General features: G+C 49.8%; 37 protein-coding genes (1 of these 37 running past the window's edge). 32 read left to right on the forward strand and 5 right to left on the reverse strand.

The window, feature by feature from the left end; translation table 11 throughout:
* Positions 1-313: 313 nt before the first annotated feature.
* From BM030_RS12000 to BM030_RS20045, 4 genes are read right to left on the reverse strand one after another with little or no spacing between them, the layout of a single operon-like run.
* Positions 314-745: a hypothetical protein gene (locus BM030_RS12000; protein WP_139215886.1), complete on the reverse strand. Its 432-nt coding sequence runs from the start codon at positions 743-745 to the stop codon at positions 314-316.
* Between the two features lie 14 nt (positions 746-759).
* Complete coding sequence (locus BM030_RS12005; RefSeq protein WP_090973972.1) at positions 760-2,175, reverse strand: SusD/RagB family nutrient-binding outer membrane lipoprotein; 1,416 nt, start codon at positions 2,173-2,175, stop codon at positions 760-762.
* An 11-nt stretch (positions 2,176-2,186) separates the two neighbouring features.
* On the reverse strand, positions 2,187-4,826 hold the full coding sequence (locus tag BM030_RS12010) for a SusC/RagA family TonB-linked outer membrane protein (RefSeq protein WP_211657593.1): 2,640 nt from the start codon (positions 4,824-4,826) through the stop codon (positions 2,187-2,189).
* Positions 4,808-5,323 (reverse strand): carboxypeptidase-like regulatory domain-containing protein, encoded by a 516-nt coding sequence (locus BM030_RS20045; RefSeq protein WP_211657594.1) that lies wholly within the window; start codon positions 5,321-5,323, stop codon positions 4,808-4,810. Before BM030_RS20045 ends, BM030_RS12010 begins: the two co-directional genes overlap by 19 nt.
* Positions 5,324-6,394: 1,071 nt before the next feature.
* Here BM030_RS20045 and BM030_RS12015 point away from each other — a divergent pair.
* The 24 genes from BM030_RS12015 to BM030_RS12125 all read left to right on the forward strand — a co-directional run bounded on the left by BM030_RS12015 (position 6,395) and on the right by BM030_RS12125 (position 41,899).
* Positions 6,395-9,406, forward strand: a complete 3,012-nt coding sequence (locus BM030_RS12015; RefSeq protein WP_090973973.1) for a SusC/RagA family TonB-linked outer membrane protein — start codon at positions 6,395-6,397, stop codon at positions 9,404-9,406.
* A gap of 10 nt (positions 9,407-9,416) precedes the next feature.
* Positions 9,417-10,949, forward strand: coding sequence for a SusD/RagB family nutrient-binding outer membrane lipoprotein (locus BM030_RS12020; protein ID WP_090973851.1), 1,533 nt, complete (start codon positions 9,417-9,419; stop codon positions 10,947-10,949).
* A 2-nt stretch (positions 10,950-10,951) separates the two neighbouring features.
* Complete coding sequence (locus BM030_RS12025; protein WP_090973852.1) at positions 10,952-11,710, forward strand: hypothetical protein; 759 nt, start codon at positions 10,952-10,954, stop codon at positions 11,708-11,710.
* A gap of 4 nt (positions 11,711-11,714) precedes the next feature.
* Complete coding sequence (locus tag BM030_RS12030; protein ID WP_090973853.1) at positions 11,715-13,334, forward strand: PKD domain-containing protein; 1,620 nt, start codon at positions 11,715-11,717, stop codon at positions 13,332-13,334.
* An 8-nt stretch (positions 13,335-13,342) separates the two neighbouring features.
* A complete protein-coding gene (locus BM030_RS12035) occupies positions 13,343-14,359 on the forward strand; it encodes a glycosyl hydrolase family 18 protein (RefSeq protein ID WP_090973854.1) in 1,017 nt (338 codons plus the stop codon).
* A complete protein-coding gene (locus BM030_RS12040) occupies positions 14,343-15,614 on the forward strand; it encodes an exo-beta-N-acetylmuramidase NamZ family protein (protein ID WP_244518901.1) in 1,272 nt (423 codons plus the stop codon). Before BM030_RS12035 ends, BM030_RS12040 begins: the two co-directional genes overlap by 17 nt.
* A 39-nt stretch (positions 15,615-15,653) precedes the next feature.
* A complete protein-coding gene (locus BM030_RS20205; RefSeq protein WP_170845719.1) occupies positions 15,654-19,265 on the forward strand; it encodes a glycoside hydrolase family 9 protein in 3,612 nt (1,203 codons plus the stop codon).
* Positions 19,265-19,966, forward strand: a complete 702-nt coding sequence (locus tag BM030_RS19865; protein ID WP_170845720.1) for a polysaccharide deacetylase family protein — start codon at positions 19,265-19,267, stop codon at positions 19,964-19,966. Before BM030_RS20205 ends, BM030_RS19865 begins: the two co-directional genes overlap by 1 nt.
* A 96-nt stretch (positions 19,967-20,062) precedes the next feature.
* Positions 20,063-20,878 (forward strand): N-acetylmuramic acid 6-phosphate etherase, encoded by an 816-nt coding sequence (gene murQ / locus BM030_RS12050; protein WP_090973856.1) that lies wholly within the window; start codon positions 20,063-20,065, stop codon positions 20,876-20,878.
* 12 nt (positions 20,879-20,890) lie between these two features.
* Positions 20,891-22,366: a sodium:solute symporter gene (locus tag BM030_RS12055; protein ID WP_090973857.1), complete on the forward strand. Its 1,476-nt coding sequence runs from the start codon at positions 20,891-20,893 to the stop codon at positions 22,364-22,366.
* A 113-nt stretch (positions 22,367-22,479) separates the two neighbouring features.
* Complete coding sequence (locus BM030_RS12060; protein WP_244518910.1) at positions 22,480-23,223, forward strand: peptide deformylase; 744 nt, start codon at positions 22,480-22,482, stop codon at positions 23,221-23,223.
* A gap of 343 nt (positions 23,224-23,566) precedes the next feature.
* Positions 23,567-26,641 (forward strand): SusC/RagA family TonB-linked outer membrane protein, encoded by a 3,075-nt coding sequence (locus BM030_RS12065; RefSeq protein ID WP_090973859.1) that lies wholly within the window; start codon positions 23,567-23,569, stop codon positions 26,639-26,641.
* 12 nt (positions 26,642-26,653) lie between these two features.
* Entirely contained in the window at positions 26,654-28,003 is a 1,350-nt protein-coding gene (locus BM030_RS12070; RefSeq protein WP_090973860.1) for a RagB/SusD family nutrient uptake outer membrane protein, read from the forward strand.
* Positions 28,004-28,022: 19 nt separating this feature from the next.
* Positions 28,023-28,964: a cyanophycinase gene (locus tag BM030_RS12075; RefSeq protein ID WP_090973861.1), complete on the forward strand. Its 942-nt coding sequence runs from the start codon at positions 28,023-28,025 to the stop codon at positions 28,962-28,964.
* 44 nt (positions 28,965-29,008) lie between these two features.
* Positions 29,009-30,391, forward strand: coding sequence for a hypothetical protein (locus tag BM030_RS12080; RefSeq protein WP_090973862.1), 1,383 nt, complete (start codon positions 29,009-29,011; stop codon positions 30,389-30,391).
* A gap of 24 nt (positions 30,392-30,415) precedes the next feature.
* Positions 30,416-32,119, forward strand: a complete 1,704-nt coding sequence (locus BM030_RS12085; protein ID WP_090973863.1) for a hypothetical protein — start codon at positions 30,416-30,418, stop codon at positions 32,117-32,119.
* Between the two features lie 118 nt (positions 32,120-32,237).
* Positions 32,238-32,507, forward strand: coding sequence for a hypothetical protein (locus tag BM030_RS12090; RefSeq protein WP_090973864.1), 270 nt, complete (start codon positions 32,238-32,240; stop codon positions 32,505-32,507).
* Between the two features lie 185 nt (positions 32,508-32,692).
* Entirely contained in the window at positions 32,693-33,604 is a 912-nt protein-coding gene (locus BM030_RS12095) for a TIGR01777 family oxidoreductase (protein WP_090973865.1), read from the forward strand.
* A gap of 10 nt (positions 33,605-33,614) precedes the next feature.
* The gene (locus BM030_RS12100; protein ID WP_090973866.1) at positions 33,615-35,042 is read left to right on the forward strand and encodes a phytoene desaturase family protein; all 1,428 of its coding nucleotides are present in this window, start codon (positions 33,615-33,617) and stop codon (positions 35,040-35,042) included.
* A 31-nt stretch (positions 35,043-35,073) separates the two neighbouring features.
* On the forward strand, positions 35,074-36,321 hold the full coding sequence (locus BM030_RS12105) for a YeiH family protein (RefSeq protein WP_090973867.1): 1,248 nt from the start codon (positions 35,074-35,076) through the stop codon (positions 36,319-36,321).
* 115 nt (positions 36,322-36,436) lie between these two features.
* A complete protein-coding gene (locus BM030_RS12110) occupies positions 36,437-39,106 on the forward strand; it encodes a TonB-dependent receptor (protein WP_090973868.1) in 2,670 nt (889 codons plus the stop codon).
* A gap of 199 nt (positions 39,107-39,305) precedes the next feature.
* Positions 39,306-39,641 carry a helix-turn-helix domain-containing protein gene (locus tag BM030_RS12115; protein ID WP_211657596.1) on the forward strand — a complete coding sequence of 112 codons (336 nt, stop codon included), beginning with the start codon at positions 39,306-39,308 and terminating at the stop codon, positions 39,639-39,641.
* Positions 39,642-39,695: 54 nt separating this feature from the next.
* Positions 39,696-40,853 carry a methionine aminotransferase gene (locus BM030_RS12120; RefSeq protein ID WP_090973870.1) on the forward strand — a complete coding sequence of 386 codons (1,158 nt, stop codon included), beginning with the start codon at positions 39,696-39,698 and terminating at the stop codon, positions 40,851-40,853.
* Between the two features lie 11 nt (positions 40,854-40,864).
* Entirely contained in the window at positions 40,865-41,899 is a 1,035-nt protein-coding gene (locus tag BM030_RS12125) for a hypothetical protein (protein WP_139215887.1), read from the forward strand.
* Here the strand turns inward: BM030_RS12125 and BM030_RS12130 are convergent.
* Positions 41,896-43,311 carry a Gfo/Idh/MocA family protein gene (locus tag BM030_RS12130; RefSeq protein ID WP_090973872.1) on the reverse strand — a complete coding sequence of 472 codons (1,416 nt, stop codon included), beginning with the start codon at positions 43,309-43,311 and terminating at the stop codon, positions 41,896-41,898. The two genes, BM030_RS12125 and BM030_RS12130, sit on opposite strands and share 4 nt — an antisense overlap.
* Before the next feature lie 289 nt (positions 43,312-43,600).
* Between BM030_RS12130 and BM030_RS12135 the strand changes: the two genes are divergently transcribed.
* The 8 genes from BM030_RS12135 to BM030_RS12170 form a co-directional block, all read left to right on the forward strand.
* On the forward strand, positions 43,601-44,167 hold the full coding sequence (locus BM030_RS12135) for an RNA polymerase sigma-70 factor (protein WP_090973873.1): 567 nt from the start codon (positions 43,601-43,603) through the stop codon (positions 44,165-44,167).
* 90 nt (positions 44,168-44,257) lie between these two features.
* Complete coding sequence (locus BM030_RS12140) at positions 44,258-45,448, forward strand: FecR family protein (protein ID WP_090973874.1); 1,191 nt, start codon at positions 44,258-44,260, stop codon at positions 45,446-45,448.
* Between the two features lie 224 nt (positions 45,449-45,672).
* Positions 45,673-48,993, forward strand: a complete 3,321-nt coding sequence (locus BM030_RS12145) for a TonB-dependent receptor (RefSeq protein WP_244518903.1) — start codon at positions 45,673-45,675, stop codon at positions 48,991-48,993.
* A gap of 8 nt (positions 48,994-49,001) precedes the next feature.
* Positions 49,002-50,831: a RagB/SusD family nutrient uptake outer membrane protein gene (locus BM030_RS12150; protein ID WP_090973876.1), complete on the forward strand. Its 1,830-nt coding sequence runs from the start codon at positions 49,002-49,004 to the stop codon at positions 50,829-50,831.
* Between the two features lie 119 nt (positions 50,832-50,950).
* Positions 50,951-52,873, forward strand: coding sequence for a heparinase II/III domain-containing protein (locus BM030_RS12155; protein ID WP_090973877.1), 1,923 nt, complete (start codon positions 50,951-50,953; stop codon positions 52,871-52,873).
* Positions 52,866-54,803 (forward strand): heparinase II/III domain-containing protein, encoded by a 1,938-nt coding sequence (locus BM030_RS12160; protein ID WP_170845721.1) that lies wholly within the window; start codon positions 52,866-52,868, stop codon positions 54,801-54,803. Before BM030_RS12155 ends, BM030_RS12160 begins: the two co-directional genes overlap by 8 nt.
* Before the next feature lie 34 nt (positions 54,804-54,837).
* Positions 54,838-56,043 carry a glycoside hydrolase family 88 protein gene (locus tag BM030_RS12165; protein ID WP_211657597.1) on the forward strand — a complete coding sequence of 402 codons (1,206 nt, stop codon included), beginning with the start codon at positions 54,838-54,840 and terminating at the stop codon, positions 56,041-56,043.
* Positions 56,044-56,059: 16 nt separating this feature from the next.
* Positions 56,060-57,671, forward strand: the 5' portion of a protein-coding gene (locus BM030_RS12170) for a beta-N-acetylhexosaminidase (RefSeq protein ID WP_090973878.1). 47 nt of this gene lie beyond the right edge of the window; the window shows 1,612 of its 1,659 coding nt (coding positions 1-1,612); the start codon lies at positions 56,060-56,062; the stop codon falls past the right edge of the window.

A 57,671-nucleotide genomic window follows, 5' to 3' on the forward strand; every position in this document is an offset into this window, starting at 1 on the left:
TGGCCATCAACCACAAGAACCTGAAAGACCTATATCCACAGAACTATAAGAAAATAGTGCAGCAATCAAACATGTAGTTCATAGGGCGGATACGTCTTAACGTCTATGCATTCTTTTCGCCAACTCACCAACTTAGCCGAAGAGCGGCGTTTGAGATCACCGGCCTGTAACGGATAGGTTCGCCCTGAAAGGATGGGAGGGGGTGGTAAGGGTTAGACTTGGACCGCCGACCAAAAATAATGAGATAGATAAAATGTAAAAGGGGCCGTCTTTTGGACTGCCCCTTTTTGGTATGCGATGTCGCACCCGGTTTCTAGCGCACGGGGAAAGCGGCGCGGTCAACCAGCTTAGGGAACTCAACCTGAGTGGTTAATTCCAGTCTAAAAGTTAGTGAAGTACCAGCAGGTTGTGTGACGGTATAGTTCACGGTACGCGTGTGTTCAACCCCTGTACTTTGATTGGACTCGTCAAAAGTCTGGATAGTCGTAAAATCGCCGTTTCCTTCACGCAGCTTCAGTACAAGCGATTTTGCAGGGTCGCTCGCGACGTTTACATACCTCAAGGTTATCGTTAGCTCAGTGTCTGTTGTCGGGGCAGTAGCCGACACGGGCGAAACCGTAATGAACGCGTTGGTAGAAGTGGAGGTCCCGATCTTTTCATAAGAGGGGCCTACGGCGTTTTTTTCGCAGGCGCCAACGGTCGCTGCAAAAACAAATAATGTAAATAGTCTTATATAAGATTTCATAGTCATCATGGTTATTAATTTTGATCCCACCAGATTCTGTCCAGCAAATTAACCCTTGGCACATTGTCTGAGTTGGTTGTGAACTCACTTGAAGGATACTGCAATCTTCTGCTGAACTGCCCATTCAGGTCCGGGTTTAATTGATCGGGTATGGTCATATCCGCATAGTTGAAATCATACCGTCGGGCATCGTTCCAGGTTTCGGGGCTCAGGTACAAGGCTACGTACTTTTCCTTCATGATCAAGTCAAGTGTGATGTCTTCTTCTCCTACTGAAACTGCAGGGTTATTGATGTAAGCGTCCCGTTCTGCCGCCGAGACCGCTAACATATCCATGTGCGCCCGGATTCCGGCAAGGTAGGCGGTATATGCGGCAAACTTATTATCAAGAGCCAGATGTGCCTCGGCTTCAATGAACTTCTGCTCGGCAAATGTCATGACCAATACCGGGGAGGTCCTGTCGGCATAAAAAGTGCCCTCCACCAATGTGGAGGCATCCAGTCGGAGATCGACAACGTCAGGATCACGCCCTGCACCGTTTCGGGTACCCCGAAAAGTGCCATGCTGGGTTCTGCTAAACATAAATTCCATACGGGGGTCAACTACGCCAAAGGTGGTGCCATCCATAGCCTCCACAATTTGCTGCGATATCCAACCATCCAGCACCAATCCGGCCTGGTTAATGGCCACAGCTCCCCACGGATTCCGGACTTCATTCGTATACGTCACTTTAGCATCATCGGCATTACTCTCCAGGCCATTGGCAATAGCGGCCAGTACGGCATTCGGGTCGTAAGACGAGGTTTTACTTAAATGATTCAGATAACGTGCCCGCAGTGCATGGCCTACTTTAATCCATTGCGATAGGTTGCCGCCAAACACGAAGTCATCTTCCCCCATGATGAGTGTGGTGGTGGTTTGCTGCAGATTGGCGATACCATCGGTTAACAGGGTAAATATTTCCGTGTAAAGCTGCTGCCCGTCATCATACGTGGGTTTGAGCGTCTGCACAAAAAAGGCATCTGAATACGGTACGCTGTTCCAGGCGTCCACCAAAAGCGCCAGGTTAATAGCCTTCATGATTTTAGCGGCACCTACATAGTTGGGTGCCCCCTGCTCTTCGGCCATCAGCTCCATATCGCTCAGGTTACTCAGAACATTATAAATGTTCACCCATGTCGTGTTCGCATTGATCTCCTGATGGGTATCGGTATTTCCGCCTGCATTGGGGCCGGCCAGGTATTGTACAAAATACGAGGTATGATATCCCATACTTGCCGTGTTAGAGGCGGTTCGTATACTGGCGACAGACATCAACCCTTTAACGGGAACCGCAGTCGGGTTATTCGGATCGGTATTAACATCCAGGTAATTCTCGCAACTTGTGAAAACCCCTGTGATGATTAATAATATAAAGATTCTTAGTTTCATATTTTTAAACATTAGAGGGTAAGATTTAAAGAAAAGAACATGCTTCTGGCACCGGGATAACCCATACCGGTGAGGGCGGTAGCATTACTGCCTGCACCGGTGGAGTAGGATTCCGGATCGAAATTACGCCAGGGCGTCCATAAAATAACATTGTTTACGGATGCGGAAACCGATAAGCCTTTCAGGTTTAGTGGGGTAATCCACCGCGTTGGCAGGTTATAGGCAAGCGTTGCGTTACGCAACTTGATATAAGAAGCGTCATACACGAAGTTTTCTGACATCACCCGATGAATATTCCGGTAATAGCCAGCGGCATAATCTCTTCCGTCTGGACCAAGGCCCTGCCCCAGCCAAACCTGTTGGTCATTGGGCTGGCCGTCAGGAGTCACGCCGTCAAATATCACCACATCATTCCTGTCGTTGGTATAGTCAGGCTTCAAGAATGCCGCCAGCCATACACCATACTGGTCAAACTGGTCAATTTTCCAACGGGTATCGATGAGGACAGAAAGAGACACCCCTTTATAGGTGAATGTATTCCGAATGCCGGCCAACCAATTGGGCATGCCGTTTCCGAGTACCATCTGATTGGTCGTATTCATTAGTGGGAATCCTGCAAAACCGCCGGAATTGGCAATTACCTTAGGCCTGTCTTTGTCTAAGTAAATGAGTCCTTCCGGTTGACCGCCCTCATAGTAACGTTGGTACGAGGTCCCATACAGATCGCCATAAGGTCGGCCTTTTGCAATTCTCATGGTTACATGAGAATTCACATAACCGTTCTGCTGTAACAACGTGATGTCGCTAACCCCATCGGCTATATCCACAACCATATTTCTGTTCCGGGTGAAGTTAACTGTAGCATCCCAGCGGAAATTATTTGTTTTAACCGGGGTGCCGTTAAGAATCAGTTCAATACCCTTGTTTTCGATCTCGCCGGCATTGATCCATACCTGCGAATAACCGGTGGTATTGGATACCGGTACGGACAGGATTTGGTCTTTACTGTTGGCCTTGTACCAGGTAAAGTCAATACCTAAGCGGTTCTTAAAAAATTGTAGTTCGGTACCAAATTCAAGGGTAGTGGTCATTTCCGGAACTAATTCATTGCTTCCTCTGCTGGCCGACCGTACATAACCTACCTGGCCATTTAGCGGGAACCCGGTTGCCGTGGTATAGGTGGCTGCCGTTCTGTACGGATCCGTATCTTTACCTACCTGTCCGTAGGCGGCACGTAGTTTTCCATAGTCTAATGCGTTGGGCAGGTTCAGTACCTCATTGAACACGAAACTCATGCTGGCAGAAGGGTAAAAGAATGAGTTATTTCCTTTGGGCAGCGTAGAGGTCCAGTCGTTCCGTGCGGTAAGGTTCAGGAATAAGAAGCCCTTATAATCCAATGAGGCATCCCCGTAAGCACCAATCAACCGCCTTCTATAGGTGTTTTCGGTTATCACATGACGCGTTACATTACTAAAGCTGTAAAAACCTGGTGTTACGAATTCTTCCCCAAAGTTGTAGCTGTAATTGAGGTCTGTTTCAAATAATTCATGCCCGGCCCGCACCGTCGCCCGCAGGTCGGGGGTGATTTCCTTATCGAAGGTTGCGAAGAAGTTAGAGTTTATCACTCGGTTAATAAACCTGCGCTGCTCCATGAAACCGAGGGCGCTAAGGCCGCTGCGATTTTCTCCGGCTATTCCCAACGGCCCGGGTGAAATTTCCTCACGCTTGTCCACGTAAAAATCATGGCCAAACCGATAGGTAAACCGCAGCCAGTCGATAGGCTTGTAGTTAAAGCTCAAGTTGCTGATGGTACGGTCTACGTCGTCCACATAGGTCATGTACTTGGCGTTATACAACGGGTTAGCAGAAAGGATGCCTGCTATCTGGGTGCCATCGGGATTCTCATATTCCCTGATATCCTGCGTATGCGACCAGTACATCAACCGTTCACCCATCGTGGTATGAGGTACCCTGTTGCCACCGGAATTGGAATAATTCACGCTGCCTTCCACGTCAAACTTCTCACTGAACTTCGCCGTTCCCCTCAAACGTGCCGATGTCCTTCCCCAATGGGAGAAAGGAATGATCCCTTCCTGTTTGGTATGGTTAACGGATGTATAAAAGGTAAATGCATCTTTTCCGCCTGACATATTGAAAAAATGATCACGCATGCCGCCCGTCCGGTAGAAGTTCTTATAGTTGTCATAAAAGATATAAGAGGGATCCACCACAGACTGGGCCTCGATAAGCGCCCCTGACGCGGAATACACCCCTCCATCATCTATACCGTACCATCCCCGCCCGTAATTTCTCTGGAATTCCGGAAGTTTATTAATCTCTTCCGCACTGAAGCTGGTCCCTGCGTTGATGGTGAGCCCGCTTCCCGATGCGCCACTTTTGGTCGTGATCACCACGGCTCCGTTTGCAGCCCGCACACCATAAAGACCGGTGGCCGCGGCACCTTTCAGGATGCTGATGGTTTCGATATCATTCGGGTTAATGTCTGCCGCCCTATTACTCATGCCCCGTTGATTCGACGCATTGTCATTGACGCTATTGTCGATCGGAATACCGTCAATAATAAAAAGAGGCTGGTTATCGGCATTGGGATTTAAAGAGGTTAACCCTCTCACTACAATCCTTGCCCCCATGCCCGGGCCACCACCTGTGTTCGTGTCTGCACACCGGCCACCTGTCCCTGTAGGGCCGATACAATGTTGGGCTGCTTCACCTCCGTCAGCTCCTTAGCGCCTACTGATTGCACGGCAAAGCCCAGTGACTTCCTTGACCTTTCGATACCGAGTGAAGTAACCACCACCTCTGACAGCTCGGTAGCATCAGTTGATAGGGAAACATTCACTGTGTTCTGTCCGCCAATAGGGACTTCCTGAGTCTGGAAGCCTATGGAGGAAAACACCAGAATTCCGCCGGATTGGGGAACATCGCTAAGGCGGAAATTGCCATTGGCATCCGTGGCTGTGCTGTTTGTGGTTCCTTTCAGCGTAACGCTGGCACCGGATAGGGCTGTGCCATCATCCGATGACGTCACTTTTCCCGTAATAACGCGGAGCTGCGCAAACACGGCTGGAGGAACGGCCAGCGCCATCAGCAATGACAAAAATAGTAGTTTAGTAGAGTACTTTAGCATAATGAATTGGGGTTTTTTAGTTTGACATAACGTTGTTAATTATGGATTTATTGAATGATAAATTGTTGCTTGAAACCAATTAAGTATAATTTATTGTCTTTTGTAAACCGAGCTACTAATCATGTTTGAATCTTGAGTTTCATCCACGCACAATTCAATTCATGATTCACTTAGTAGAACGTAAAGACACTATCAGTACGCAATACCTTAAAACACAAAAACACACCTCAATCAATCAAACACAGGTTTATATTTATATGGTTTTACAATAATAGAAATTAATTTTAAATCATTTGCATGTTTATGCATGGTTTTTTTAAAAAAAATAACATAATTAATCAACTTTTGGTCGAATAGTGCTGTTTTTTTAATGATTTATGCATCATTGTATGGTAAAATGAGTTGTTACACTAGTTAGCCAGCACTTGGCAATACGAATCTAAACGGCGCGCGCTACCGTCAGGCGCTCCGCAGCCATACGATCATGCATGAGGCAAAGTTAGCTACTCCAGAACAGACTCATCGCCACATGTGCTTACGAGCACACGAAAGAGCCCTTCGTTCTGGCCATCGAAGGCGTGCCTAAATAGGGCACAGGCAACTGACCTCCTCAAGGGTGAACACAAGGCATGGAAACGGGGCCTGTACAGCTTAAGGGCTTGAATCGCAATTTTGGGGTTCAGGCCTTGGATTGATATCAGCCTGTCTGACGGTTTTGCCTTTGTTAATGTGTGCACTCGTGTTTGCTGCGTTTTTTTGCGAGGTTTAAAAATTTTGAACCCGTCATAATTGGTTGATTTTGCTGATTTCTGGCATTAATTAAAAAAACATGCATAAACGTGCATGTTTTTAAAAAATAGTTTTTATACTTGCATGACCAATTTAAACTTTCGCTTTTTCATAAGTAAAAGCATTTGTTTGAGGTGCAGGGGTTGATGTGTATATCGGGGTTGGTATATGCTAATTGTCAACTAAGGATGGTCGTACGGCGGTTAGTTATTGTAGAGCTGCAAGATGAGTGTGAATAAACCAAATTATAGCATAAAATGTTACACCAAATTCTATTTGAACATGAGCAAAACACTACGATGGCTTAGTATCGTTTTGGTTTTTTTAACCCATGGTGTTTACGCGCAGCAAATAACTGTTAGCGGCGTGGTAACCATGCAAGGAACGGGGGAGCCTGCTGCGGGGGCTTCAGTGCAAGTAAAGGGAACGTCTGTGGGAACCAGTACAGGCCAAGATGGTGCTTACAGTATTTCTGTAACCAAGGGGCAAACATTGGTGTTTTCCTTTATCGGTGCGATAGCTGAAGAGCGTGTGGTTGGGGATGACGGCGTCATTAATGTGTCGTTGTCCGAAGACGCGTCGTTGATGGATGAGGTGGTTGTAACGGCGCTTGGCATCGAACGTGATCGGAAAACGCTCACATACTCGGTGCAGAACATCAAAGGGGATGACATGCGGGCTGCCAATCAGCCTAATCTGATCAATGCGCTTCAAGGGCAAATTGCGGGCGCGCAGATTTCCTCGTCAGGCGGGTCCCCTGGTTTGCCATCGGAGATCATTTTGCGGGGTTCAACTACACTTACCGGAGACAATCAACCGTTGTTTATCGTAGATGGCATCCGGGTGAACAATTCATCATCTAATTTTACTGTTAACCGGATTGCTGACATCAATCCAGAGGATATTGAAGATATTTCCATTTTGAAAGGTGCCGCAGCAGCGGCATTGTATGGTATCGATGCAGCTTCGGGGGCAATTATTATCACCACAAAGAAAGGTAGACAGGGTGTTCTCCAGGTTAACGGGGCATACCGATCTTTTGTGGAGACACTGGGCCGGACGCCTCGACAGCAAGGTGTATATACAGTGGGACTCGGCGGAACCTACGACGAATCGTCCGGTAGTTCGTGGGGTAGGAAGTTCCGCTACGATGAGCCGGTATACAATAATATCGACCGTTTTTTTGAAACAGGGCTTACGCATGATTTGAATCTTAATGTCAATGGTGGTAGTGAGCGGCTGCAATACTACGTGTCTGGAGGATATCGCAATGCCGGCTCTACCATACCCAATACGGAACAGGAGCGGATTTCACTATTGGTTAAAGGTACGGCTAAGTTGAGCACGAAAATGACGCTGACTACATCGGCTAATTACGTGAAAAATAATATTCAAGAGGGTCTGGGCGGTGCAAGTGCTGGTGGTTGGATCAATAGCATATTGACTTATCCGTTGATGTATGATATCTTGCAGTACCAGCATCCCAACGGAGAACCTTACTATGTTTATCAAGAGCAGGAAGATCCGAGAAATGCCCGAATATCGCCGATGTGGGGCGTGATGAAAAATCCACGCAATAATAATGTGGATCGGGTGATTATAAATGGAAACCTAGACTACAAGCCGTTGGATTGGATAACCCTTTCGTACAGATTGGGTCAGGATTATACCAATTCAAGTTATCGTACAGTGACGATGCCGGGCACTCCGGGAACCTATTTCGACGGGCGGGTTACGGACAGCAAAGGGATTACTAAATTTGTCACATCTACGTTCAATTCAACATTCGACCGTACATTCTGGGATGATTTCAGGGCTACATTTATCCTGGGCTTCAATAGCGAGTATTACGATGGGCATACACTGGCTTACGCAGCAAATAATTTTCTGGTACGAGATATCCCTTCGCCGAACGTCGTGGAGCGGAATGACCTCAGTTTGACTGAAAGCTGGTTGCGACGACAGCGATATGCTGTTTATGGAGACTTCAGGGTGGAATACAAGAACTTATTATCACTCGGTATTACCGGGCGTAATGATTGGTCGTCGACATTACCCAAGCACTCCAGAACGTTTTATTCACCCTCCTACTCGGGAAGCTTTACTTATAGTGAACTGTTTAATCCGGATGACTGGTACGGGAAACTGAGAGTGAGCTACGCCAGAGTGGGTAAGGATGCTCCGATATATCGTACGAACACAAACCTCAATCAGGTGGTGACAGTAGGAGGCGGTTTTTCGGTTAACGCTACAGGAGGCAATCCGGATTTGAAGCCGGAATTGACATCGGAACTTGAGGTAGGCACAGAGTTGAGTTTTTTCCGTGGACGACTGAACATGGATTTCACGCGCTATGTGAAGGAAACAAAAGATATGATCATGACTCCTCGGGTGCCATTACCTTCTGGTTACGTGATCAAAACATTTAACCTCGGCTCGCTGAGAAATAAAGGGGTTGAACTGTCGGTCAATGCTATCCCGATAAGAAATCAGGACTTTACATGGAGTACCACCGTTAATGGTTGGCGGAATACATCGGAGATGCTGGAGTTTGCAGGTGATATCGTAACATTCAAATATACAAATGCACAACTTAATGCAGGAGTAGCGGCTACTACGCTAGGCGATGCAGTGTTAGGCATTGTAGGTACGGATTATCAGCGCACGGAAGAAGGCTACGTAATTGTCGGCGATGATGGTTATCCGCTAATTGATGGAACGGAACGATATATTGGGAACCGCGAACCGGAATTCAATATTGGCTGGTTGAACAAATTGTCGTACAAAGGGTTTAATCTTTCTTTCATGTGGGACTTCCGTTTCGGAGGCGATATCTTGAATGCCTCAAGGCAGCGGATGATGTCTGTTGGTACGGCGTATGATATTGGTGTTTGGCGGGATAGGGAGTTCGTCTTTAATGGTGTTGTGGCTCAGCAGGATGGATCATACATAAAGAATGCTACCCCCGTGGTGCTGGATTATAGTTTCTTTGCAAATAATTATTATCAGGTAGGAACGAACTTCGTGGAAAAGGTAAATTGGGCTCGGGTTCGATTCATTACACTGGGTTACTCGTTGCCTAAAGCTTGGGCGGCCAGATTGGGGGTGAGTAACCTAGGTTTGGAGCTTTCCGCCCAGAATCCGATCTTGATTACAAATTATTCTGGGGGTGACCCGGAAGTGAACAGTGCCGGGCCGAACGCAGGTGGAACAGGAGCGAGTACGATGGGTGTTGATAATGGCGCTATTCCATTACCCCGCACGTATTCATTTGGGTTAACGGTTTCATTGTAATGGTATAAATATGAAAAAAATATTCAACAGTATTATAGTTTCGATCCTGACCTTGGGATGCTTGATGTCTTGCAGTTCGCTGGATATTAACGAAGATCCGGTTCAGCCGGTTAGTGTGCCGGTATCGCAGCGGTTGCCAAGCATTCAGGCCAATCTGGCGTATTCATTATATTCGCAGGCTAGGTGGGCCGCCTACCATAGTTATTATGTGACCACACGTTTGGGTAATAGTAATGCGCTGACCGATACCTGGAATTATAACGGCATCACGAGGTTAGGGGCATGGCGTTGGCATTATTTCGATGTGGGGTCGAACATTGTAGGCGATGCGGGCATGTTGGTCAGGGCTAGGGAAGACGGTGCTAATAATTATACGGGCGTGGGTAAGATTTTAGCTGCATTCAGCTTTTTAACGGCGACAGACGTGTTTGGTGACATGCCCTTCAGCGAGGCATACTCTGGTTCGTTCAATCCGGTATATGATACGCAACAGGACGTCTATCGGGGTGTAGAGCGATGGCTTGATGAAGGTATCACGGAGCTAAATAGCGTAGGCCCTGCGGCACCTACTATGAATGGGGCTTCGGATCTCGTTTATTCGGGCGACTATCAGCGTTGGATCTATTTTGCCGAGGCCGTCCGGGCGCGGTTGAAATTGCATACCGCTAATTTTCAGAACGGGTATCAAGCAGTATTAACTTCAGTAGATAAAGCACTGGAAGGGTTTGAAGATGCCATGTTCCGCTACCCAGAAGAGTCGTCATCACCTTGGGAAAAAAACCTTTGGGGAGACACGCGCCCGAATCCAGAATGGCAATTCGCAGATATACGGAATGATTTGGCCAATTCCTTACCTACGGATGTGTTGATGAAAACACTGGCTATCGATGCTGACGCCGGTATTTATGATCCCCGTTTATATAAATTGACTACCCCAGGAGCAAGAAACAATTACTACGGAGCCAGAATGTCTGAAGGGTTGCAAGATCCCAATCTCCCCACTGGCACCACTTATCAGGATTTCGCGAACCTCTACAATGGTTATTGGACATCAGATAACTCACCTTATCCGTATATGATTAAGGAAGAGCTTTATTTCATCAAGGCAGAAGCGCTATTCTATCTTGAGCGATTTGAGGAAGCGTTGAATGCTTATCGGCAAGGCATTGAACACAACCTTCGGCGGTTAGGAGTAGAGGAAGGGCATCTCATCAATTTTATGGGATCCGCGAAAGTTGTGCAACATGCTGACGATCTGCAAATTTCCGATATTATGACGCAGAAATGGTTAGCGTTATACCTCCAAGCGGAATCGTGGGTGGACATCCGTCGATACGGCTATGGTACGCATGCTTACCCGTATCTGTATTATCCTCGATTTGTAACGGCGTGGGGTGGCAGATATATCCAACGTTTGCCGTATGATCCCCAGACCGAATATATTTATAATCCAAAGGAGATTGCTCGTTTGGGCGCAGCGGCGAGGGATTGGGTGTTTACTCCAATCTGGTGGGCTGAGCAGTCAACATTAAAAATGCCATAGGTATGAAGAAGATATATATTTTATTATCAACGTTGTTAGCTGGTTTTTTCGCGGGCTGCGAAAAGAATGATCCGATTACCGAACTGGGAATTTCAAACGGTGAGTATACAGCCGAACTAAGGGTGACATACGATAATACCCGTCCGGCTATCGGCGATACGGTTATCGTAACGGCGTCTACATGGCAGCGTGATGACCGTTATGACAACATAACCTTCTACGAGACGATTTATGAAACGTTTGGATTGGATATTACTCTGGAGCATGGCAGTAATTTCAGAACTGTAGCGGAAACGTATACCACGTTGTCGGTTACTGATACCATACTGGCTAAGCGCGCTTGGCAAACAATATCTCATGATGAACTCATGCAGTATTGGGTCACGAATACGAACAACTACGTCATTCCGGGAGAATATGTAATTACCATGCAGGAAGGAAAGTATCCAAGCAATGGGTCACTTATCGAAGCATTACCGGATAATGAATGGCAAGTTCTAAAAAGCATTGTTGCCTATAACATCAATGGGACGGATTTTGAAGCAATTTTCCCAGACGCACCGGATGAGACGGTATCAGGGGCCACGGTAACTGCAGAGGGGAGGGCTTATGTGCGGAACAACCTTTCCCGGCAAGAGTTGGCGGGATCGGTAACCCAAATTTCCAAATTGGGGACCTATAACGTCGTAATAGAAGTAGAGGCGACAACGCCGACAGGGGCTATCACAGCGACGACAAGAACGTTTACTAACAACCTCTAGTGTTATGAAGAGTTTGAAACTATTGCATATTATTTGTGCCATATTGTTGTTTACAGGATGCGACCGAAACGAGGTGCTTGTTCTGGAACATACGGGCGAACATATCGCCAATTTTGATTTCCCTGAGGGCCAGGTTTATGCCCCAGCCAAAGTGCGGTTGACCAACCGATCGAGAAATGCTGATAGCTTTTTGTGGGAATATGCGGGAGGAAAGACCATTTATACAAACGGCGATACGGTAGACGTATCGCAGTCTGACAAAATGGTTCCTGATACCATCTTATATGAATTGCCTGGAACCTACACGGTCAAGTTGGTCGCTCGGCAAGGCAGCGTAGAGAAGGAAGTATCGAAGTCAGTTACTATTTTAAAACAACAGCCGGAAATCATCGTGCCGGAGAATATAGGCATTTTTTTAGACGTTACCTTTTCGGCGAGGGTGTTCCGTTTTCCAGGCCGAGATATAGCTTACGAATGGGACTTTGGAGAGGCCGGAACGTCTACCTTGCCGAATCCGACGGTACAGTTCGAGACGGAAGGGGAACACGTGATAAAGCTGACAGTTAATGACGGTGAAGAGACGTTGTCAACCGAAACAACCATATGGGTTCAGGGAGAATTAGCGAAAACCATCTATTTCACCGACGCGCTCACCCGTCGTATTTATCGCTATAAATTGACAACCCAAACGGAATCGGAAGTGGAGTGGATCGGTGTAACCACGGGATATAATCCTTTTGGACTATCGGTAAAGGGAGACAAGTTATATTTGTCTGAGACGGGCCTTGGTACTCGGTTTTCGTCGGGTGACGCAGCAAGGGCCGATGGTGTCCTGAAGTCCTTTAATTTGGATGGTACTGGGGAGAACCTTATTACCCGGCCGGTGGCTACATCGCTTGATTACCGCGATGACCCATGGATGAATACGGTAGATCGATATGGCAATATCTGGTGGACATGCCGGAACTGGGGCGTTCGAGTCATTAACGCTTCGTCATCGGAGGCGGCTTATCCGTCACCAAGGTTTAACATTAATGCAACAATTGCGGGTGAAGCTACCACTACGTATTTTGCTTCAGACATTAAAGAAGTGGGCAATGAAATATGGGTATCCTATGCAGGTACGACCGGTAAAGGGATCTATAAATTTGGCTATGACGGCGCCTATATCGGCAAAATTGGAGGTGAGATAGCCAAGCATGCCGTACGTGCATTTGTGGTGGATCATGTAAACGGTCATATTTATTTTGCTACTAACCGTGCAGATGAGGGGCGCGCCTTAGGGCTTTATCGCACAAACTTAGATGGATCCGGTATTGTGGCTGTGGATAACCATTGGACAATGAACATTGGAGCCGGCGGCTATAGTGATCAAGGGGCAGCCGGTGAATATGTCTACATCACAAATATTGATATCGTAGTGGATGAAAACGGCGAGGGATACTTATATTACCCTTATCGAGCGATAAGCGATGTATATGGCTCGGGCAATCCGCCCACCTTAGGGGCATCTGCCGCCAACTCGGGGATCAAGCGTTATAATTTGAATGGTACTGAACCTGCTACATTCTTGCTGAAGGGATATGCGCCCTATGGCATGGCAGTCGATCAGGTGAAACGGTAAATTGTATTATGAAAAAGAATCTGATTTTATTTCTCGCTGTGGCTGTTTTAGCTTCTTGCTCCAAAGAAGTAATCTGGGTGCCCGACGGGTATGTCCTTGGAGGCGAAAAGCCGACTGGCGAATATGTGCCAGACGAGCAATTCAAGCGGGTGGCGTACTGTTATCATAACACGGCGCCTACATCCTTTGATACATCAAAACTGGACTATGTCACTCACCTCCATTTCGCCTTTCTGAATCCAAGGGAGGACGGCACTTTGCAAGCATTGGCTAATTTGGGTAATTTTCAAGCACTTAAGGAGCTCGCAAAAACCAGGAATGTTAAGACGGCCATCTCGTTGAGCGGTTCTGAAACCGTATTCAGGACGGTTATGGCTAATGCCACAACCCGCAAACAATTTGTGAAGAATGTAGTTGACTTCGCCGTTTTGCATCAGTTAGATGGTGTAGACTTGGACTGGGAGTATCCTAGGGCCAATCAGGGGGGAGATGTAGTACTGCGATTACTTGTCGAGGAGCTTTCGGCAGAATTGCATAGCTGGCATAAGTATCTCAGCATTGCGGTAACAGCAGGGATTTATGCGGGAGCGGTAAGGGACGGTATTACGCCGGAGGCCCTTGACCACGTAGATTTCGTTAACCTCATGGCCTATGACGGTATTGGAACTGATCCGAATAATCCTAATCATCACTCTTCTTTGGGAATGGCAGAGCGTGTGCTGAATATTTGGATGGAGGAAAAGGGATTGCCAAAAGAAAAAGCGGTCTTGGGAATACCCGTCTACGGGAAAAACGCCAATAATGCTTCGATGACTTTTTCCGCGCTACTGACGGCCGGGGCGGATCCGTTGCTGGACGAGTTTATCATCAATAATGTAGCGTATTACTATAATGGCGTAAATACCGTGAAATCCAAAACCCAATTAGCGAAAGATCAGGCGAACGGCGTGATGTTTTGGGAATACAACCAAGATGCACGAGGGGATAATTCATTATTAAAGGCAGCTTATGATGTCGGTCGATAGATATTTGGTTACGCAACAGAAAGCGATAGTGGCAAGCTGGATAAGTTTCGTGCTTTTGATTGTAAGCTGTAATTCAGCGGAACAGTCCAACAGACAGTCGGGAAGCAATTTGGTCGTGTCGGACGCTGTAGAAAAAAATGGCCCAATAGTTCCCGGCGCCGACCAATTGGAGCGCTATCTGCCTTTGCTGGAAGGTAAGAAAGTTGGGCTGATGGGTAATCAGACGTCTGTCGTGGGGCCCGACAAAGAGCACTTGGTGGATGTGCTCCTGGAGAACGGCATTGACCTGAAATTCGCTTTCGCCCCGGAACATGGGTTCCGCGGTAATATTGAACGGGGTGAGAAGGTGTCAAATGAAGTGGATGAACAAACCGGCCTACCGCTTTATTCCTTGTATGGAAAAAATGAGAAGGCAGATTCCATTGTGGCTTCCGTGGATGTCATGATTTTTGACTTGCAAGATGTCGGTGCACGGTTCTATACCTATATCACATCCATGCACCGTGTTATGCAATTGTGCGTAAATAACGGGAAAAAACTGATTGTGCTGGATAGGCCCAACCCCAACGGCGATCAGGTGGACGGGCCGGTGCGAAAGGACGACCGCTTTAAATCCAACGTCAGCTACCATAAGATTGCCATGATTCATGGCCTCACCGTGGGTGAGTTGGCCAAGATGATTAATGGGGAAGGGTGGCTGGACGGCGGTGCCCAATGCGATCTGGAAGTTGTTCCGGTGCAGAACTATGATCATAGCACGCCTTACGAGTTGCCTGTGATTCCTTCGCCCAGTCTTCCGAACCACTTGTCCGTACGGTTGTACATGTCGCTTTGCTTGTTTGAGGGGACTGATATCAGCGTAGGAAGAGGAACGGATTGGCCGTTTCAGGTAGTGGGTTATCCCGATCCGGTATTCGGTGACTTCACTTTTACGCCGGGTACCAAGCCGGGCATGGCCGCGCATGTGGAGCAAAAGGGAAAATTATGTTATGGTATAGACCTCCGTAACCTAGACCCGCAGGAACATACGTTTACTTTGAAATACCTCATCGATTTTTATCAAAAAGCGCCTTTTAAAGATACATTTTTCGCACGCCCGGATTTTTTCGACAAGCTTGCGGGTACGGACGAGCTACGGAAGCAAATTATTGCGGGGTTAACTGAAGCGGAAATACGGGATAGTTGGAAGGCAGATCTGGATGCGTATAAGAAACTTAGGAATAGGTACCTGCTTTATCCAGATGATGTGAATTAGGTGTGTCGCCAGTTGCTTATGATTAGCCGTACAGTACGCATGAGCGCAACCCAGGCATTTTCCATTATATGGCTTATCGTATTGTCGATTTGCTGGCGGTCAGCTGATACTCACGCCCAGCCCTTCCAGTTCGCCCATGTAACCGATACGCATGTGGGGGGGGCTACGGGTGCGGAGGATTTGGAGCGAACCGTGGCCGACATCAATGCCAATCCCAACTTGGACTTTGTCATCCTTTCGGGGGATGTTACGGAGTTCGGTTCCGATGAGGAGCTGGCATTAGCCAAGCAGATATTGGATAAACTGCGTATTCCATGGTACGTGATTCCCGGAAACCACGATACCAATTGGTCGGAAAGCGGGGGCAATAGTTTTCGCAAGGTATTTGGCGGCGAGACATTTGCGTTTGTGCATAAGGGCTATCTTTTTGTAGGTACCAACTCGGGCCCGAACATGCGGATGAGTCCGGGGCAGGTGCCCCGCGAAAACCTGGTATGGATGGACTCGCTGTTTACTGCACATCCGGATAAGGATATGCCGCTGATCTACGTGAACCATTATCCGCAGGATTCTTCGTTAAACAACTGGTTTGAGGCGCTCAACCGCGTAAAGCAGCGCAATGTGCAACTATTCTTCTGTGGCCATGGTCACCAGAACAAGGTGTATGATTTTGAAGGTATTCCGAGCATCATGGGAAGGTCCAACCTACGGGCGAAGGACAGTGTGGGCGGATATAATATCGTGACCATTGCCGACAGGCAGGCTACTTACCAAGAGCGTAACCCGGGAGTAGGCACCAAAGAACCCTGGGCGGTTGTACCGTTGCGCAATAACCACTTTGCATCGGAACGGCGGCTGTATCACCGCCCGGATTATTCGGTGAATACTCGCTATGCTACTGTGCGGGAAGTCTGGTCATTTCAAGATGAAAGCGATATCGGAACAGGCTTAGCTGCCTATAAGCAGCTGGTCATCACCGCCAATACGGCGGGGCAGGTATACGCGCTGGATGCGAATACGGGGCGCAAGGCGTGGAGCTTCCAGACAGGTGGTAAGGTGTATTCCACGCCGGCGGTATGGAAGAATTACGTGGTGGTAGGTTCGTCTGACGGACAGATCTATTGCCTTCATGCCAAAACGGGTAAGCTGCATTGGAAATACGAGGCAGAAAAGGCGGTGTTGGGTTCGCCGTTGGTGCATCAAGGGGTGGCCTACATCGGAGCTTCCGATGGAGAGTTCCGGGCATTCGATATCCGGAAAGGGCGATTGATATGGTCTTTTGAAGAAGTGAAGGGATATGTGTCGGGCAAGCCGCTACTGTACCAAAACACGTTGTACTTTGGTTGTTGGGGGAATGGGTTTTATGCGCTCGACCCGGGAAATGGTCGGCTGAAATGGCAATGGTCAAATGGTGCGGCCAACCGGATGTTATCTCCAGCGGCATGCTACCCCGTGGGGGCCAATGGACGGGTGTTCATCGTTGCACCCGACCGATATATGACGGCATTGGATGCCGGCAGCGGCGTCGAGATTTGGCGTAAGAAAATAGATAGTATACGGGTGCGTGAGTCCATGGGCTTGTCTGAGGATGGTAGCCTGGTGTATGTGAAGACCATGGACGGGCAGGTGCTGGGAATATCCACCGAAGCCGACAGTATGGAGGTTGCGTGGACGTCTAAATTACAACTGCCGTATGAGTTGACACCTTCGGCAATGGTGGCGGATAATGGATTGGTTTTTGTGCCCAGCCATTCGGGGCTAGTAAGCGGGCTGGACGCTGAGGGCGGCGATGTGGCATGGCAATACAAGGTTTCCAATGCGATGGTGAATCCCATGCTCCCGTTGAAAGGGCAGCGCATAGTGGCCAGCACGATGGATGGAAAAGTGGTGTGCCTGAAGTATGGGGCGGAAGAGGACGGAGCATGGATCCGTATCAATCAATTGGGCTATATACCCCAAGGGGTTAAGGTGGCCGTATTGGCGAGTAAAGGGATCAGGAGGGCATCACGCTTTGCGCTGGTGTCGGCCGAAACGGGAGAGCGGGTATTCAGCGCGAAGGCGGGCAGGGATTTTGGGGCTTACGGTCCGTTTACCTCGGCTTACCGCTTGGATTTTTCGGCTTATCAGGATACCGGATTGTATTACCTGGAGGTGGATGATGTACGCTCGCCCCGGTTCCGCATTGCGCCGGATGTGTATAAGGGGGCTGCTGATTTTGCTCTGCGCTACATGCGTCAGCAGCGCACATTGTTTAACCCGTTCTTGAAAGATAGCTGCCATACGCATGACGGGTTTACCTTGTATGCGTCGGCAGCGGGGCTGCCCGACAGTACGCGCATTGATGTGGGCGGTGGCTGGCACGATGCGTCGGATTATTTGCAGTATTCCACCACTTCGGCCAACGCAACGTATCATTTGCTGGCGGCATATCGAGATTTTCCGGGCATTTTTGGCGACCGCAAGCAGGCGAATGGGCTGGATGGGGCCAATGGGCTTGCTGATGTGCTGGACGAGGCGAAATGGGGACTGGATTGGTTGCTGAAGATGCACCCTGAACCGCACCTGCTATTTAACCAGATTGCGGACGACCGTGACCACATGGGCATGCGTATGCCGGGCGAGGATGATTTTTATGGCCGGGGTTTTGAACGCCCGGTGTATTTTGTGAGCGGTGAGCCGCAGCAACGGGGGAAGTTCATGAACAACACGACGGGGACAAGTTCCACGGCGGCCAAATTTACCAGTGCTTTTAATCTGGGAAGTGTGCTGCTGGAAGGTGTAGATGCGGCCTATGCTCAACAACTGCGGGAAAAGGCGGCATCGGCTTATGCGTTTGCCAAGCGGAAGCCGGGAGTAACGCAAACAGCTTCGGTAAAATCGCCTTATATCTACGCGGAAGACAACTGGGTGGATGATATGGAACTGGCCGCGGCTACCCAACTGGCCGTTACGGCGGATAGCCGATTTTTGGAGGAAGCGTTGTCGTATGCGCGGCAGGAAAAAGTAACGCCTTGGATGGAAACGGATACGGCTGCTCATTACCAGTGGTACCCGTTCGTAAACCTGGGGCACTATGAACTGGCGAAGCAACTGGAGGGTGAGCAACGCGAGGAACTCTTAGCTTATTACCGCATGGGTATGGAAAAGGTCTGGGATCGGGCAAAACAGAACGCGTTTTATCGGGGCGTGCCATTTATCTGGTGCAGCAATAACCTGACGGTTTCGTTTGCTATCCAGTGCTTTTGGTATCGAGAGCTAACACAGGATAACACGTACGCGCAGTTGGAACAGGCAAATTTCGATTGGTTGTTTGGCTGCAATCCCTGGGGAACGAGCATGGTATACGGGCTGCCGGCATGGGGTGATACGCCGGTGGATCCGCATTCGGCCTTCACCCGACTGGGAAATTTTCCCATAGACGGTGGGCTGGTGGACGGGCCGGTGTATGGCAACATTTTTGCCAGCTTGATTGGCATCCAGTTGACCCGGCCGGATGCGTATGCGCCGTTCCAGTCGGATTTGGCGGTGTATCACGATGATTATGGGGATTACAGCACCAATGAGCCGACGATGGATGGCACTGCCTCGCTGATTTATCTGCTGGCAGCTAAAGAACAGGAGTCTCAGGAGGGGGCTCAGCCAAAAAAGTAGTGCATGATGCCTATGGCGGTATCATCCGGGGTGATACGGCGCAACGAAAAGTTGCATTGGTGTTTACGGCTGATGAATATGGTGAGGGCGCTTCGTTTATATTGGATGCACTGCACGAACGCGGGGTCAAAGGCGGGTTCTTCTTGACGGGGAACTACCTGCGGGACACGGCGAATGGTGTGGCCATCCGACGGATGGTGAACGACGGGCATTATGTAGGGCCGCATTCGGATAGACATTTGCTTTATTGCGACTGGCAGAAGCGCGACAGCTTATTGGTGAGCAAGGCGGACTTTATGACCGATTTGGCGGCCAATTACCGGGAATTAACGAAGTGGGGCGTTAATAAGCCGGATGCCCGTTTTTTTATACCGCCTTATGAATGGTATAACCGCCAGGTGGTAGCGTGGAGCACTGAGCAAGGTGTGCAACTGGTGAATTTTACGCCCGGCTTGCGCACCGCGGCGGATTATACGTACCCCGAAATGGGTGACCGCTACATGGATTCGGCTGCGCTGTATGAACAGGTGTTGGCTTATGAAGCAAGAACGCCCAATGGGTTAAATGGGTTTATCATATTGGTTCACCTGGGAACGGACGTCAGACGGAAGGATAAGTTTTACCATAAATTGCCCGGACTGATAAAGGAATTGACGGGAAAGGGATATGTTTTTGAGCGGATTGATAAATTAATTCAATAATGCTAAACGTTTTTTTCTTTACTTTAACGACAATTTGTTGAGGGGCAACGTTGGGTTTCGGATATAACTAAATTTTAATATAATAACGAGCGTGAGATGACAAACACTACGGAGAGAGAATCGAATTACCAGGATTTGGATAAAATGTCAGTCGGTGAGCTATTAGCCAATATCAATAAGGAAGACCAGACCGTGGCGCACGCCGTGCAGAAAGCTATTCCTCAAATAGAACGTTTTGTTGAAGCCACGGTAGCGTCAATGAAAGCCGGTGGGCGACTGTTTTACGTGGGTGCAGGCACCAGCGGCCGTTTGGGTATTTTGGATGCATCGGAATGCCCGCCGACGTTCGGTGTTCCATATGATTGGATCATCGGCATCATTGCGGGGGGCGATGTGGCCATCCGCAAGGCAGTGGAGTTTGCGGAGGATGATGAAGAACAGGCCTGGGCTGACCTTCAGGAGTTTGGTATCAACAGTAAGGATGTGGTGGTGGGTATTGCGGCTTCCGGCGGCACACCTTATGTAAAAGGAGCGTTGAAGATGGCTAATGCGGCCGGATTGGTAACGGGGTGCATTGTCTGTAATTCCGATACGGTAATTGCCGCCGAAGCGAAATATCCCATAGAGGTTATCGTAGGCCCTGAATTTGTCACGGGTTCTACAAGAATGAAGGCAGGTACTGCCCAGAAGTTGGTGCTGAACATGATAAGCACTTCGGTGATGATCCAACTGGGCCGTGTAAAGGGAAACAAGATGGTGGATATGCAACTAACCAACAATAAGCTGTTCAGCCGGGGTATCCGCATCATCATGGAAGAAACCGGTATTGATGCCCAGTCCGCTTCGGATTTGCTGGAGAAGTATGGCAGCGTGCGCAAAGCGATTGAGCATTCACGGGTGGCAGACCATTAATTCGATTACGGTATGACGCCTGCTGTTCTGCTTCTTTTTCTGGTAGGTTATTTCGGCCTGTTGCTGGGAGTGGCGTATGTCACTTCCAGGAAGTCGGCTGATAACGCTACGTTTTTTGTTGCCAATAGAAATGCCAAATGGTATATGGTGGCTTTCGGCATGATTGGGACGGCCTTATCGGGCGTTACCTTTATTTCCGTGCCGGGAGCAGTGGGGAAAAGTGATTTCGGTTATTTCCAGTTTATTCTGGGCAATGCGGTGGGCTTTATCATCATTGCTTATGTGCTGCTGCCCTTGTACTACCGGATGAACCTTACCTCCATCTATACTTACCTGGAAGAGCGTTTGGGCCATCGCAGCTACAAGACGGGGGCCATGATCTTTCTGGTGTCGCGAACCATCGGTTCGGCCTTCCGGCTCTACCTGGTGGCCATCATTCTCCAGCGGTTTATTTTTGATGCTTGGAATGTGCCATTTGCGGCGACGATTATTTTATGCTTGCTGCTGATCTGGTTATATACGAACAAAGGGGGGCTAAAGACTATTATCGTGACCGATATGCTGCAGACCTTCTTCCTGCTGCTGGCGGTTATTCTTTCCATCTATTTCATGGCAGATAGCCTTGGCTTGGGGCTGGTGCAGACGATAGAAACGGTAAAGGAAAGCAGCTATTCGCAGATTTTCTTCTGGGAGGATGCATTGGGCAACCGGGCGCATTTCTGGAAGCACTTCATCGGTGGGATATTCGTGACCATTGGCATGACGGGCCTGGATCAGGATCTGATGCAGAAGAATCTCAGCATGAAGACCATCGGGGAAGCGCAGACCAATATGCTCACGTTTACAGGGATTTTCGTGGTGATTAACCTGTTTTTCCTGGCCGTGGGCGCCCTGCTGTATATCTATGCCGGGCAAAACGGTATTGATGTGGCGGCCCTGCCCACGCCGGACTACCTGTATCCGGAAATCGCCCTGCACCATTTGGCCATTTTGCCGGGCATTATTTTCATGATGGGGCTCACAGCAGCCACATTTGCCACCACGGATTCCGCGTTGACGGCCTTGACCACTTCGTTTTGTGTGGACTTCCTCAACTTTAATAAAAAGGCTGACCCCAACGATCGGGCATTGGTAAAAACCCGTAACCGGGTGCATTTCGCGTTTTCGTTGATTATGCTGCTGGTCATCCTCGTGTTCTGGGTAATCAACGACGATTCGGTGGTGAATGCCATCTTCACGGCGGCCAGCTATACCTACGGACCATTACTTGGTTTGTTTGCCTTCGGCATCCTGACCAAGCGGCAGGTAACTGACCGGCTGGTCCCATACATTTGTTTGTTATCGCCTTTATTGTGTTACGTGTTGAATACCTATTTCATTACGCCGTATACAAACTATGCTATCGGGTTCGAATTGATTGTTTATAACGGTATACTTACCTGGCTGATGCTGTGGGCAACTTCTTCTCGTCAATTTATCAAAGGCTGACATCAGACGTCCGTGTCCAGGCCATCCCGTTGGTGATGTTGATGCAGTTATTAAAGAACGGCAATAGAAGGTAAAGGTTAATGCAATTTCTTTGTTGTAACGTCTTATGGTTGGTGATATTGCTTGTGGGAGGGCTGTCAAAATGCCTGGCACAGTCCTGTCGTGAAGCGGGGTTGACACAGCGGCAATCACCCAGCAGCGGTTACCGATGTCCGGTACTTCCCGGAGAGCAGGGGTTGCTCGTTGCCGTCCGGTCAGGAGAGAAACCACTGACCAATACAGAGCGGAGTTTAATCCGTTCAGGAGATACCACGCAACTGCTGCGGGTCATCCAGGATACGGTGGCGGATGAAGCGCGGATACTCCGGGCCGTCTCTGATGATATCGACCCTGACGAACCGTTGTTGCCGTTACTGGTTAAGCGCATGTACCTGGCCGTGACCGATACGCTGCATCCGGGGGTAGGCATCGCCGCACCGCAGGTGGGTATAAGCCGGAACGTGATATGGGTAAAGCGTTTTGATAAACCCGGCGAACCGTTCGAACGCTATCTCAATCCCAGAATTACCTGGCGTTCCAAGCTGTTGCGCAAAGGGCAAGAAGGTTGTTTGTCAATTGCCGATACGCTAGGGCAGGTGCTGCGAAACTATACCATTCGCCTTGTCTACCAAGATATGGAAGGGGTAAAACACGAAGAACTGATAGAAGGCTTCACTGCCGTCATTTTCCAGCACGAAATCGATCATCTTAACGGTATTCTCTTTACCGATCGCATAGCCGAACAGGTATCTCAGACTTATCACCAGGTCAATACCGAAGTGCCGCTGTACCTTGAACAGCGATTGCGCAGGCAATAAGTAATATTTGTACCTAAACCGCGCAGTGTTTGTGCGTTTTAAAGTCTACTAAATCAGTATACATTTGTGCTGTTGCGCTTTTGCGTAATCAAGTGTATAATAAATTAGTTAAGAACATGTACTACAGTAGACTTTACACCTCAGGGACTTGGTCCCAATTTAACAGTGTTTCTCCTTCCGAATCCGGTTATCACTACATGTGCATGCGCATGTGTGGCTGAAGTCTCGACTTCGCGCCTATCCTTTTCCCGATAGTTATTTTTTTAGGTATAAGCCCATGGGGTTCCGTATTGCCTACAATAGGGCATTATAACCCCTTGGTGATGGATTAACAAATACAACAATGATTAAAATACGACATAAGCGATTTGAGACAAGCAGGGTGGTTAGCTTACTTTGGTTCGCACTGCCGCTACTACTCCATGCGCAAGAGACCACTCCATTAATTAACTCTACACTGGAAGGCATCGTTGTGGATGCGGTAACGAAAGAACCGCTTGCTGAGGCGACGATACAGATAGCGGGTGTGACCCATAGCACTAAGACAAACAATAGCGGAGAATTTCAATTTGTAACCGGTCAGAAATTTCCTTATACGCTTATTGTTACGTATATCGGTTACAAGAAGAAAGAAGTAGTCGCCCATGGAAGTCCGATCACGATAGTGTTGGATCCTAATGACGGTGCGATCGATGAGGTGGAAGTAGTCGGCTACACGAAGATGAAAAGAACTTCGTTGACAAGTGCGATACAGGTGGTAAAGGGAGAAGACCTATCACAAGCGCCTTATACGAGCGTCATAGAGAAGCTCCAAGGCCAGGTGCCGGGTTTGCTCATCACGAACGATTCGGGGACACCGGGAACGTCGGTATTGGTGCGATTGAGAGGTACCAACTCAGTAAACAGCGGGAATGAGCCTCTTTATGTCGTGGATGACGTGATTATCAACAGTGATAATCTTCAAGGGTTGAACTTAGGTGGGCAATTGGTCAATCCGCTTTCGGATATCAGTGCTACCGACATTGAATCCATCACGGTGTTGAAGGATGCCAATGCGACGGCCATTTATGGTTCCCGCGGTGCCAATGGCGTTATCCTGATCAAGACTAACCGGGGAAGTAGCCAACGGCCCCGGGTAAATTTCGGTGTACAGACCGGAACGTCGAAAACCCGGAATCTATGGGAGTTGGTGACTGGAGAAGAACATGCCAATATTGTGAATGAGGCGTTCATCAATAACGGTGGACTTTATGAAAACCGTCCATTCCGACCGGTGGAAGAGCATACAGCTGCTTTCCCGGCATGGGGCCTTCCTGAGGAGCAGCAAACGTATGACCGGCTGGGTGCGATTTGGAGAACCGCCGTTTTACAGCGCTACAACCTGTCGGTCTCCGGGGGAGGTGCGAATTCCAATTTCTATGTAGGCGGGGAATATTTGGACCAGCCGTCTACGGTCAAGGCACAGGACTTTTCCCGTTATAGCTTCCGTGTAAACCTCGACCACAAAGTCAGCAATCGGTTGAAGGTGGGAACGAGTAATAACATCTCGACGACACCGCGGAAGCTGATCCGTGTGGGCGATGGCGGAACCGGGCTTTTCCAGGCGGCGTTGCACACACCGACCTTTTTCCCGATATACGACGAAAACGGACTGTATACCACACACTTCACGTTTGACAATGTATATGCCCTGTTGGAAAACACCGACACGAAATCCAATAGCATCAGAAGCGTCAACAACGTCTATGCCGAGCTGAAAATCCTGCCGTCGTTGACGTTCAAGTCAAGCTGGAGCAGCGACTACAACATTTATAAAGAAAGCAACTATTTCAGTACGAAGATGCGATCGGGGCAACCTGCCGGCAGTGCCACGCAGATCAATACCGAGCGGATAACCTTGTCGGCAGATCAATTGCTGAACTATAACGTTTCAACAACGACAAGTGACATCGCGGTTTTCGTAGGGAACAGCTACCAATTTACCGATAAGGCAGGACAGACGGTGACCGGAAGCCAATTCCCCAGTGACCAGCATCGCCAGATTGCTTCGGCAGGGGTAAGGAGTGGAACGACCACCGCGTCGTCCAATAGCCTGCTTTCCTTCTTCGGCGGTGTCAATTTCTCTTACAAAGACCGGTACGTCATTGACGGAACATTCCGGTCGGACGGTTCGTCCCGTATCGGGAAGGACCACCGATGGGGACATTTTCCCGCAGCCGGAATTAACTGGCGGGTGAGCAACGAGCCGTTTTTCCCCCAATCGGACAACTTCAACGAATTGCGGTTGAAGGCGAGCTGGGGGCTGACCGGAAATGCAGCCGTGGATGATTTCCAATCGCTTGGCCTGTGGAGCGGCGGCAGCAACTATGGCGACAACCCCGGCATCGTGCCGTCACAGATGGCCAATGCCGACCTGAAATGGGAGACAACGCGGCAATGGAATCTGGGGATTTCCGGTGTGCTGTTAAAGCAGCGGTTGGATGTTGAAATCAATTACTACGACAAATATACCAAGGATCTGCTGTTGTCCAGCTTTCCGGTACAGGATATCACCGGTTTTTCAAGCATTACCTATAATGCGGGCGAGATCAGCAACAAAGGCATCGAGTTTATCGCAAATTCCGACAATTTAACCAGCAAAACCTTTACCTGGCGCACGACATTCACCATTTCGAGGAATACCAATAAAGTGGAAAAGCTGTTGCAGCCGATCACCGGCGGATACCGGCAGTTCCGTTTGGAAGAAGGACATCCGATTTCGTCGATCTGGGTGCATAAGCAGTTGGGGGTAGACCCTCAGACCGGCAATGTCATCTATGAGGATGTGGATGGCGACGGACAGATCACACAAGCAGACCGCCAATTATTGGGCAGCGTATGGCCCGATTTTGAAGGCGGCTTACGAAACTCGCTTACCTACAAAGGTTTTGATTTGAACATAAATATTACCTATCGTTGGGGTAATCGGCTCTATAATTATACCCGCTATTTTCTTGAATCCGGAGGGGTAAGAGGAACGGAACGGGCAATTCAAAAAAGCCAGCTGAACTATTGGAAAAAGCCTGGGGATACCAATGTGCTGCCCAGGTTGTCTTCTACCACCAACCCAGACGGCAGCAGGAACTACGAGCCGGCCAGTGCCAACAGCTACAGCAGCCGCTTCCTGGAAGATGCGTCGTTCATTCGCCTGAAGGATATCACGCTGGGTTATTCCTTGCCTTCCAGATTGGTCAGATCGATCGGATTTGCCCATGCAAAGGCGACGGTTACCGCAGCCAACCTCATTACGATAACCCAATATTCAGGACCTGATCCGGAGGCCAATTCGCAGACGAACAGCTACCTCGTACAAGGCATGGATTTCAATACCGTGCCGCAACCGATCAGCTTCCTGTTTGGACTAAACGTTACACTTTAATAAACACATACGATGAAACATCAGTTGAACATCTATATATTGCTATTGACATGGTTATTTGCGGTTTCGTGTGAAGGGATTCTGGATTTGGAACCGCAAACCTCCGTTTCCGACGAAGGTGTCATTTCGGATAAAAAGACCTCGTTGGCTGCATTATTCGGGATATACGATAATCTTCAGAGCAGCTACACGTCTACGCTCACGGCATTCAACCTCGCCGGGGATAATGTATACAGTTATGCCAACCCGACAATCATCGTTCCCGACAGGAACGCGGAAGACAATGGCGGAGCACCGTTTTCGTCACTCTACGTGACGGTCAACCGGGCAAACTTCATCATCAAGCGCGTGCCGGATGTGGTGGATAATCAATTGACCGATACCGAGCGTAACCAGATTATCGGCGAAGCCTATTTCCTGCGTGCATTGGCTTATTTCGATCTGGCTCGTTTTTACGGCGGGGTGCAATTGGTGACCGAGCCGACCGAACGCATCGACACCCATAAAGGGGTACGCAGGAGCACGCTGGAGGAAACCTATGCACAGGTGCTTGCGGATTTGAACAAGGCCGAAGAACTCATCACGAATGAAACTGACCGGAGCAGGGCAACGAAGTTTGCCGTGTACGGGCTCAAGGCGCGGTTGTTTCTTTACACGGAGAAGTGGCAGGAGGCGGAGGAATATGCATCCAAGAGCATCACGAACAGCGGTTTTGCATTGGTCAAACCTTTCAGTTCGTTTTATACGGGCCGCCTTTCGCAAGAGTCCCTTTTTGAGGTCATTCATACCACGGTAGACGCCTCTACGTATTGGCGGAGTTGGTTGTCGAAGGACGATGGGGGCAATCAAACATATGTTCCCGAGGCATCGTTGATAACGGCTTTGTCAGATCCCGCGCAAGGCGGCTCGCGCAAAGACATCCTGAAGGAATCCATTCAGGAACCCGGCCTTTACACGGTACAGCTCTATGGAAAGAAAGATGGCACGAGTTCATTATTCGTGCTGCGCATTGCCGAGCAGTATTTGATCCGTGCGGAGGCGAGGGCCAGAAAGACCACTCCCGACCTGGAAGGGGCTGCAAGCGATATCCGCGCCGTTCAAACGAGGGCTGATGTAACGCCGCTGTTCACCGTGACGCCATCAACCACAAATGAAGAAGTGCTGCTGGCCATCGAAAATGAACGTCGGCTGGAGCTGGCCTTCGAAGGCCATCGCTTCAGTGATCTGATCCGGACGGGCAGGGCAGCTGATGTGCTGGGAAGCCATAATCCCTTGTTGAAGGAACCCTATCAGTGGGTATTCCCCATACCGGCGTCGTCGGTTGAAAAAGACCCTGCTTTGGAACAGAATCCAGGATATTGATAACACTAAACAATAAACGATGGAATTTTTACGTAAAACCGGATTAGCTGCCCTATCGATCTTTACCGTAACGGCAGCATTGGCTCAATCGCCCATTAAAGTGAAGGACGGGGAAACCCGGCACGGACCCCAAAACGGCTCGCTATTGATTATTGGTGGAAATGTGGGTGATACGCCTTCGATATGGAGCAAATTCGTGGAGCTGGCGGGAGGCAAGGACAACGCCAATGTGGTGGTGGTCACAGCGGCAGCCGGCGACTCAGCGGCATGGAGCCCGCGGCATATCGAGCAAATCAAGGAAATCACCGGGATACAACGCATTCAACTGCTGCATACCACATCTATCCAGGAAGCCAATACCGAACAGTTTGTCGCCCCGCTGAAAGAGGCGACGGGCGTTTACTTCATCGGTGGAAGGCAGTGGCGCATTGCCGATTATTGCCTCAATACCCTGGCGCATCAGGCGTTTCTGGAGGTGCTTGAACGTGGCGGTGTGTTGGCAGGGAGCTCGGCGGGAGCCAGTATCCAGGGGTCGTTTCTTTGGCGCGGCGATACAAGCGGGCCGCACATCCTCATCGGCGACCATACGCAGGGCTTGGGATTCCTGAAAAACTCGGTTATCGACCAGCACCTGTTGAAAAGGAACCGCCAGTTTGACTTGGTCGATGTAGTCAAAAATACGCCGACACTGATCGGCATCGGATTGGATGAGGCCACTGCTGTCCTCGTTCAACGGGATACCCTGGAGGTCGTCGGCAACTCGTACGTAGCGATTTATGACTACAACACCATTACAGGCAAGGCAGCTGACAAGGCTGCCGGCGGCCGGGAAAACCACCTTGTTTCCAACGGTCCCTTCTTTTTCCTTGGTCACGGCCAGAAATACGACCTGAAAAACCGGTCCGTCATTCAGGAACCACGGCGGAGAAGCCGTGAAGAGCCCGTTTCCGAACAAGAATAAGTTGATAAACAAAAACCCAAAAAATAACCTTAACAGTATGAATCATGGCAATTTCGTTAAACAGTGACCCTGCAGTTTCCTGGAAAGCCTACGAAAAACACATTTTCCGCTTTGCCTTTGTTTATTTTATCCTCCAAGCCGTGCCACTGGATTGGAAATATTATAAACACTTATTTTCGGTCAATTGGCTGAATCCAACTTTCGCCGACCTTTTCAATATCAGCCGGTATACCCCGCAGTTTTTCCGGCAGGCCACTTCCGCTGATTTTTGGGGACTCAATACCCTGGCGGACTGGCTGATCGTCGCCCTTATTGCGGTGATTGCCGCTTTGGTGTGGTATTTCCTCGAAAACCGGAAGCGGATTCAGCCGAACTATCCGGATTTGTATTACCTGCTTCGGGTGATATTGCGCTACCGCCTCGCCCTAGGCGTAATTGCCTACGGGCTCATCAAATTCTTCCCGCTGCAATCGCCCTACCCATCGCTGAGCAATTTCAACACCGACTATGGCGATCTTTCCGCGTGGAAGATTTTTTCGCTGTCCCTGGGTGTTGCGCCCACGTTTGAAGCCGTGCTGGGCGGCCTTGAGATTTTTGCCGGGCTATTGCTGCTGTACCGGGGGACCACAGCCATCGGCGCGTTTATCGTCATTATCTTTCACGGTAACGTGTTCTTGTCGAACTTGGCGTATGAAGGAGGCGAGGCCATCTATAGCCTGTATTTGCTCCACATTGCCGCATTCCTCTTCCTGCATGATGCCGGCCGGATAATCAACCTGTTTTCATTAAACAAGCCTACACAGCCCGATGGCTATAAACCCATTTACACCCATGCCTGGCAGCGTAAGCTGAAAATCGGCCTGAAGTCTGCATTTGTTTTCATCTTCGTTTTTGTCTTCGGATATAAGACTTACGCGGCTTCCAAGGCGAGACCTTATCATTATCCTGTGACACCAGGGTTGTCCGGTGCCCAGGGACTTTACGACGTCAGCGAATTCAGCCGGAATGGACAGCTGCACCCGTATTCCAAAAGAGACACCCTGCGGTGGCAGGATGTGGTGTTTGAAGAATGGGCTACCCTGAGTATCCGGACCGCGGCGAAAGTCGAGCCTTGGCTTGGCGGTATCGAGACCATTCACCGCAACGACAAGGACCGGTTATACGAGCTGGCCGGTACGACCAGCAGGCATTACTATCACTACCACGTCGATAGCGCTTCGAATACCCTTCACCTTGAAAACAAGAATCCGAACTACCTGGATGACCGGTTTCAGCTTCACTATGAACGGCCGGATTCCACTACCATCCAATTGTCGGGAGTGGATTCCCATGGCGATTCGCTGCGTGTCGTACTGCACCGCCTGGACAAAAAGTACCTGTATGAAGAAGCCAAAAAAGGCGGTCGTAGGGGTGGATTGATCTTATAATGGTTACCAATAAATCTTAATAGCATGTCAACAGAAAAATCAATTCAGCCGCAAGCGCCAAAGCCATGGACGCTTATCCAGAAAATCGCTTTCCGGATTGGGTTTATCTATGTGATTTTATTGGTATTCCCAACGGGCATTTTTTCCATCCCTCCCAATTTCAGCTGGTTTCAGCAGTGGTTCAATTACGACTGGACCAACCTGCACTACCGCGATTTATACAGTATAGCACGTTATCAGCCGTCGTTTCCGTCGGTGAGCCAATGGCTGGGGATTCCGCGTTTGGAAGGGCACGGCATCTGGGTTACGCTTTTGGTGATTTCTACGGTCGGTGGGCTTATCTGGAGCCTGATCGACCGTAAACGAAAGGAATACAATACGCTTTATTATTGGTCGTTGGTCATTGCCCGTTTCAGGGCAGGGATCGGCATCATTGGTTTCGGTTTTACCAAGGTATTGCCTGTACAGATGCCCTATCCATCAGAGGGGTTGCTCAACACCGATTTCGGGGATTTTACCGGACAGAAAATCTATTGGCTGTCCATCGGCATCGTGCCGTGGTATCAGGTGTTCACCGGATTGGTGGAGCTGACCGCCGGGACATTGTTGTTCTTCAGGCAAACCACGGTTTACGGCGCTGCACTGCTATTCGGGGCGTTGGGCAGCATCACCATCGTCAACCACGTGTATGATGGCGGCGTGCAGACCTATGCCTTTTACTTTGTACTGCTGGGCCTGTATATTTTCGGGTATTACGTCCCCCGCATCTATCGGTTTTTTATTCTCCAACAGTATACCGTGCCTGTAGATTATTGGCCGGTGTTTACCAAGAAATGGCAAAGGGCCGTTAGATTCGGATTAAAGGCATTCGTCATCGTGCTTTTCATCGGTGTGTTTTTTTTCCTCCAATTGAACAACTTTTGGTACGACCCGTATAAGCAGCCGTCCACTCCGGGTGTCAAGCCGTTAAGGGGATACTACGACGTGACGACTTTCAGGATCAACGGTGAGGAAATCCCTTATTCACCGCTGGACACGGTGAGGTGGCAGGAAGCCACTTTTGAAAAGTGGAGTACATTGACCTTTAAGGTGAATAAACCGACACGTTTGGATCTATCCAATGGGGGCGGTAGCCCGATACGTGACATTGACCGTACATTTGAAATCGCCGGCACCGGTGGCGGGCGTCGCGTATTCCATTATTATGCGGATACAGCTGAACATCGCCTGTACCTGCAAGACAAGATACGTTCGGGAGGCGGTTTTTTCGGAGGAGCGGATGCGGATGACGAGGGCCAACAGGCAGTGGGCGCCGCAGGAAGGAGTCAGCAGGGCCGCCGCCCGGGAGGTGACGGGCGCAATCTGAACCGGAATACACCCCCGGAAGGTACAGCGCGACGCGGCGGGGATACGCTCCACCGGAATGATTCGGTGCCCGATCCGCTGGGCGACGACTGGATCAGTGAGGAGGCTTGGGCACGCATCGGTGACGAAAATACGTTTATAGATCCACGCGGTGCTACAGCCAGAAGATCGCGTGAATTTGCACGCTCACCACGACCGTCCAACCGGAATAAAATGATCCTGAACTATGAAACAACCGATGGCAATCGGGTGATCCTTATTGGAATCAATGAGAACAGGGATTCGATCTACGTGGTATTGGACCGGGTAAAGCGTGATTACCTATTGTCCAGGAGCACACTGGACGCGGGTAAGTACGATTAGTGATTTCGACATACGCATAATTTATGGTGCTACATGCATAAATTGTGCGTATTAACGTCTATAAATTAGTATACTTTTGTTCCGTTAATCAAAAGATGTCTGAGTTTTGCCTGTATATATGAAATTGCTGGTCTTGACCATCGCCTGTGGTATAGCAACCGTTTTTCACACCTGCTCGGAAACTACACGTAAAGGGGACATACGTACAGCGTCTGGTAGTCAGGAAAAGCAGTCTATCGGGGCGGAACATGCCATATCTCCGGCAAATGAAGAAAAGCGTTGGCCTCAGCGTTTCCGCTTCGGCAGCCGTGCATCTGCGCAGGATATCCGGAAATTGGATATCGACGTGATGCCGGATGGCCGGGGGCTGCTGAAGGGACAACTGTGATCATGAGCGGGGCTTACGACGAGACAGGATACCGGTAACCATTTTTACAGGAACTGGTTGAAGTAAGGGGAACCCAAGGCGGATATCATTTTAACCCAGTGACCCCCCTGGCGGCTGAAGAAGGATGGCCAGGTCGTGCTGGCGAACGAGATAACAGGTAGGAGGCGAGCAAAACCATCAAGTCAATGAGCAGTAAAATTGTCATCGCCGGCGGAACCGGCGCCTTGGGGAGTTTGTTGGTTGGTGCTTTCAGCGGAGCGTACCGGGAGGTTATTGTTTTAAGCCGGTCGGTATCGGGCGTTTCAGGCGCGATACGGTACATCAGATGGGACGGCCGCACGCTGGGCGATTGGGCCGATGAACTGGAAGGTGCAGCAGCGGTCATCAATTTGGCAGGGAAGTCTATCCATATCCGGTTTACTGCAAAAAACCGAAGGGAAATATCGGAATCGAGGGTGCTTTCGACAACCATAATCGGTGATGCCATCCGCCGTTGCAATGAACCTCCGAAGGTATGGATCAATGCAGGTGGCATCTCGATTTATGAGCCGTCGCCGTTATTGCGTACCGAACATGACATTCCCAGTGGCACCGATTTCCTGGCGTCCGTTTCACGGGCGTGGGAGGCTGCCTTCTTGAATGCAGAAGTGCCGGTAACCAGGAAGGTATTGCTGCGGATTAGTCCCGTGCTGCTTTCCAGCGGAGGGATGCTTGCTCCCTTGGTAAGGTTGGCGGGCTTTGGCCTTGGTGGAGCCATTGGCAGCGGGCGGCAATATGTATCCTGGATACATGAGCGGGATTTCGTGAAAATGGTGGAGTGGTTGATTTCGGAAGGTGCCATAGCAGGTGTTGTACATGCCAGTAGTCCGAATCCTGTCCAGAATGGGGATTTTATGCGGATTTTGCGGGAAAAATTGGGTGTGCCGATAGGACTACCTAATCCCGCTTGGTCTGTAAAATTGGGGGCTTGGATAATCGGTACAGATGCCGGGTTAGTATTATCCGGGCGTAGGGTGGTTTCAAGAGTTTCGGCTGATGCGGGATTTCAATTTGATTTTCCGGAATTGGACGCCGCGCTTCATAATTTAATAGTATAATTGCACGTCGGTGAGTGCACAATCTACATATGATGCCATCGTTGTCGGCTCCGGTCCAAATGGGCTGGCGGCGGCCATCACGTTGCAGCGCGAAGGGCTGCAGGTGTTGTTGCTTGAGGCTCGGTCGACCGTCGGCGGTGGGATGCGGACGGCTGAGTTGACGCTTCCGGGATTCCACCACGACGTCTGTTCGGCCGTCCACCCGATGGGAGCTGCGTCACCGTTTTTGCGGTCGCTGCCCTTGGATGAGTTCGGCTTGGAATACGTCCAACCAGAGGTGCTTGCCGCACATCCGTTTGATGACGGTGCTGCGGCAGCCTTATATCACTCCCTTGATCGGACGGCAGACGGCCTGGGTATCGATGGCGGGGCGTATCGTCGGCTATTTGAACCGCTCGTAAAGCAATGGCCGCTTATCGATACGCATATTTTGGGACCGATGTTGAAAATTCCGGAAAAGCCGGGGGCATTGGCGGCGTTTGGCCTGAAGGCGCTCCAGCCTGGGACGCGGATTGCGGCACGTTTCGGGGCGCGCGAAGCCCGGGGGCTGTGGGCGGGTATCGTGGCCCATAGCATGTTGCCGCTCGGGGCATTGACGTCCTCGGCTATTGGCTTCGTGCTTACGGTGGCGGGACACCGCAGTGGCTGGCCTATCCCCAAAGGGGGTTCACAGCGCATAGCGGATGGGTTAGCGGCTTATTTCCGCTCGTTGGGCGGAGTTATCCAAACGAACGTGGTGGTTAATACGCTGAATGGGTTGCCTGAGGCGAAAGCTGTCCTTTTCGATGTATCGCCCCGGCAACTGCTTCGGATATGCGGCGATAGGTTATCATCAGTGTATCGATGGCAGTTGGCACGCCACCGATATGGTATGGGCGTATTTAAGGTCGACTGGGCGTTGAGCGAGGCGGTGCCATTCAGGGCAGAGGCGGCCAGGCGTGCGGGAACGGTGCATCTGGGAGGAACGCTCGAGGAGGTGGCTCGCAGCGAGCGGCAGGTGTGGAAAGGGCAGCATCCTGATAGTCCGTTTGTGCTGTTTGCGCAGCAAAGTGTATTCGACGACTCACGGGCGCCTGCCGGACAACACACTGGATGGGCATACTGCCACGTGCCTAATGGGTCAACAATGGATATGACCGATGCCATAACCAATCAGGTGGAACGGTTCGCTCCAGGATTCCGGGACACCATATTGGCTACCCACACATTCAATACCTCCGAAATGGAGTCCTACAACCCCAATTACATTGGGGGCGATATTAACGGGGGGATAGTCAATATCGCCCAGCTGTTTAACCGGCCTGCATTGCGCTTTTCACCATACCGGACGTCGGCCAAAGGTATTTATATTTGCTCGGCCTCCACGCCGCCTGGAGGAGGTGTGCATGGCATGGGCGGATACTATGCGGCAAAGCAGGCATTGAATGATCTATTTTAATTTTATATCGAATTATACGAAGCGCATATAAATGGCAAAAACAACGATGAGACTTACGGAAGATTGGGCGGTCGTCCTGCTTGGATTCATGATTATCGGGTTGGCGGTTTGGGGACTTGCTATCCCCGTCCCTGTTTATAAATGGGCTGACGGTGTGCAGTTGGCAGCGTTGTTTTCAGCGGCCAACAGCCTGGATGTAATGTACCAGTTCCTGTTTGCCTATGCTATCGTTATTGTGGGCGCGGTGCTTACCGGGAGGCCCCTCCGGCCGCAGCTTTTGGGTTTTCCGTTCGTTTTTATACTGACCATCGGGGCGTTGTTGCTGGCGGGTAATGCTTTTTTGAATGATTTGGGGTTAGAGGCGGTGATTTTTAGCTTGGCCATTGGACTTCTGGTGGGCAATGTGTTTAGGCAGCCCCAATGGTTCAGGGAATCACTCAATGCCGAACTGCTGGTTAAAATCGGGCTGGTGTTATTGGGTACGGGCGTTATATTTTCAGATATTCTCAAGGCAGGGTCGCTGGGGCTGCTGCAGTCGCTTATCGTGGTGCTGTCGGTCTGGTATTTTGCCTTTTGGCTGTGCCGGAAACTAAAGGTGGATGACGAGTTGACCATGATGATTTCCAGCGCCGTGTCCATCTGCGGTGTCTCAGCGGCGATCGCCACATCGGGGGCTATCAAGGGGGACTCCAGAAAATTGTCGTATGTGGTTTCCATGGTATTGATTACGGCCATACCGATGATGATTGCCATGCCCTATCTGGCGAAGGCCTTCGGGTTTTCCGAGGAAATGACCGGTGCCTGGCTGGGAGGCAGTATCGATACAACGGGAGCGGTGGTCGCTTCAGGGAGTCTGGTGGGCGATAGAGCGCTCGAAATCAGTACCATCGTCAAATTCTCCCAGAATGTATTACTGGGTATTGCGGCGCTGGCTATCTCTGTTTACTGGACGTACCGCGGTACGCCGGATGGGGAAGGGGTGGAAAAGCCGGGGCTGGGGGTTATCTGGGAACGCTTTCCGAAATTCGTCCTCGGGTTTCTTGCAGCATCCCTGCTGTTTTCGTTCGTGCTGGATGCCGAGTCGGTGGGCCGGGTGAAAGGCGGTATCAAGAATATCCAGGGACTGTGGTTTGCCCTGGCATTTACGAGTATCGGTTTGGAAACAAATGTTAAAGATTTGCTGGGAAACAATAATATCAAGCCTTTTTGGGCGTTTCTGATAGCCCAATTGTTTAATATCTTGGTTACACTGGCCGTTGCTTGGTGGTTGTTCGGTTGAGGAGTTTAGGCTGCTCGGTCGGTATGCATGTTTTCTTCCTATAGTAGGTAGGTTTTCTGCCTTTAAAAGTCTACTAACTTAGTATACTTTTGTTCGCTCAACAAAAGTATTTAGTATGACAACACGTTTACCATTCAGTTTTAGGGTTTTAGGGCGGTTGGCCTTATTGTTTATCGGTATCGTTTTCGTGCGCGCAGCATACGGGCAGGAGACCACGCCGTTGATTAATGCAACGTTGGAGGGGGTGGTGGTTGATGCGGATACCGGAGAACCGCTGGCGGGTGCAACGCTGCAACTGGCCGGAGTTACCCATAGTACAAAAACCGACCGGCAGGGCAAGTTTCGATTTGTAACAGGCCAGAAGCTGCCTTTTACCGTCATCGTGTCTTACATCGGTTACACCTCGAAACAGGTGGTCATAGCGGAAAGCCCGGCCACCATAGCGTTGGAACGCAGGGCTACCGGGCTTGACGAGGTGGTGGTTACTTCGCGGCGCCGCCTGGAGTCAGCGCAGGAGGTGCCCCTTGCGGTATCCGTGGTTGGTGGGGCGCTGGTCGACGAGGCGGGCGCATTCAATGTAAACCGCGTGAAAGAACTGGTACCTACGGTTCAATTATACTCTTCCAACCCACGGAATACCACCATCAACATCCGCGGGCTTGGGTCTACCTTTGGCCTGACTAATGACGGCTTGGATCCCGGTGTGGGATTTTACATCGACGGCGTTTATTACGCCCGGCCGGCGGCAACCACACTTGATTTCGTGGATGTGGAACAGATTGAGGTGTTGCGGGGGCCGCAGGGAACATTGTTCGGCAAAAACACCACTGCCGGTGCTTTTAACATTACTACCCGGAAGGCAAGTTTCGTTCCCGGGGCAACTTTTGAACTCAGTTATGGCAACTACGGATTTATACAGGCCAAAGCGTCTGTTACCGGACCCTTGGTTAACGAAAAGCTTGCGGCAAGGCTGTCGTTTTCGGGTACGCAGCGCGATGGTACCGTGTATAACGTCAGGAACGACAGGTATGTGAATGACCTGAACAACTTGGGCGCCCGCGCGCAGTTGCTGTTTACGCCTAATGAAAATGTAGAAGTGGTATTGGCGGGCGACTTTTCCCGCCAGCGCCCGAGCGAAGGGTATGCGCAGGTCATTGCCGGGGTGACGGAGACGGCCCGACGGGAAGAGCGGCAGTTCCGGAATATCATCCAGGACCTGGGCTGGCAGCTCCCCAGTGAAAATGCTTTTGACCGCTTGATTGACCAGAACTCAACGTGGCGTTCGGGCAACGATTTGGGGGGTGTTTCGGTAAATGTGGATGCAAAGATAGCCCGGGGCACGCTCACTTCAACCACGGCATGGCGCTATTGGAACTGGGATCCGATGAACGACCGCGATTTTACCGGGCTAAATGCTACGGCCAAATCGCAGGCACCTTCGAGACATACCAATTGGTCGCAGGAAGTACGTTACGCCGGTGATTTCTCGAAAAAACTAAGCGGGGTGGTTGGGGTGTATGCCATTGGGCAGACGTTACGGACGGATCCCGTGCATACCGAAGAGGCGGGCGAGGACCAATGGCGCTTCCAGCAGAGTTCGTTTGGTGCCATCTCTGCCGGAGACTTGGCACCGGGGGGACATTTTTACGGAAGTGCCTTCACGAGCTGGGACGATGCCTGGCGTACCCCGGGCTTGTTTGCCGGGCACGGCTCGGCGATTAACTCTACACTGGAAAGCTTTGGAGCCGCAGTGTTTGCCAACATCGACTGGGCCATCACGGAGAAGCTGCACATTCTACCGGGACTGCGGTATAATTATGACAAGAAAACGGTCGATTTCAACCGGATAGGCTATGGGTTATATGATACTACAGATCCGGTATTGCTTTCCATCCGGACCATTTACAATGATCAGTCGTTTAATTTCACGGCCGATGAGAGTAACCTGACAGGGCAATTGACTGTAGCCTACCGGGCAAATGACCGTTTCAACGCGTTTGCCACATATTCCACCAGCTATAAGCCAGTGGGCGTAAATCTGGGTGGCCTGCCCAACGTCAATGGCCAGCCGGATTTGAGTTTAGCGAGGATCAAACCTGAATATGTACGGCACGGCGAACTCGGCATCAAAACCTCACCAGCCAGGAATACCATCCTAAACGTTGTTGCGCATTTGACCGATATCCGGGACTTCCAGACGCAGGTTCAGGATCCGGATCCTTCCATTGCCCGTGGTTACCTGGCCAATGCGGAAGAAGTGCGTGTAATCGGTGTTGAAATAGACGGCAGCTACCGGCCGAGCAGGAATATCTCCTTGTATGGTGCGCTGGCCTATACAGATGGCAAGTATGTTTCGTTTACCAATGCGCCACTGCCGCTGGAAGAGACCGGGGCAGCGGGTGTGCCGTTCAAGGACGTTTCCGGCCAGCGGCTGCCGGGCATCTCCAAATGGGCCGGAAATATCGGGCTTGAACTTTCTTCCGATGCGGGTAGCCTGATTGGCAAGGATGGCCAGTTCTTCGGAGCGCTGGAAACCTTTTACCGCTCGGAGTTCTCTTCAAGCCCTTCGCCCTCAACGGTGTTGAATATAGATGGTTATGCGCTGGTTAATGCAAGGTTAGGATTCCGTGCCACGGACGGGTTCACTGTGTTCATTTGGTCGCGTAACCTCTTAAACCAGAATTATTTTGAGCAATTGCTGCCGGGTGTGGGCAATGCGGGGCATTACGCAGCGGTGCTCGGGGACCCCCGCACGTACGGTGTGACGCTGCGGTACGCGTTCTAATCTTGTTTCCGCCTTGTTGTGTACAGCTTCTGCGTTGCGAAAATAAAATCTACTAAGTTAGTAGTCTTTCGATATAAAGTATTATTTTTGCCTTATTAACAAAGGTAAGGCCTCAATACGAAGGAACAAACGCATAAATCCTACAGCCTTACGTAAGATTTATGCCCTAACACTAACAGCTATGGCACAGGCGGCTATTTTGGATAGAATCAAAAAAATCAGGAAAGAGCGCGGACTATCACAGGCCGACATGGCCGATGCCTTGCATATCGCGCTCAAGACCTACCAGAATATTGAAGGCGGAGCCACACGCATTGATATCGATCGGTTGGGTATGATTGCCAAAGTGCTGGGCGTGACGCTTTACGAGCTGGTAGAAACCGATGGAATCTCAAGGGATGATATCGTACGGTTTATCCACGAGGAAAAAGCATTTTACCGTAAGATCATCGATGATAAAGATGCCTACATCTCGCAACTGGAAGATAGTATTCGCTTTTATCGGGAAATTCTCCGCGACAATAGGGCGCTTTGAGTGGGAGGTCTCAATAAGATTGTGTAATCTTGCGCGATTGTTGAGCCATAGCTGATGAACCATAGGTTGATGACCAAGCTGCCGGATACCGGCATTTCCATATTTACCCACATGTCGCAACTGGCTGTCCGGCATGGGGCGATAAACCTATCCCAGGGATTCCCGGATTTCGACTGTTCGCCGCGGCTGGTGGCGTTGGTGGCCCAGTACATGCGGCAGGGATATAATCAATATGCGCCCATGACAGGGGTGGCCGGTCTCCGCGAACGGATTAGTGCGAAGGTTGAAGCAACGGCCGGCATATACTACCATCCCGAAACTGAGATTACCGTTACCGCAGGAGCTACCCAGGCGCTTTTTACGGCGATGGCCACGGTGATTCATCCGGGCGATGAGGTCATCTTGTTCGAGCCGGCGTACGACGCGTATGCACCCAGCGTCCGTGTATTCGGCGGCATACCAAAGCCCGTTGCGCTGAACGCTCCTGATTTTGCTATCGATTGGGAAGCCGTAACGCATCTGATGAGCCCTAAAACTCGGTTGATCATCGTTAATTCCCCCAATAATCCCACTGCGCGGGTACTGAGCGATACGGACTACCGGCGGTTGGTTGAAATCTTGCGTGATAACGACTGCTATGTATTGAGCGATGAAGTTTACGAGCACATGGTTTACGACGGCGTGCAGCACCGCAGTGCGATGCATTATGCCGGATTGCGTGAACGGGCTTTTGTGGTGGCTTCTTTCGGAAAGCTGTATCACACCACGGGATGGAAGGTGGGGTATTGCCTGGCTCCTGCTGCACTCATGGCGGAATTCCGTAAAATACACCAATTTAATGTGTTCAGTGTGAACACCCCTGTCCAGCATGCGCTGGCTGAATTTCTGAACGACCCGGAGGAGTATCTTGAGTTGGGCGCCTTTTTTCAGGAGAAGCGCGACTTCATGTTGGAGGCGCTATCGGGTACCCGGTTCCGGGCGCTGCCTTGCCAGGGCACCTATTTTCTTTTGGCTGACTATACAGCCATCAGCGCCCTGCCTGAACGGTTGTTCTGCGAGGCGTTAACCGAACAGCGCGGAGTAGCTATGATTCCTGTATCGTCGTTTTACAGCGAAGAAACCAACCAGCAGCTTGTACGTATCTGCTTTGCCAAGCAGCGCCAAACCCTGGAACAGGCTGCCGATCGCTTGGCTCTTGTTTCTGACCTTTAATACCAATGCTGATGTTTAACAAACTTGATAATGCCGTTTCACGCACCATTGACTATCAGGGTGCGTCATATTTACACTTCGGCGGTACGGCTTATTTGGGGTTGAATACCCATGCCGGATTTCTGGATCTTTATCAAACCGGCTTAGCGCGGTACGGGCTTAATGTGGGCACTTCGCGGAGCAACAACGTGCAGCTGGGCATTTACGAAGAAGCAGAGCGTGCGGCAGCTGAACGGTTTGGGTTTGAATCGGCGCTTATGCTGTCCAGCGGTTTCCTGGCGGCTCAGACCGCCGTGTCTTTTCTGGGTGGCTCGAAGACGGTCATCTTTTCACCTGATTGCCACCCTGCGTTATGGCCCGGGAATTCCCGCCCTGCCCTTACCACAGCGAACTTCGAAGCGTGGGTGGCGGATACGGTGGCCCGGATTAACGGGCATAGCGGCACGGAGTTCGTGGTCGTGAGCAACACGGTGGATAACCTGCAGGTGGCCATCCATGATTTTTCGGGATTTTCAGCCATCTCTGCAGATAAGACGGTATACTTCGTCCTGGATGATTCCCATGGGATAGGCATCCTCCGCGGCCATTATACGGTGCCGCTGCGCGCCAACTTCCATACGGTGGTGGTGGCTTCATTGGCAAAGGGAGTCGGGATTGATGCCGGCATTGTCTTAGGGAAACAGGCGGTGGTTGAACCGCTCCGGCATACGGGCATTTACCTGGGGGCATCGCCGCCGTCTCCTGCGTCGATGTATGCTTTTATCCACGGTGCAGCTATCTATTCGAAGCAATGGGACGCGCTCCAAGCGAACATCAGCTATTTCCAGCAGCATATACGGGCTGATTGCCGCACCGCGCCGGGGTTTCCGGTCGCCTGCTTCAGCCAGCCCGGGCTGTATGACCTTGGGGTTAAAAACCGGATAGTGATGTCCAGTTTCCCTTATCCATTGCCAACGTCCCCGCTACTGAACCGCGTGGTGTTAAGCAGTGTCCATACCAGGGGCGATTTACAGCACTTGTTGCAGGTAGTCAACAGCGTGGCTTAGCTCACCTGCCGTACGCTCGTGGTAGCGCCGCCCTCCAATGTCAGGTCCACCGGCTTGTTGGTTTTCCATGCGCCCCGGGTGAAATCGGGTACATCCAGTGAACGCGACCGCTTAGCTACCGATTTTTCGCTCAGCGGAAAGATGCAGCTCCACAACGCGCCGTCATACACGTCCTGATCAAGTGGCAAGCCGTTACGCAGACAGTCGATCAACCGCCAGTCCATCACAAAATCCATCCCGCCATGGCCTCCTACCTGCTTAGCCACTTCGCCTACATGTTTGATGAGCGCCGGGGTATATTTATCATACAGGTCTTTAAGCTCTTCTTCCTTGACCCAGCTATGGCCGAAGGCGATGCGTTCCGGCGAAGGCCACTTGGAGGCTACGCCTTTGGTGCCGCTGACCAGGTGTATGCGTGAATACGGGCGCGGGGAAGTGACATCGTGCTGAACCATCATGGTTTTTCCTTTAGCCGTATGGATGAGTGTGGTATTCATGTTACCCCTGTAGGGCTTGCCTGCGAACTCCTGGAAGAAGTCGTCTTCCCGGGCCTTTTCTGCGGCCGCGCTGCCCATCATGAAATCGTTGGTCGACATAGAAACGAGGTAATCCATTTTATCTCCCCGATTGATGCCAAGGCATTGGGCAATGGGACCAAGGCCGTGGGTCGGGTACAAGTTGCCGTTGCGGGTGGCGTTCATCCGTAGCCGCCACATATCTGCATAGCCATCCTTTTTGAAGTTAAGGTCCAGCAAGTCATGGATGTATGCGCCTTCTGCGTGGACGATTTCGCCGAACAGCCCGTTGCGAGCCATGTTGAGCGTGAGCATCTCGAAGAAATCATAGCAGCAGTTTTCCAGCATCATGCAGTGCTTCTTGGTTTTCTCGGAGGTTTCAACGAGCTCCCAGCATTCATCTATGGTAATGGCAAGGGGTACCTCACATGCCACATGCTTGCCCTGTTTCATCGCGAAGACAGCCATGGGGGCATGGAGGTCCCAGGGGGTGCAGATATATACGAGGTCCAGATCCTCACGGCTTACCATGTCTTTCCAGCCATCGTCGCCGGAATATTCCGTCGCCTTGGGAAGTCCGGCTTTGGCCAGTATATCCTGAGCCTTTGTGGCCTTGGCGGGATCCTTGTCGCAGAGCGCTTTGATTTCAATACCTTCAATGCGCGACATGCGGTGCACCGCGCCCGGTCCGCGCATGCCGAGCCCGATGAATCCGATGCGGACCTTGTCGATTCTCGGTGCAGCGTAGCCGCTCATATTGAACCGTTGCCGGCCGGCGGCACGTGCGCCGATGGCCCACGTGTCGGCTTCAACTTCGCGGGCAACGGAGGGCAACGCGGCTACAGTCCCCGTAAGGAGCGTGGCACTTTTCAGGAAATTTCTTCGATTATAACTCATGGTTAATATTGTTTACGTCTAACTGCGCCTGTCATCACTGAACAAGTATAAGACAGTTGGTGGAGTTATCAAAATGCAGACATAACGCAACCGTTTGTTTTAATTGTACCTATGCCTTCAGGAGGGAAATAAGATTTTTTGAATTTTAGGCAATCGTTTGCTTTGTAAAGTGCTTGATATTATCAGTTAAAATCGCGTTTTTTGTTTAGCGAGCCAATTTATAAAATTATTACTATCCATGTAATTTGAGCGGGTTTAGATTTATGGGGATAGATCGGAAAATAGCATTATGTTTGAAGACAGCTTAATCCCATCGGAAGTAACCAAATCGGCGAAAGATCTCTTCCTGTTATATTATGGAAAGCTTTGCGTTTTTGCAAAGCACCTGTTAGGCGACGGGGAACAGGCCGAAGATGTGGTTCAGGATGTATTTGTGAAGCTATGTGAGCAGCCCGAAATGTTCCCAGACAAGCAGGTCGAAGCAAAACGATACTTATATGTAGCCGTTAGGAACGAGTGCTATAAGGTGTTGAGGCATGAAAAGGTTGTAAGTGAATATCATTATCGGAACGATATCAAAGAATCAACCGAACCAGAAATTATTAACAATATCATCCATGCTGAAGTGATGGGCGAACTGAACAAAGCCATCGAGGCTTTGCCGCAGGGGTGTGCTCTTATTCTGAAGAAAGGTATTTTTGATGGAATGAGTAACCAAATGATTGCTAATGAGCTTAACCTTTCCATCAATACAGTAAAAAGTCAGAAACAACGGGCTATCTCGCTTTTAAAGGCGCGGCTTAGTCCGGATATGCAACCTTTCTTAGTTGTTTTCTTGATTTATATGATTGATTAACAGGTCGTATTTAAATTATTTTTTTTGATTCCACCCTTTTCGCCTGTTGAAGGATTGTACCGTTAAAACGCCAAGGTACAACGCAGGTTCATGGGAAAAGATCCATATTATATCAGTCAGTTAATTGCTAAGTTTCTCCAGGGCGAAGCTACTCCGGCAGAAGTGGAGACGCTGCGGCGCTTAGTAGCGGATGATCCAGGGAAACGGCAGTTGCTGGAACGCTATGAAGACGTTTCTTTCATTCAGGAGGAAATGGATTACATGAATCGCCTGAACAAGCAGGAGGCATGGCGGGCTGTACAACGTAAGCGGAAAAGTCAAAATAAACGGAAGCCCATTACGGGTTTTATACGGCGGTTAGGTTATGCCGCCGCGGTTCTCGTAATATGCCTTGTTATTTGGCGGCAGTTTTTGCCCCGTCAGGCCAACGAACGTATCATTGAAGATATAACTTACGGGTACAATAATGACGTTTTGCCCGGAAAGACTCAGGCAGAACTCATCCTGTCGAATGGTAAAACAATCAAGCTGGGTGAAGACTCGCTGCAGCTTATGGAGACTGATGGCAGTATGCTAAGCAGTGAGCGCGGGATATTGTATTATACCGTTAAAGACTTAGTTGCTGAATTGGGGTCGAACCAATTGTCTAATACCATCCGTGTTCCCCGTGCCGGCACGTACCAGGTGGTATTACCCGACGGCACCGTAGTTTGGTTGAACGCGCAATCAGAACTGACGTATCCCGTAACCTTTGCCGGAAACAAACGGGAAGTAACACTATCTGGCGAGGCGCATTTCGATGTAGCCCATTTACCTGAATCTACTTTTGTGGTACAGACCACGCAGGGCGACGTCCAAGTATTGGGTACTCGTTTTAACGTCAATACCTACGACAGGAACCATACCTATACCACGCTGATCAGCGGAAAAGTGAATATAATCCATGCAGGAATCAACCGCGTAATCAAGCCCGGTCAGCAAGCGGTTAGTAGTGCGACCGGCGGCGTAGCTGTCCATGAAACCACGATTGAGAAAGTGACGGCATGGCGGGACGGTTACTTTTATTTTAGTAATGATCCCATTACCTCAATCATGGAACAGTTGGCACGTTGGTATGGCGTTGATGTGCGGTATGAGGGCAATATCCCCTCACGCCCGTATGGAGGGAGCATCGGGCGAGATGTTACCCTTGGCAAAGCATTGGACATGTTAAAAAAAGTCAGTGGCCTTACATTCCAGATTAATGGCACAACGGTAATCGTCAAAAGTACTAACGATTAAAACAAGGAGGAGCTATGGTATAAAGATATCAATTAAAAAAATAACCGGAGATGCTCCACCATCCCCGGTTTGAACAGAACTGAATCCAATTATTTTTCAATCCTAATTGTAAAATTATGAAATACTTTAACAACGGCAAAGTATTCTGGGGTACCCATGTATGCTTAAATCGGGCCGTTTTTTTCTTCATAAGGATGGTGAAAGTCACGATATGTCTAATTTTAGTGTTTTCATTAGGTGGCTATGCCTCGGGGAATGCCCAAGAAGTTACCCTAAATGTAAAAAATAAAACCCTAAAGGAGGTTTTTGCAGAGATACGCAAGCAGACGGACTACCATTTTCTTTATGACGAGACGATGATTAGCAAGTTCGCTCCCGTGTCCATAACGGTAAAAAGCCAACCAATTGACAAGGTATTGACCAAGTTATTGGATGAGCGGAAAATCTCATATGAAAAGCAAGGAAATACTATCCTGCTTCTTAATAAGCATCCCGTCAAGCGTCATACCAGCCGCGCCGATGTGGAAGTCAGCGGTATTGTAACGGATTCATCAGGTACCGTACTCCAAGGGGTCAGTATTGTCGTTAAAGGACATCCACAAATCGGCACTTCCACAGACATCAATGGCCGCTTTATTCTCGTTGTTCCTGAGCGGTCAACATTACTGTTCAGCTATATGGGTTATATCAGCCAGGAGGTGGAAGTAGCTGGCGGCACGAACCTTGAAATTATTATGCTACCTGATGCAACAGGGCTCGAAGAAGTGGTAGTGGTTGGATTCGGGCAACAGAAGAAAGAAAGTTTGGTCAGTTCCGTTTCTTCGGTGAAAGGAGAACAATTACGCATGCCCACCCGCAGTTTGAGCAATAACCTTGCAGGGCAGATTCCGGGCTTAATCGCGGTACAGCGTTCGGGAGAGCCGGGTTATGATGACGCCGAATTCTGGATCCGTGGGGTAAGTTCCTTTGCCGGAGGTACGAGGCCGTTGGTTCTTGTAGACGGTGTGCCGCGAAACATGAACGATATCGAACCAGATGAAATAGAGACATTTACTTTGCTCAAAGATGCTGCCGCGACTTCTGTTTATGGGTCCGAAGGGGCAAACGGTGTTATCTTAATCACATCCAAACGTGGAAGAGTCCAACGGACGGCCATTTCTTATCGGGGTGAGGCTAGCCGTCTGACACCAACCCGTGTGCCCCGGTTCGCAAATTCGTTTGATTATCTTAGTCTGTATAATGAAGCGTTACGGAATGAAGGCAAACTACCAGTGTATAGCGATGAGGTGTTGGCCAAGTACGCGTCCGGTGAGGATCCCGACCTGTATCCCAACAGTAATTGGTGGGATATTTTAATGAAAGATCATACCTACAATACCCGCCACACGCTCAATTTCAGAGGAGGTAACGAACGGGCGCGTTTTTTTGTTTCCGGCGCTTACTTTGGCGAAAGCGGGCTGTATAAAGTGAACAACGAATTCAATAACAATGCCGGCCTGAACCGCTACAACCTTCGGAGCAACGTGGATATCGACGTAACGAAGTCGACTTTGTTACGCATCGACCTGAGCGGGCAGTACCTGGAAACCAACAACGCGAGAAATGCTTCAAATGCCATATTCGAACGCATATCGCGGATCCCTCCGCATCTTTTTCCCGCGATATATTCCGACGGTACTTTAGCGGAACATCCTTCTTATACCGGAAATAAACGGAATCCGTATAATTATTTGACAGAAACCGGTTATCGAAAGCAGTGGCGTACCGGAATCCAGTCAAGGGTAGATTTGGAGCAGAAGTTGGATTGGATCGCACAGGGCTTGAAAATCCGTGGCGCAGCGAGTTACGACGCTAATACATTGTATGAGATGAGCCGGACAAAAGCTCCGGACGCCTACTTCGCTGAAGGCCGGGATGAGGAAGGTAACCTTATTTTCAGAAAAATTACGAACTACGAGCCATTCGGTGAACCGGCCGAGTCGAGTTCTGGCAACAAGAATATTTACTTAGAAACCGCTTTGAATTTTGACCGTACGTTTGCTAATCACACGGTCAACGCGATGGCGCTTTATTACCAAAAAGAGCAGCAACTGCATAACGAAGCGCTCGCATTCCGAAAGCAAGCTTACGTGGGAAGACTGGCATACAGCTTTGGTAACCGCTATTCAATAGAGGCCAATTTCGGGGTGACGGGCAGCGAACAGTTTGCTAAGGGTTACCGGTATGGATTTTTTCCGGCGGTTGGGGTGGCTTGGAACCTCGCCAATGAACCGTATTTCCCCGAAAGCTTGCAGCATGTGGTGAATAGTTTCAAGCTCAGGGCGTCCATCGGACGCACGGGCAACGACAATACCGGGGGTAGTCGGTTTATGTATAGACCCACGTTCGCAAACGGAGATGGTTATAGCCTGGGGATAGGCAGCACCGGAGCGATTAACGGCATCAGTGGCAACGGGCTGGTTGAAGGCCGTTTTGCTGCCCCCTCACTTTCATGGGAAATCGAACTGAAGCGCAATTACGGTATTGACGTTACCTTATGGAATGGGCAGGTGACCTTACAAGCTGATTATTTTGACAACCTGCGCACGGATATTCTCCTTCAGCGGCGTACTGTTTCTGAGGTGGCCGGATTTAGGCAAGCCCCTTGGCAAAACTATGGGAAAGTGGAAAACAAGGGCATTGATGGCAGCATTAACGTCAATAAACAATTCGGTGAAGTAACGCTTGGTGTGCGTGGAAATGTTACGTTTGCACGGAACAAAATTCTGGAGTATGATGAGATACCGCAGGCTCATGAATGGATGAGTGTGACGGGTAAGCGATTGAATGCACTTTCAAACTTACTGGTCGCTGAACGTCTGTTTACGGACGATGACTTCCATATCACTACTGACGATTCAGGGAATGCTGTTTACAGGCTGAAAGATGGAATCGCCCGGCAAACTTATGTGTCTCAGGTGATGCCCGGAGACATCAAATACGTTGATCTGAACAACGATGGTGTAATAGATGATTTTGATCGTGTAAGAGATTCGCACCACCCCCTAATACCCGAACTGATGTACGGATTTGGCGTGAGTGTCGGATACAAAGGGTTTTATTTCAACGGATTTTTTCAGGGTGCCGGCAATGTGTCGGTTAACTTAAATAATCAAGCGAATGCTTTCATGCCGTTTCATTGGGGGGTTGAAGAATCAAACGTAAGACAGGAAATCGTGGAAAGCCGATGGACACCGGAGAATCCTTCACAGAATGTCTTTTTTCCGCGTCTCCGGGTTACCGAAATGGCTAATACCAACACGGCGAGTACATGGTGGATAAGAGACGGATCTTTCATCCGGTTGAAAAACGTGGAGCTGGGGTATAGCTTTAACAAGCCGCTGTTTGCTCAGCGCATTCAGGCAGCTCGACTTTATCTGATGGGACAGAATGTCGCCCTGTGGGATAAAGTAAAGATGTACGACCCCGAGATAGGGAACAGTGCCGGCGGTACCCGGTACCCTATTCCCAGCATATGGACATTTGGTTTGGAGTTCACCTTGTAAATAAGACCATGAAAAGAACGGTATTTTTTCCAGTAGTTTTGTTATCCCTGCTGTTAACCGCAGTATCTTGCAATACGGGTTTCCTTGACGTATCCAAAGAATTGGCTGAAGAACGGGATCTTGAGCAGGTTTTCTCAACTCCGGCTGACGTAAGGCGTTGGCACCGGAATATTTATTCAGGAATCCCCAATCCGGCCCAATATTGGGATCATAATAACTTTACCGGCTTGCATAATCCCTGGAACCGGATGACCGATGAGGTCAAAATCAGGCAAGTGGTGGATTTCAATCTTGCTCCATACAATGCGGCACATACGCGTTTCCGTAGGTGGCAGTTATACCAGCAGATCCGGCAGGCCAACGTGTTTCTGTCGAACGCCCGTGAAATTCCAAGGGAAGGATTAGCTGATTTCATCAGTAAAGAGGAAATCGATGAGCTCATCGCTCAAGCACGGTTCCTCAGGGCATACTATCACTATTTGTTATTTGAATTATACGGCCCGATTCCAATAATGGATTATGTGGCAGACCCGGAAGATAAAGGGCTGGATTTTGCACGGAATTCGGTAGACGAGGTGGTGGAGTTTGTTTACAATGAATTGACAGCCGTTGCCGAGCAGTTGAAAGATCCGGATCTTAGCAATCAACAGCAATTGGCAGTACCCACTAAAGGAACAGCGCTGGCTGTACGTGCGCGTCTCCTGGTATATGCTGCCAGCCCGCTGTTCAATGGGGGCTATCAAGAAGCGTTGAATGTGACCAATACAGACGGCAAACGCCTGTTTCCGGATGCGGATCCGTCAAAATGGGAACGAGCGTTGCAGGCCCTTCAGGAATTCATTGATTATGCAGAATCCGGACATTACGCGTTACATCAAGAGTATACAAACGGTGTTGCCGATCCGCATAAAAGCATTTACGAACTGTTCATGAAGTATAATAGGGAAGTGATCTTTGCGCGGTCGGATGTCGATTGGGCTCCGGTAGACCAGCAAATCAGGCCGCGGGTGGTGCAAGGGGCATCAAACCCCACCGGCACTTTCCACGTGTTGCAAGAGCTGGTTGATGACTATTTTATGATGGATGGTTTTTCAATAGGAGAATCACCGTTATATTCCGAAAGTGGGTTGTCGGTTGAAGGGGAAGATTTATCGGGACAGACGGAACCGGGAACCTTTCGCATGTATATAAACCGAGAGCCCCGCTTCTATCAAATGGTGTTTTACAATGGGAGAAAATGGCACGTGGGTAATGAGCAAGTTTGGTTTCAGAAGGGCGGCAACAGCGATAATAGCCAGCAGGATCACGCGTTGACGGGCTATATTCCCTACAAATTCATTAGCCGCAGGGTTTATGCTGCAGGCAGCCATCCAAGAAGCGAATATCGACCAGCAATCATCCATCGGTTGGCAGAATTTTATTTGCTTTATGCAGAAGTGCTTAATGAGGTCAATCCTGCTGATTCCCGGATAATTCGGTACGTAGACTTGGTGAGGGAAAGGGCGGGTATACCGTTGTTGATTGATATTAAACCAGAGATTATCGGAAACCAGGCGTTGCAACGAGAGGCTATCCGATCCGAGATGCGCGTTGAACTGGCGATGGAAGGCCAACGCTATTTTGACGTGCGGCGGTGGATGATTGCGGAAAATGACCCTGGAGAAGGAGGACAGGGTGGTGCATTCCATGGAATGAACATGAATGCAGCAGACCTGTCTGAGTTTTACAAAAGAACAAAATTGGAAGACAGAGCCTGGGATAGAGCAATGTATTTATACCCGATACCCTTGTCAGAGATCCAAAAAAGCAGACTGCTGGTTCAGAATCCGCTGTATTAAGTTCTCGGCGGATATCCGTTCCGGAATGCGCTTATTCTGCTACAGTATGATGGCATGGCTCCGGGAGATTTCCCGGAACCATGCCTCACTGCCGCTTCCATGGTTTTTAAAGTCAAGAAATGAAAAATTTTGTGCTATTATTATGTGTTTTAGCAGCAGGCCATTCCGCTAAGGGCAATGGTTTGTACAAGGATGACGGAAGTTCGCCCCAAACGCAAAACCTACAACTGTTCGGCAAGACAATAGCCCCCCATCCGCGGTTGCTTTTCACAACCACCGAAGAAGAAACCTTAGTTAATACCATCGGAGTAAATCCTCTGTTCAGTGGCTTGCGGAGCCATCTTCGGAAACACGCGGACAGTTTGTTAACCAGTCCACTGTTGTCCGCACCAAACAACTTAACCAAGAGTAGGGAGCATGTATACCGTATGATTACGCTCTCGCTCGCCCACAGGTTGTTCGGTGAAAAAAGGTACTTGGATAAAGCAATTGCCAATTTGATGAACATATGCGCGTTCCCTTCATGGAATCCTGAACATTACCTGGATGTGGCAGAGACAACAACGGCTGTCGCTATTGGCTATGATTGGTTATATCATGATTTGGATGAGAAACATAGGGCCGTAATCGTCGAAGCGATAGAGGAAAAGGCACTAAAGCTTGCTTTGCCGGTTTACCGGCAAGAAGGGAATAATGGCTCATGGGCAAAAAGGGAGACAAATTGGAACGTTGTATGTAACAGCGGAATGATTATGGGGGCATTAGCAATCGCAGAAAGTAACGTTAAACTGGCAGAAGAAATCATCCGCCATGCAGTCAAGTATCCTGTTAACTGCATGAAGCATTATGCTCCTGACGGCGTCTGTTATGAAGGACCGGGCTACTGGGAATATACGAATATTTATTTGGCTATTATGTTAGATGTTTTGGAAACAAACATAGGCCACAGTTTCGGCATTGCAGATTTAGATGGAGTCAGCAATACCGCAATATACTACATCAATGCCCTCAGCCCAAGTAAAAAGGTGTTTAATTTTGCGAATTCGTCAGCCTTTGGAAACAATGGACAGCTATCGTCGAATTACAGTCCCGCTTTTTTTTATTTCAGCAAGCGGTGGCAGCAGCCGCAGGTGGCAGGTTATTACCATGAGCAATTGCGCGAGGTTGTCAATAATCAGGTGAAAACACCTCAATGGCATTTTTTCCTGGCGATACCTTGGTTTGATCTGCAGGTTGAGCCTGAATGGAGAAAAATGGAACGATTAGCTGTATTTAAAAATGTGTACAATCCGATAGCGGTATTGAATGGTAGTATGGAACCCGCTGATGAGTGTATATATCTTGCCATAAAAGGGGGGGCTCCCAACCAAGCGCACCAGCAGTTGGACGTTGGCCATTTTATTGTGGAGACAGATGGTATCCGATGGCTTGAGGACTTAGGTTCAGATCACTACCATTTGCCTGGCTTTTGGGATTACAGTCCCAACGGACAGCGATGGAAATATTTTAGGAACACCAATTTCAGCCATAATACTATCGCAATTGACGATAAAATCCAATATTCGTATGGCCGTGGATATATTGAACGCTTCGCCCCGGCCTCCCCGCAGCCATTTGCAGTTTTCAATATGACCGGCGGTTATGAAAAACAGGTGCAATCTGCGCTACGCGGCGTCAAATTAATTGATAAAGAAACCGTTTTAATCCAAGATGATATATCGCTGAACCGGGATGCGCAAAAAATCATATGGTCTGCAATTACATCTGCCGATATAAGTATCGTGGGAAATGCGGTCACCTTAAGGAAGGGAGGCAAGCAGTTCCATATAAAGGTGTTGTCGCCGAAGGCTCAACTCCGGTTAGAAGAAGCAAAACCTTATACGGAAGCAGAAAAGCCAATAACCGGCTACAACGTACTAAAAATTGAAGTTGACCCCGCCCTGAATGAGTTCGTATCGCTACGGGTGGCGATGGGGAGACAGCGCGATAAGCTGAACGATACGTATATAACGCAAGCTGACATCAATGACTGGCATGAATAAGATCGTCAACAAGTTACTCACCGGGGCACTCGCGTTGCTAATGTGCCACTATGCCGTTTGTACAGAAAATCGAAACCTCCTGCAGAACGCAGCAACGGAAAGCCAGGTTCGAACCTCTTTGATATTGAACCAAGAGTGGGTTCCTTATCCCGACTACACCGACCGTGAAGCGTGGAGCCGACTTACTGACGTGGTAAGTGAACAACTCATTGCCGAAGGTGAAAAGTATCTCGATTTCGAATGGCGGGTGGTGAAAGCCACGGATTATATCGAATTTGAGCGGAGTGGTTCGCGTGCCACCATGGAGACGCCGTTTGGTGCTAACAGCAATGCCCTGAGTGCACTGGTGTTGGCCGAGCTTTGCGAGGGTAAGGGAAGGTTTCTCGACCAAATTGTGAATGGAGTGTGGCTGTTCTCGGAGATGAGTTCCTGGGCATTGTCGGCTCACCTGCCAGGGCCGCAGCGATCTCATAGGTCGCTTCCGGATGATAGCGGACATGTTATCGATTTGGCGGCTGGAGATATCGGCTCATTATTGTCGTGGACTTACCATTTTTTCAAAGCATCTTTTGACGAAGTGAATCCATCTATTTCGCATCGGCTATTGAACACCTTAAAAGAACGTATCCTTGAAACCTACATGGCCCGTGATGACTTCTGGTGGCAGGCATTTAACCTGAAAGCGGGCGCAATGGTAAATAATTGGAATCCTTGGTGCAATTTCAATGTACTGGCATGTTTCCTCTTGTTGGAAGACGACCCGGAAAAATTGGCTGCTGGTGTTTACCGCACAATGCGCTCCGTTGACGCGTTTATCAACTATAACCATTCAGACGGAGCTTGCGAGGAAGGTCCTTCCTACTGGAGCCATGCCGCGGGAAAGCTATATGACTATTTACAATTGCTGAGCTATGCCACAGCAGAAAGGATAACTATTTTCCATGAACCTATCGTCCGTAACATGGGAGAATACATCGCTCGTTCTTATGTTGGCGACGGGTGGGTAGTCAATTTTGCCGATGCGTCGGCTAAAGGCGGGGGTAACATGTCGCTCATTTACCGTTATGGTCAGGCTGTCAACAGTACGGAGATGCAGCAATTCGCCGGGTACCTGTACAATCGTAGCGGCAAGCGGTTTTCCATTGCTGTGGGGAGGGATGTTTTCCGCGCCTTGGAGGCCATGGCCGGTTATCCGGGACTCTCAATAACCGAACCGGCCCTGCCAACTTTCAAGTTTGCCTGGTACGCTGAAACCGAATTTTGCTACCTGAAAAATGAGGACGGACTGTTCTTGGCGGCGAAGGGCGGGCATAATAATGAGAGCCATAACCATAATGATATCGGCACGTTTTCGTTATACATCAAGCATATCCCTTTCTTCGTCGACGCTGGTGTCGGCACTTACACGCGACAGACGTTCAGCAACGAGCGCTATTCGATTTGGACAATGCAGAGCGCGTACCATAATGTTCCGAGGATAAATGGTTTTGACCAGCGGTTCGGCGCATCTTACCGTTCAAGAGAGGTACGGTTCGACGAACGGAAAATGGAGTTTTCACTGGATATTGCCGGAGCTTATCCGTCTGAGGCGAAAGTTAAGCAGTGGAAACGCCGCTACCGGTTGGACGGTAAGACGGTCTATATTACAGACGAATACCGGTTAGCCGAGGCAGCACGGCCGAACCAGCTACATTTCCTTACGTGGGCGAAACCCGATCTGTCTATTCAGGGTGAGGCGCGACTAACTAAAGAGGGGAAACAGGCGACATTGTTCTATAACCCGAACCAATTTTCAGCGGAAACAGAAGTAATTGAATTGTCCGACCCGCGGTTGACCGGCGTGTGGGGAGAGTGTATCTACCGGCTTGTTTTGAAAGAAAAGAAAGCGCGTACCAAAGGAACGTACCGCTTCCGGATATCTGCATTGTAAACGTATCACATATTTTCTAACTTTACGCATAAAAATGACCAATCTCAATAACTATAAGATGTTTTTCGTTATCATCCTGTTCCTTTCAGGGTGTGGCGTGGGTGAACGGCAGGAAACTTCAAGTGAGTACGATTTTGCTATCCGCCAAACCCGGCATTTGCTTGATTCTCTCGAAACGAGAGAACCGGGCAAATTGCCGAAATCCGTAACGCCCGATGGCGAACTGAAGCTCACCGGTATTTACGGCTGGACCAGTGGATTTTTCCCCGGGACCCTGTGGTACCTCTATGCTTATTCCAATGATCCGTTCTGGAAGCAGCAGGCGCAGCGATTTACGTTGCTGCTGGATCCGGTAAAAGATTTTTCGGGCCACCACGACGTAGGGTTCATGATTAATTCGAGCTATGGCAACGGATATCGGTTTACTAATGATAGCAGCTATGCGGCGGTGATTGTGCAGGCCGCAAAATCGCTTGGCAGGCGTTTCAATCCGAACGTTGGTGCTATCCAGTCCTGGAATGTCGATAAGGGATGGCAGGCTCAACGCGGATGGGAATTTCCAGTTATCATCGATAATATGATGAACCTGGAACTGCTATTCAATGCAACTGCCTTAAGTGGCGATTCGTCTTTTTATCGGATGGCCGTTTCGCATGCTGACGTTACGCTGGAAAATCAGTTCAGGCCCGATAACAGCTGCTATCACGTGGTGGATTATAACTCCATAGATGGCAGCGTGCGGGCAAAGCAAACCGCTCAGGGCTATTCTGACCATTCGGCATGGGCAAGAGGACAGGCATGGGCACTTTACGGGTTTATCATGTGTTATGAGAAAACAGGATTAGCCAGATATCTTGAACAAGCCGAACGGGTTGCTGATTTTATTATCGATCATCCGCGTCTGCCCGCAGATAAAATCCCGTACTGGGATTTCGACAGTCCCGACATACCCGAGACATACCGCGATGTTTCTTCGGCAGCGATTATCGCATCGGCGTTATTTAAATTAGCGAACCGTGTGGGTGAGTCCGCTTCCGGACGGTATGGGGATGCAGCGATGGCCATGCTCAATGCCATGTCATCCGCTAACTACCGCGCTGAATTGGGAACCAACTATGGATTTTTATTAGCGCATAGTGTGGGGTCTATCCCGCATGGCGATGAAGTAGATGCACCCTTGGTTTATGCCGACTACTATTACCTGGAAGCGTTATTGTATCGCGATGGGATTTTAAAGTGATAACCGGTTTTGTTATATGAATAGGATAAAGTACGCGTTGTTAGCTATTATAGGGTTGCAGATCTGGCCGGCTCAGGCGGAAGACTGCCCCATTATTCCCCGGCCACGGCAGGCGGAAAAAGGTGCCGCTACGTTTGTGTTGGATCGGGAAACGCTGATCCAACCGGAAAATGGCGCGGATACGCAGGGTGCCATTTACTACTTTCAGCAGGCGGTGATGGATCGTGCCGGGCTGGAGCTGGCTACCTCGCCGGCCGAAGGGATGGGGGAACGGATCATCCGGTTCCGCTTGGTTGCACCCGAAGCATTAGGGGACGATAGTTACCGGATAGCGATGGATGGCCGCGGCATCCTGTTGGAAGCTCCGGATGAGCAAGGGCTGTTCTATGCTGGCGTTAGCCTATTACAGCTTATAGAACGTGCCGAACGGGATGGGGATACGTTATTGCTGCCTTGCTGGGCCATCCGCGATGCGCCCCGGTTTGGGTGGCGGGGCGTCATGCTGGATGAATCGCGGCATTTTTTCGGGAAGCGGCAGGTGAAGGCGTTGCTGGATTGGATGGCCTATTATAAGCTGAATGTGTTCCATTGGCACCTGACAGACGTGGACGGGTGGCGCATCGAGATTAAACGGTATCCCAGGCTTACGTTGGTCGGCGGCATCGGCAACCATACCAACCCCTTAGCGCCAGCTCAATATTACACGCAGGACGAAATCAGGGAGATTATCCGTTATGCAACGGAAAGGCATATCCAAGTCATTCCGGAGATAGACATGCCCGGCCACGCTACGGCGGCCAACAGGGCATATCCGCGATACAGCGGAGGAGGATCTGAACGCTTTCCGGATTTCACCTTTAACCCGGGGCTTGAAGAGACTTACCGTTACTTGACCGATATTCTCCGGGAAGTCAATGTACTGTTCCCCTCGCGGAAGATTCATATTGGTGGCGATGAGGTGCATTTCGGTAACGCCCATTGGCGGGTAGACACCGCGGTACAAGCATTGGCGGCTGCCCATGGACTGGAAAATCTCAGGGCTGTAGAGCATTACTTTATTCGAAGAATGGCTGATTCTGTAGCCCGGTTGGGAAACGACTTGCTTGGTTGGGACGAGATTGTGGATGCGGGCTTGCCGCCGCAGCAAACCGTGGTGTTCTGGTGGCGGCACGACAAACCTGAACAGTACCAGAAAGCTATAGCTGCGGGTTACCGGGTGGTCATTTGCCCCCGGATTCCGTATTATTTCGATTTCGTGCAGGACAGCACGCATCGTATCGGGCGCAAATGGCAGGGGCGGTACGTGCCTATCGAGCAGGTATACGGTTATCCGGCCGAAGCGCTTTTTCAGCAACCGGGAGCGGAACGTCAAGTGCTGGGCGTACAGGCAAACCTGTGGACAGAACAGCTGTCTTCGCCCCAGCAGTTGGAATACATGGTTTTCCCCCGGATAGCAGCGCTGGCCGAGTCGGCGTGGACTTCCGAGGGGAGGAAAGATTACGCTGATTTTTCTTTGCGTTTGCGCAGGCACTTGCCGCGGTATGCTAAGGCAGGGCTCTATTATTTCAACCCGTTCCAACCACAGCAATATCCCGAATACCAAAACGGCATACAGCGGATAAAGATGA

The sequence above is a fragment of the Parapedobacter composti genome, from assembly GCF_900112315.1.
Classification (GTDB): Bacteria; Bacteroidota; Bacteroidia; order Sphingobacteriales; family Sphingobacteriaceae; genus Parapedobacter; species Parapedobacter composti.

Bases quoted from the DNA above. Each gene is read 5' to 3' on its own strand.
- BM030_RS12000 (WP_139215886.1), bottom strand. From the start codon at position 745: ATGAAATCTTATATAAGACTATTTACATTATTTGTTTTTGCAGCGACC.
- BM030_RS12005 (WP_090973972.1), bottom strand. From the start codon at position 2,175: ATGAAACTAAGAATCTTTATATTATTAATCATCACAGGGGTTTTCACA.
- BM030_RS12010 (WP_211657593.1), bottom strand. From the start codon at position 4,826: ATGGGGGCAAGGATTGTAGTGAGAGGGTTAACCTCTTTAAATCCCAAT.
- BM030_RS20045 (WP_211657594.1), bottom strand. From the start codon at position 5,323: ATGCTAAAGTACTCTACTAAACTACTATTTTTGTCATTGCTGATGGCG.
- BM030_RS12015 (WP_090973973.1), top strand. From the start codon at position 6,395: ATGAGCAAAACACTACGATGGCTTAGTATCGTTTTGGTTTTTTTAACC.
- BM030_RS12020 (WP_090973851.1), top strand. From the start codon at position 9,417: ATGAAAAAAATATTCAACAGTATTATAGTTTCGATCCTGACCTTGGGA.
- BM030_RS12025 (WP_090973852.1), top strand. From the start codon at position 10,952: ATGAAGAAGATATATATTTTATTATCAACGTTGTTAGCTGGTTTTTTC.
- BM030_RS12030 (WP_090973853.1), top strand. From the start codon at position 11,715: ATGAAGAGTTTGAAACTATTGCATATTATTTGTGCCATATTGTTGTTT.
- BM030_RS12035 (WP_090973854.1), top strand. From the start codon at position 13,343: ATGAAAAAGAATCTGATTTTATTTCTCGCTGTGGCTGTTTTAGCTTCT.
- BM030_RS12040 (WP_244518901.1), top strand. From the start codon at position 14,343: ATGATGTCGGTCGATAGATATTTGGTTACGCAACAGAAAGCGATAGTG.
- BM030_RS20205 (WP_170845719.1), top strand. From the start codon at position 15,654: ATGAGCGCAACCCAGGCATTTTCCATTATATGGCTTATCGTATTGTCG.
- murQ (WP_090973856.1), top strand. From the start codon at position 20,063: ATGACAAACACTACGGAGAGAGAATCGAATTACCAGGATTTGGATAAA.
- BM030_RS12055 (WP_090973857.1), top strand. From the start codon at position 20,891: ATGACGCCTGCTGTTCTGCTTCTTTTTCTGGTAGGTTATTTCGGCCTG.
- BM030_RS12065 (WP_090973859.1), top strand. From the start codon at position 23,567: ATGATTAAAATACGACATAAGCGATTTGAGACAAGCAGGGTGGTTAGC.
- BM030_RS12070 (WP_090973860.1), top strand. From the start codon at position 26,654: ATGAAACATCAGTTGAACATCTATATATTGCTATTGACATGGTTATTT.
- BM030_RS12075 (WP_090973861.1), top strand. From the start codon at position 28,023: ATGGAATTTTTACGTAAAACCGGATTAGCTGCCCTATCGATCTTTACC.
- BM030_RS12080 (WP_090973862.1), top strand. From the start codon at position 29,009: ATGGCAATTTCGTTAAACAGTGACCCTGCAGTTTCCTGGAAAGCCTAC.
- BM030_RS12085 (WP_090973863.1), top strand. From the start codon at position 30,416: ATGTCAACAGAAAAATCAATTCAGCCGCAAGCGCCAAAGCCATGGACG.
- BM030_RS12090 (WP_090973864.1), top strand. From the start codon at position 32,238: ATGAAATTGCTGGTCTTGACCATCGCCTGTGGTATAGCAACCGTTTTT.
- BM030_RS12095 (WP_090973865.1), top strand. From the start codon at position 32,693: ATGAGCAGTAAAATTGTCATCGCCGGCGGAACCGGCGCCTTGGGGAGT.
- BM030_RS12105 (WP_090973867.1), top strand. From the start codon at position 35,074: ATGGCAAAAACAACGATGAGACTTACGGAAGATTGGGCGGTCGTCCTG.
- BM030_RS12110 (WP_090973868.1), top strand. From the start codon at position 36,437: ATGACAACACGTTTACCATTCAGTTTTAGGGTTTTAGGGCGGTTGGCC.
- BM030_RS12120 (WP_090973870.1), top strand. From the start codon at position 39,696: ATGAACCATAGGTTGATGACCAAGCTGCCGGATACCGGCATTTCCATA.
- BM030_RS12125 (WP_139215887.1), top strand. From the start codon at position 40,865: ATGTTTAACAAACTTGATAATGCCGTTTCACGCACCATTGACTATCAG.
- BM030_RS12130 (WP_090973872.1), bottom strand. From the start codon at position 43,311: ATGAGTTATAATCGAAGAAATTTCCTGAAAAGTGCCACGCTCCTTACG.
- BM030_RS12135 (WP_090973873.1), top strand. From the start codon at position 43,601: ATGTTTGAAGACAGCTTAATCCCATCGGAAGTAACCAAATCGGCGAAA.
- BM030_RS12140 (WP_090973874.1), top strand. From the start codon at position 44,258: ATGGGAAAAGATCCATATTATATCAGTCAGTTAATTGCTAAGTTTCTC.
- BM030_RS12150 (WP_090973876.1), top strand. From the start codon at position 49,002: ATGAAAAGAACGGTATTTTTTCCAGTAGTTTTGTTATCCCTGCTGTTA.
- BM030_RS12155 (WP_090973877.1), top strand. From the start codon at position 50,951: ATGAAAAATTTTGTGCTATTATTATGTGTTTTAGCAGCAGGCCATTCC.
- BM030_RS12160 (WP_170845721.1), top strand. From the start codon at position 52,866: ATGAATAAGATCGTCAACAAGTTACTCACCGGGGCACTCGCGTTGCTA.
- BM030_RS12165 (WP_211657597.1), top strand. From the start codon at position 54,838: ATGACCAATCTCAATAACTATAAGATGTTTTTCGTTATCATCCTGTTC.